The sequence below is a fragment of the Caulobacter sp. HJHS_5 genome, assembly GCF_056683955.1.
This window is the reverse complement of record NZ_JBWZNC010000009.1, coordinates 1-55,791: the sequence shown is the minus strand read 5'-3', so window position 1 is coordinate 55,791 and position 55,791 is coordinate 1. Positions and strand designations below refer to the sequence as shown.

Genomic DNA, 55,791 nt, shown 5'->3' with positions numbered 1-55,791 from the left:
GCGGCCCCTGGGACGGCGGCGTCTCCGCCGGGATCGGGCGGCTCGATCTGCGGCAGGCGCTGAGGGCGCGCGAGGCCTGCCTGTCGAACGCGCCCCTGACCACCGAGGAGAGGGAGCGCTGCCGGGGTTTCTGGGACGAGGCGGCGGCGCGCGGCACGGCGCGGGGCGTGCCCCGGGCGCTGAACCTCGATCCGCGCGGCGACTTCAAGGAGGAGGCCGAGCCCTATCTGCAGCGGATGCCGAAGAACGGCTGCAAGCCGAGGGCTGGCGGTACGCCGCAGATGCAGTTCGGCGATCAGGGCGTCGCCACCGGGATCACCTGCGCCTTCCAGTTCTGAGGCTTACGGGCCGCAGGTCCAGCGGCCTTCGAAGGTCTGGCTCGCGCCGTTGTTGGGCCGGGCGTAGGTCAGGATCGCCGGGCGGGGCGGAGACTCGCCTCCGCCGATCGCCGGGCCTTCGACGGCGATGCTCAGGGTCTTTCCCGGGCCGCTGAAGGTCGCGCCGCCGACAATGCCGTCATAACCGCTGGGCGCGGTCAGCCGGTCGATGGCCGTCGAGGATTTCGCCAGGGCCTGGGCCGGCGCGGCGGAGGCGACGTCGCCCTTGGCCAGCAGCACCATCTCGCCCTGGGCGTTGGTGAAGCTGCAGCCGAGCTCGCCGGTCAGCGGATGCTCGGAAACGTCGGCTTCGGTCAGGGGCGCCAGCGAGACGATGGTGGTGTCGATGTCCGGCGCGGCCTTCTCGACCAGCCGTTTCTCGCGCCGCTCGGGCGGATCGGTGCAGGCGGCGAGGGCCAGGACGGCGAGAGCGGCGATGGCCAGGGGGCGGGCTGCAGGCATGGCGGGCTCCTGTCTTGCCGCAACGACTACGCGTCGCGGACGGAGCCGGTTCCTCAGCGCGGGGCCGGAGGGCGCAGATCGACATAGGCCACGTCCCCGCTCCAGCCTTCGGCCGTCGCCTCGGCGGTGTGCACCACCTCGGCGGTCAGGCCGTCGTCATAGGCGATGACGATGCAGTGCTGATTGGCCCGGGCATAGCCGGCCGAGGTCGCGGGGTCGCAAGGGCCGGAACTGACGATGCGGTCGGGGCGTAGGGCGGCCAGCACGGTGATGCACAGGCCGTTCATGCTGGTGTCGCAGTCGTACTTGAACACCCGCTGCAGCTCGACGCCGCCCTCGGCCATGCGCAGGGTCAGGAAGGTGGCGACGCCGGTGGGGTCGGGATCGACAAAAGTACTTGGAGCGGCTTGAGCCGCGCTCGCTCGTTGCGCCGCGAACCAAGCCAGTCGCGCGTCGTCCATTCTGTGGGCGTGTTCCGAGCAGCTATCTGGACCGTCCGGCGCCGCAAGGTCGAAACGCGGAATATTCTCCAGGGCCGGCCTTCGCCCAGGTGTGAACTCCGCGCGGATGCGAAGCGGATAGATGCAAGGCGCACCGTCGTAGGTAGCTGGCCGGATTTTGATGCGCGGTGCGAATGCAGCAAGGGCATCGCCGAAGCCGTAGTTGGTGGGGGTCTCGGCGATCACATGGCAGGCCTCGAGTTTCGCCTCAAGCGTCGCCGAGCATTCCACCGTCGCCATGCCGCCTAGACGCTCACGTGCGGCGCGTTTCGGATAGAGCGATGCCGTCACCCTGGGCGCGCGCGCCAAGAAGTCCGGACCGGTAAACACCGGCGGGCGAAGCTTGGCTTCAGCCGTGCATGTCGCTCTCGCCGCGAACAAGAAGACGACTACAGCTGTCCAACCGCGCAGCATCAAGCCGCCTCGTCGCCGAACTGCAACTTGGCGAGGCGTGCGTAGAGACCGCCGCGCGCCACCAGCTCGTGGTGCGTGCCCTGCTCGGCCACGCGGCCATTCTCCATCACCACGATGCGGTCGGCGCGCAGAACGGTGGCCAGGCGGTGGGCGATCACCAGGGTGGTGCGGCCTTCCATGGCGGTGTCGAGCGCCATCTGCACCAGGCGCTCGTTCTCGGCGTCGAGGGCGCTGGTGGCCTCGTCGAGCAACAGCACCGGCGCGTCGCGCACCAGGGCGCGGGCGATGGCCAGGCGCTGGCGCTGGCCGCCGGACAGGGTCTTGGCCCGCTCGCCGACGGCGGTGTCGAAGCCTTCGGGCAGGGCCTCCACGAAGCCGGTCGCCTGGGCGGCGTCGGCGGCGGCGCGGATGGCGTCCTTGTCGGCCTCCTCACGTCCGAAGCGGATATTGTCGGCGGCCGAGCCGGAGAACAGCGAGGCCTCCTGGGCGACCAGGGCCAGGCGCGAGCGGACCTCGACCGGATCGGCGGTCTTCAGGTCGACCCCGTCGATGGCGATGGCCCCGGACTGCGGGTCATAGAAGCGGAGAAGGAGCCGGAAGACCGTGCTCTTGCCGGCGCCCGAGGGGCCGACCAGCGCCACCGTCTCGCCGGGCTGCACCACGAGGTCGAAGCCGTTGAGGGCGGGCAGGTCCGGACGGCCGGGATAGGCGAAGGTGACGCCCGCGAAGGCCACCTGGCCGCGCGGCGGCGAGGGCAGGGCGACCGGATTGGCCGGGGCGGCGATGTTGGGCCGGCTGTCGAGCAGTTCCCCGATGCGCTCCATGGCGCCGGCCGCCTTCTGCACGTCGCCCCATGTCTCGCCGAGGGCGCCGACCGAACCGGCGGCCATCACCGACAGGAAGGCGAACTGGATCAGGGCGCCCCAGCTCATGGCGCCGCGCAGGCCGGCGTGGACCCCTAGCCAGAACACGACCACCACCCCGCCGAACACGAGGCCGATGATCGCGGCGGTCATGATCGCCCGGGCGGTCATCCGCTTCAGGGAGGTGGCGAAGGCCAGGTTCACCGCGTCGCCGAACCGGCGGGCGCCCGAGGCCTCGCGGCCGAAGGCCTGCACCGTTTCCAGGGCGTCGAGGGTCTCGCCGGCCTGGCCGACGGCGTCGGCGAACCGATCCTGGCTGATGGCGGTCAGCTTCCGCACCTTCTTGCCGAAGATGAAGATCGGGGCGAGCACGAAGGGGATCAGCAACAACACGAGGCCGGTCAGGCTGGGGCTGACCACGATCATCACCACCAGGGCGCCGATCAGGCCCAGCAGGTTGCGCAGCGCCACGGAGATCGAGGTCGAGAGCAGGTTCTCGACGATCTGCACGTCGGTGGTCAGGCGCGACAGCACCTCGCCGGTGCGGGTCTTCAGGAAGAAGGCCGGGTCGAGGCCGAGGATGTGGCGGTAGAGCGCGATGCGCAGGTCGGCGACGACGCGCTCGCCCAGCTTGGTGACGAAGAAATAGCGCAGGGCCGAGGAGGCCGCGAGGCAGAGGGCCGCGACGCCGAGCAGCAGGAACCACGGATCGACGGCCGCCGCGGTGAGGCCCGCGCCGCCGCCGGCCGACGCTTTCGTGATCTGGTCGACCAGCACGCGCACCGCGCCGGAGAGGCCCAGCATCGAGCCGGTGGCGGTCAGCAGGAAGACCAGCGCCCCGAACGCGTCGCCCTTGTGGGAGGCGACGAAAGGGATCAGCCGGCCCAGGCTCTTGACGTTGCGGCTCTTGCCGCGCCGCCCGGAGGCGTCCTCCAGGCCCTGGGCCACGGCGGCTCCGGCGCCGGGTCGATCGCGCACGTCGCGCCGCCCGCCCTCATCCGTCTGACTCATACCCTCACCACTTTGGCCGTCCCCACGCTTGCTAAAACCGCGCCCGTTCTGTATAGGCGCGGACCTTCCGGCCCGCCCTTCGTTGAGCGGGTCGTTTTAATTCCCAGCGCCGCCCTTAAGTCGGTTGGACCTCGCTATGAAACAAGACACCCATCCCGACTACCACTTCATCACCGTGGTGCGTCCCAACGGCGACACTTTCCAGACCCGTTCGACCTACGGCAAGGAAGGCGCGACCCTGTCGCTGGATATCGATCCGACGACGCACCCGGCCTGGACCGGCGGCAACCAGACGCTTCTGGACCGTGGCGGCCGCGTCTCGCGCTTCAACGCCAAGTTCGGCGCCTTCACCAAGAAGTAGAAGCCTTCGCGTAGGAGTCCGGCCTTATGACGGACGACGAGATCGAAGAGGCCGGCTGGGGCTCCGCCAAGACCCTGGCGGAGGCGCTGCCCTATATCCAGCGCTATGACCGCGAAACCGTGGTCATCAAGTACGGCGGCCACGCCATGGGCGCGGAGGAGACGGCGAAGCTGTTCGCCGCCGATTCCGTGCTGCTCAAGCTGCTCGGCCTGCATCCGGTGGTGGTGCACGGCGGCGGCCCGCAGATCAGCCGCATGCTCGACAAGGCCGGCGTGAAGTCGAGCTTCGTCGACGGCCTGCGCGTCACCGACGCGGCGACGATGGAAGTGGCCGAGATGGTGCTGTCGGGCGCCATCAACAAGGAAATCGCCAACTGGATCACCCTGGCCGGCCGCGAGGCCGACGTGCGGGGCGTGGGCCTGTCCGGCAAGGACGCCCGGCTGATCACCGTTGTGAAGGCGACCCGCACCCGCCGCGATCCGACCAGCAAGATCGAGGAGGTCGTCGACCTCGGCTTCGTCGGCGAGCCGACCCAGATCGATCCGCGCCTGATCGAGAGCCTGATCTATGACGAGAAGACCGACTATGTGCCGGTCATCGCCCCGATCGGCGTCTCCGAAGACGGCGAGACCTACAATATCAACGCCGACACCGTGGCCGGCGCCCTGGCCGGCGCCCTGCGCGCCAAGCGCATGCTGCTGCTGACCGACGTGGCCGGCGTGCTCGACGAGAACAAGCAGTTGATCCGCCAGGCCACCGTCTCGGAGGCCAAGGCGCTGATCGACAGCGGCGTCGCCTCCGGCGGCATGATTCCGAAGCTGGAAACCGCCATCGCGGCGGTCGAAAGCGGCGTGGAAGCGGTGGTCATTCTCGACGGCCGGCGTCCGCACGCCCTGCTGGTCGAGCTGTTCACCGAGCACGGCGCGGGCACCCTGATCTGCGCCGGCTGATGCCGGACACGCTTTCGAGCGCCGACCTGCGTCACGTCGATCACTGGCTGTTCGATCTCGACGACACCCTCTATCCGGCCGAGACCGAACTGATGGACCTGATCCGCGAGCGGATCGGCGCGTTCATCGTCAAGGTCACGGGCCTGCCGTGGGAAGAGGCCAGCCAGCTGCAGCGCGGCTGGCTGCTGCAGCACGGGGCGACCCTGCCCGGCGTGCTGGTCGACTACGATATCGCCCCGGCCGAGTTCCTCGACTTCGTGCACGACGTGCCGCTCGACAAGGTGCCGCGGGATCCCGAGCTCGACGCCATTCTGAACGTCCTGCCCGGCCGCAAATACGTCTTCACCAACGGCTCGGCCGCCCACGCCGCCCGCCTGCTCGAGCATATCGGCATCGCCGACCGCTTCGAGGGCGTCTTCCACCTGGAGGCCGCCGATCTGGTCCCCAAGCCGCATCCGCAGACCTACGCCAAGATGATCGCCCATTTCGGCATCGCGCCGACGGCCAGCGTCTTCTTCGAGGACAGCGAGAAGAATCTGGAACACGCGGCCGAGCTTGGTATGACCACCGTCCTGGTCGGGCCGCACGCCGAGCGGTCCGCCGCGCCTCACGTCCAGTACCGGACGCACCATCTGACGCCGTTCCTGCGAGCGGCCGCTGTTAAGGAGCTCGCCCGATGACGACCATCTCGCTCGCCGACCTGGAAACCGAGATCACCGCCGCCTGGGACGCCCGCGACGGCCTGGGCCCCCAGACCACCGGCCCGGTGCGCACCGCCGTCGAGGAAACCCTGCTGCTGCTCGACAGCGGCAAGGCCCGCGTGGCCGAGAAGATCGACGGCGAGTGGGTGACCCATCAGTGGCTGAAGAAGGCGGTGCTGCTGTCCTTCCGCCTCAACGACAACCGTGTGATGACCTCCGGCGCCTTCGGGGGCGGCGTCGGTCCGTGGTGGGACAAGGTGCCGAACAAGTTCGACGGCTGGGACGAGACCCAGTTCCGCGCCGGCGGATTCCGCGCCGTGCCGGGCGCCGTGGTCCGCCGCGGCTCGCACGTCGCCAAGAACGTCGTGCTGATGCCGAGCTTCACCAACATCGGCGCCTTCGTCGATGAGGGCACGATGGTCGACACCTGGGTGACCGTCGGGTCCTGCGCCCAGATCGGCAAGAACGTGCACCTGTCGGGCGGCGTCGGCATCGGCGGCGTGCTGGAGCCCCTGCAGGCCAACCCCACCATCATCGAGGACGGCTGCTTCATCGGCGCCCGTTCGGAAGTGGTCGAGGGCGTGGTGGTCGGCGAGGGCGCGGTGCTGTCGATGGGCGTGTTCCTGTCGGCCTCGACCAAGATCGTCGACCGGGCGACCGGGTCGGTGACCTACGGCAAGGTGCCGCCTTACAGCGTCGTGGTGCCGGGCGCGCTGCCCGATCCCAAGGGCGGCCCGAGCCTGGCCTGCGCCGTCATCGTCAAGACCGTCGACGCCAAGACCCGCTCCAAGACCGGCATCAACGAGCTGCTGCGCGATTAACCATCATCTCGCAGTCGCGAAATTTTTTCGCTCCTGCAGTGTTATTGCTGCGTCGCGGCGCCAAACCTGCTGTATGGTTTCCTGAGTGTTTCAGTTCGGAGCAGGTGCGATGTTCATCGTCGAAGCGTTGGAGCAAGGCTTCATGGGCAAGCGGGCGCGTCTGCGCGCGCTGGGCGCCGGTTCCGCGGGCGAGGTGATCGCCGCCGAGGACGGAACCTGGGCCAATCACCTGCGCACCCCGCTGGCCGAAGGCCAGCAGATCACGGTGACCCTGCCGGCCAAGCTGAAGATCGAAGTCGGTCAGGCGCTCGCCATCGCCGGCTGAGGCGGCGGCGCGACATTTCGCCGCCCGGGCCGCGTCACAGCGGGTTTTTAACCAGTTTTGACGACCCTGCCCAAAACGGGGGGTGGGAAGCGTCATGCAGAAAACGACGTCCGGAACGGCGGCGGTGGGCGATCGATTGATCGTCGCCCTGGCCGTTGTGGGACTCCTGGCCCTCGCGGCCGTGCACGTCTCGACGATCGTGCTCGGCATGCGCGCCGACGCCGTTTCGCGCCGCACCGAACGCACGGTGCTCGCCTCCGGCCTGACCGGCAAGGCTTCGACCTTCTTTCCCGGCCGTTACCAACTGCTCGCCCAGGCCGATCCCGCCAAGCCGCCCGCGCCCGAAAAGCGCGGCCGGGCCCTGTCTGTCGATGGGCAGGGCCGGCTGATCGGATTTGCCGCCGGCGCCGACGCCGGCCTCGTTTCCCCCTATGCCGCGCTGCACGCCGCGCAGCCCGTGCTCCAGAAATTGGCGCAAGCCCGTCCCGACGCGCAGGGCCTGACCACGGCGACTTCCGTCGATGTCTTCGCAGACCAGCCGGAACTGTCGATCGCCCTCCGTCGGCCGAGCGACGGGATCGCGATGGTCAGCGTCGTCAACCTCAACGACTACATCGCCGAGTACGCCAAAATCCGACAGTTGTCGGACTTCGACCTGGTCGATATCGGCGACCCCGCGCCGAAGAAGCTGATGACGCCGATCACCTTCGACGGGGTCCCCGCTCGGTTCGGCCTGGCGTGGACGCCGCGTTCCCCCGCTCGGGAAATCATCGGGCCGCTGATACCGATCCTCTGGACTTTCACCCTCTTCGCCCTGGGCGCCGGCGCCTGGGTGGCGCTTCGCGCGCGGGAAATGTCGCGGCGCCTGGCCGCCAGCGAGGCGCATGCCCAGCATCTGGCGCTGCACGACACGATGACCGGGCTCGCCAACCGCGCCCTGTTCAGCGACCGCCTGGATCATGCCCTCGAAATCCGCCGCCGCATGGGCGGGGGACTGGCCGTGGTCTGCATCGACCTCGACCGCTTCAAGCAGGTGAACGACACGCTCGGTCACCAGGCCGGCGACGAGATGATCAAGACCGCCGCGCGGCGGATTCTCGGTGTTTCGCGCGCCAGCGACACCGTGGCCCGGCTCGGCGGCGACGAGTTCGCCCTGGTTCTCGCGCCCGTCGGAGACCGCGGCGCGGTGGAGACCGTCTGCGCGCGCCTGAACGCCGCCCTCAGCGGCAAGCTCGAGTTCCCGTCGGGCCAGGCCTATCTCAGCGCCTCGATCGGCGTGACCATCATCGAGGACGACCGCCTCAGCGGCGCCGACGCCATCCGCCAGGCCGACCTCGCCCTCTACGCCGCCAAGCGCGCCGGTCGTGGCCGTTTCTCGGTGTTCGAAGCCACGATGGACGAGAGCCTGCACCTGCGCCACCAGATCGAGGTCGAGCTGCGCGCCGCCCTCGACGCCGGCGCCCTGCAGGTCGCCTACCAGCCGCAGATCGGCCCGCGCGGCAAGGTCGACGGCCTGGAGGCCCTGGTCCGCTGGCGGCACAAGGAGCGCGGCCCCATTTCGCCGGCCTTCTTCATCCCGATCGCCGAGGAGGCGGGGCTGATCCATCGCCTGGGCTGCTTCGTCATGACCCAGGCGTTTCAGGCGGCGCGCCGCTGGCCGCACCTGCGGATCGCGGTCAACGTCTCGCCGATGCAACTGCGCGAACCGGGGTTCGTCGGCCTGTGCAAGGATCTGCTGGCCGAGGCCGGCATCGAGGCGCGGCAGATCGAACTGGAGATCACCGAGGGCGTGCTGGTCGACAACGACGAGCGGACCCAGACGGTGCTGCGCGAGCTGCGGGATGTCGGCTTCCAGCTGGCCCTCGACGACTTCGGCACGGGCTATTCGAGCCTGAGCTATCTGAACGCCTACCCGATCGACAAGATCAAGATCGATCGCTCGTTCGTCGCCAACCTCGGCACGGAGGCCGAGGCCGACAAGGTGGTGCGCGCCATCATCAAGCTCGGCCGGGCGCTGGGTCTGAAGGTCACCGCCGAGGGTGTCGAAACCACCGCCCAGCAGGAGCGTCTGGTCTCGGCCGGCTGCAGTTCGTTCCAAGGTTATCTGCACGGCCGCCCGGTGGATCTTGAGGCCATTGAAGCGTTGCTGCGCGCGTCTCAGGCGCCCGCCGCAGCGGCCTAGCCAATCAGGTTGCGGCGGTTCCGCGTCCACTCGGCGCGGGTCTGGCCCCAGATGTCGATGACCATGTCCTTGTACGGCTCGGGCATCAGCCTGCCCGAACGATGAGGGCGCGCGCCCAGCCGGGTCGCCACGGCCGCCGAAGGCGCGTTATCCGGGGCGATGCAGTGATCGACCCGCTCCCAGCCGAGCCGATCGAAGGCGAAGTCGACGGCCGCGACGGCCGCCTCGGTGGCGTAGCCCTTGCCCTGGGCCTGACGGGCCAAGCCCCAGCCGACCTCCGCCGTCGGCCAGTCGGCCGGCCGCCAAGGGCCCATGCGGCCGATCCAGCGGCCGCTGTCCTTCTCGATCACCGACCACATGGCGAAGCCTTCGCTGACCCACGACCCGATCATGGTGTTGAGGATGCGCCAGGTCTGGGAGCGCGACTGCAGCCCGCCGACGAAGCGCGTCACCTGCTCATCGGCGGAGAAGGCGGTCCAGGCGTCGAGATCCTCCAGGATCGGCGGACGCAGGATCAGGCGGGCGGTTTCGAGAGTGGGGCCGACGGTCATGCGCCCGACCTTACCCAGGCGGTCAGGCCGAGCAAATCGGCGCGACCGCCGCCTTGAGCGCCGCGACGGCGGCCTTGGGGTCGAGCTTGACCTGCACGCCGCGCCCGCCGCCGTTCATGAAGACCTCGGGGTGGGCGAGAGCGGCCTGTTCGAACACCGTGGGGACGGTCTTGCGCTGACCGAAGGCCGAGACGCCGCCGATCTTGTAGCCGGTCGTCCGCTCGGCGTCGGCCGGCTTCATCATCGCCGCCGACTTGCCCCCGACCGCCGCCGCCAGGGCCTTCATCGAAACCTCGCGGTCGGAGGGCAGCACCACGCAGACCGGCTTGCCGTCGACCAGGGCCATCAGGGTCTTGAGCACGATCTCGGGCGAAACGCCCATCGCCTCGGCCGCCTGCAGCCCGATGCGCGGGGCGTCGGGATCGTAGTCGTAGGTCGCCAAAGAAAAGGCGACCCCGGCCTTCGCGAGGGCCAGGGTCGCCGGGGTCGTCTTCGCCAACGGTCTGAACCTGCGGCGTGCTGGATCAGGCCAGCGAGGGCTCGATTTCCTTACAGGCCTTGATCAGGGTCTGAACCGAGTCCACCGACTTGGAGAACATCGCCTTCTCTTCGTCGTTGGTGGTGAACTCGACGATCTTCTCGACGCCGTTGGCGCCGATCAGCACCGGCACGCCGACGTACAGATCCTTCAGGCCGTACTCGCCGTTCAGGTAGGCGGCGCACGGCAGGACGCGCTTCTTGTCCTTCAGGTAGGACGTCGCCATGGCGATGGCGCTCTCGGCCGGGGCGTAGAAGGCCGAGCCGGTCTTCAGCAGGCCGACGATCTCGCCGCCGCCGCCGCGGGTGCGCTTCACGATGCCATCGAGTTCTTCCTGGGTCATCCAGCCCTGGGCGACCAGTTCGGTCAGCGGCAGGCCGGCGACGGTCGAGTGACGGACCATCGGCACCATGTCGTCGCCGTGGCCGCCGAGCGTCCAGGCGTGGATGTCTTCCACCGACACGCCGGTCTTTTCAGCCAGGAACAGGGCGAAGCGGGCCGAGTCGAGCACGCCGGCCATGCCGACGACCTTGGCGTGGGGCAGGCCCGAGAACTTCTGCAGGGCCCAGACCATCGCGTCGAGCGGGTTGGTGATGCAGATGACGAAGGCGTTGGGGGCGTACTGCTTGATGCCTTCGCCGACGGCCTTCATGACCTTCAGGTTGATCGACACCAGGTCGTCGCGGCTCATGCCGGGCTTGCGCGGCACGCCGGCGGTCACGATGCAGACGTCGGCGCCCGCGATGTCCTCGTAGGAATTGGCGCCCTTCAGGGCCACGTCCTTGCCGAACACGGCGCTGCCTTGAGCGATGTCCAGCGCCTTGCCCTGCGGGGTGCCCTCGGCGATGTCGAACAGGATCACGTCGCCCAGCTCTTCGCGAGCGGCGATGTGAGCCAGGGTGCCGCCGATCATGCCGGCGCCGATGAGGGCGATTTTCGCGCGAGCCATGTAGTGTTCTCCGACTGTGAGGGCGGCTGCTTAAGGTCGCGGGCGGTCTATCGCCGACCGGCCTTCGCGGCAAGGGCGCTGGACCAAACCGGGGCTCGGAGGTCAAACTTCGTCACATGCCCTCTCAGAATCTCGATCCCGAGGCCGGATTCGCCCTCGCCCCGCCGTTTCACGCCACCTCGAGGCCGATCGGCCGCCTGAGGCTCTGCGAGGCGCGGCTGCAGTCCGACGCCCGCTGGCCGTGGATCTGTCTGATCCCCCGCCGGGCGGGCCTGGTCGAGGTCGAGGCGTTGTCCGCCGCCGACCGGGCGCAGTTGATCGAGGAGGCCGTGGCCTGCGGCGCGGCCGTGCGGGCGATCGGGGAGGCGACGGGCTTCCTCGTCGAGAAGCTGAACATCGGCGCTCTCGGCAACGTTACGCCGCAACTTCACATGCACGTCGTCGGACGACGGCCGGGCGATCCCGCCTGGGCGGGGCCGGTGTGGGGCGTCGGAACCGCCGTACCCTACTCCGCGGCGGGCGAGGCGGCGGGGCTGGCGGCGGCGCGGGCGTCGCTGGGTCTCTGAGGCTTGACGTCGGGCGGGCCGAACGACCGCTCCTCAGGCCCGACCACGACCGGCGTGCGACCACGGCCGGCGATCCATTCGGCCAGGTCCTGGGCGACGACGGCGGCTTCGTCGCGCGATCGGGCGAGGCCAAGGAAGCTGCCGTTGTGCTTCACGGCCCAGGCATGGCCCGAGCGTTCGATGATGATGTGGTCGGCCATGGGCCTCTCCCTCGCGACGGCTGCGCCCTGCCCCTGGATCGCTCAGTCGCACGGAAAATCCGGCCGGAGCGCGGCGGTTCCATGCCGAAGATGCGAAATTTCCGAGACGTTTCGGGGAGGGCCTTCCGACCGCGAGAAAGCCGCCGGCGCTAGCGCTTCTTTTTCTTCGCCGTGGTCTTTTTCTTCTTCGCCTTGGCGACCGGCTTGCGGGCAGGGGCCTTGCGCACGGTGGAGTCGTAGGGGCGAGGGGCGTAGGCGGGGCCGTTGCTGACGCCCAGCACGGCGTAGCCCGCGGCAGGGGCGGGGCCGTCCCGCACGAGGGCGACAGGCGTGGCGCCGGTCTTGTCGGTCATCTGGCCGACCCAGCCGCCGTCCGAGGTGGGGGTCAGCTTCACCAGGACGGCGTCGTCGCCGCCGCGAGGGATGAAGCGCAGGGTCAGGTCGCCGTCGAGGCGCTGGACGTCATCGATCAGGCCGACCGTCCCGATGCCTTCGTCGCGCTGCAGGTCGCGCCAGGCGCCCTCGAGGTCGCCGCGACCGAGACCGGGATCGACCATCTGGAAGGCGAACAGCTTGCCGCCGTCGGCCGTGCTCAGGGTCCAGCCGCCGTCGAGCGGGCCTTGCAACCCCTGGGCCGCCGCGATGCCGCCGCGCACGCGGGTTTCGTAATAGATTTCCGAGGCGTCCGGCGGCCCATCCGGCGACAGGCCGGTCTCGTGCAGCATCACCGGGCGGTCGAGGCCCGAGGGATTGGGCCGGGCGTAGGACGGCGTGTACCCGGTCGGCGCGGCGACGGGCGGCGGCGGAGCGTCGGTGGCCTGGGTCGAGAGGAGGGCCGCGATGGGATCGTCCGCCGGCGTGCTCTGGGTGAGGGCGGGCTGGGCGGCGGTGGCGATCGGGGTCTCGACCGGAGCCGTCTCCTGGGCGAAGGCGAGGCCCGGCGTCGCCAGGGCGACGGCGATCAGGGCGGCGACGGCGGCTCGAACGGGTTTGCTCATGCGGCGGCCTTCAGGGCGATGGCGGCGTCGAGGGCGACGAGGCGACGGGCCTCGACGAGATGCAGCAGTTCGGCCATGCGACCTTGCACCTTCAGCACGCCCAGGCCCGCGTTGGCGGGGTTTTCGAAGGCGGCGATCACCGCGCGGGACCATGTCAGGTCGTCGTCGGACGGGGCGAAGGCGCGGTTGGCGATCTCGATCTGGGCCGGATGGATCAGGCTCTTGCCGTCGAAACCGAGGTCGGCCCCCTGGCGGCAGGCGGCCTCCAGGGCGGCGACGTCCTGGATTTCGTTGCTGACCGCGTCGAGGATGGTCAGGCCGTGGCCGCGCGCGGCGGCGACCGCCTGGGCGAGAACGCCGACGAAACCGGCGCGGTCCGGCGTCAGCCGCGCCCGCATGGTCTTGGCGAGGTCGTTGAGGCCGACGATCTGGCCGGAGAGGCGCGAGGCGGCCGCCATGCCGGCGATTTCCCAGAGGTGAAACAGCGCCGACGGCGTCTCGATCATCGCCCACAGGCGGGTGTGGGCCGGGGCGTCCGCCAGGGCGGCGTCGAAGGTCGCCACGTCCTCGGCCGAGCCGACCTTGGGGGCCAGCACCGCGTTGGGGCCGGCCGCACCGACGGCGGCGAGATCCTCGGCCCCCCAGGGGGTGTCGAGGCCGTTGACCCGCACGATCAGCTCGCGCGGTCCGAAGCCGCCGGCCCGGATCGCCGCGACGGCGGCGGTGCGCGCCTCGGCCTTGGCCTCGGGGGCCACGGCGTCCTCCAGGTCGAGGATCACCACGTCGCAGGGCAGGGTGCGCGCTTTCTCCAACGCGCGCGCGTTGGACGCCGGCAGGTAGAGGGCGCTGCGGCGAGGGCGGACCTGATCGTGCGCGTCTGAGGTCATGACGTCTCGATGGAACCCGGAAGCGACTGTTCTAAGGCGAAGCGGGGCTCAGAACCAACCGGCGGCGCGCAAGGTGCGCGAATAAGCCCTACTCACCGGAACTTCGGCGCCACCCTGGAGGGTCAGGGTCGCCCGCCCGTCGCCGCGCCGCACCTCGACGATGGCCGCCCGCGCCACCCACCAGGAGCGGTGGGTCTGGGCGCCGTCGACACCCTTCAGCTCGGCGACGGCGTCGGACAGGCGCATCAGGATCAGGTCCTGACCCTTGGAGGTGTGCAGGCGCAGATAGTGATCCTCGGCCTCGACGGCCCACAGCTCGGCGCCGCGCAGCCTGGCGGGCAGTCGATCGAAGAAGGCGGGCGGCGGCGGCTCGGTTTCGGCGACGACGGAGGACCCGGCCACGCGGCGGTAGGTCAGGAAGTTGAGGCCGGTGATCGCCGCGGTGACCAGCACCACGGAAGGATAGAAGCCGAGCAGGCGCGCGAGGCTGACGTCGCCGCCGAACGCCCGGGTGGTGATGGCGAACACCATCACGGTGAAGGGAACCGACAGCCATAGCGTCATGATCCCCGCCCACATCCAGGGGCGCTGCTCGATCGCCGCCCGACGGCGGATCAGGAAGGCCAGCAGCCCGCCGAACACCGCGCCCAGCAGGCAGACGCCGATCCAATAGGCGAGGCGTTCGACCAGGGGCGCCGCCCCGCTGCCGAACGCGCCGGTCAGGGCCAGGAAGGCGCCGGCCACGGCGGCGATGGCCAGGCCGCGGTGAAACGCGCGCTCCTTCACGAACGCCATCCACGAAGCGCGAACGGCGGGCGCCTGCGGTTGGCGTAGCGGAGGCGGCGGCTGACGCATCGGGCTTTGCGGCTCGGACAAGGCGGCTCCACACCCGGCGGCGAAGCGGGGCCGCCGGTCCCGCAAGGCTTAGGGGAGATCGTCATGTCGGAACAAGCCGCCTCGGCGCCGCGACTGCGCAACGTGCCGGGATTGAAGCGCAACATCGCGATCGGGCTGGCCGTCGCCCTCGTCGTGATCGGTTTCGCCACCGCGCGCTTCTTCAACGCCGAGCACGCCGTGGCGGCGCGCGCCCCGCATCTCCCGAACCTGGCGCTGGTCGCGGCCGCGCCGGTGCAGATCAAGCTCCACCTGACCGCCGCCCTGGTCGCCCTCGCCATCGGGATCGTGCTGCTGTCCGGCGTGAAGGGCTCGCAAGCGCACAAGGTCCTGGGCTGGACCTGGGTGATCGCCATGGGCGTCACGGCGATCAGCTCGTTCTGGATCCATCGACTGAACCCGAACGGCCTGTCGTTCATCCACTTCCTCAGCGGCTGGACGGTGATCGGCCTGCCGGCGGCGGTGTTCGCCATCAAGCGCCGGAAAGTGGCCATTCACGCGCGGGCGATGACCAGCATGTTCGTCGGCGGCCTGGTGCTGGCGGGGCTGCTCGCGTTCTTGCCGGGGCGGCTGCTGTTCGAGGTCTTCTTCTGACCCGACTTTTTCTAAGCTCGACAGTCCGGGGCGGGCGGGCCAATCGAGAGGGATGAGCGATCCCAGGTCCGCCGGCGCCGCCGGTTTCAGCCCCGCCTACCGGGCCGCCGTGCTGGCGATGCTGATCGCCGCCTACACCTTCAACTTCATCGACCGGCAGATCCTCTCGATCCTCGCCCCCGCCATCCAGGCCGAGCTGAAGCTCGACGACGGACAGATGGGGCTGATGGGCGGCCTGGCCTTCGCCCTGCTCTACACCACCCTCGGCGTGCCGATCGCCGCCCTGGCCGACCGTACCAGCCGCACCTGGGTGATGACCGTCGCCCTGGCGGTGTGGAGCGGCTTCACCGCCCTCTGCGGCGCGGCCACGGGGTTCTGGTCGCTGTTCCTGGCCCGGGTTGGCGTCGGGATTGGCGAGGCGGGCGGCGTCGCCCCGGCCTACGCCCTGATCGGCGACGCCTTCCCGGCCGACCAGCGAGCGCGGGCGACCGCGGTCTACGCCTTCGGCATCCCGATCGGCACCGCCTGCGGCTATCTGTTCGGCGGCCTGATCGCCCACGCCTTCGACTGGCGCGTCTCCTTCGTGGCGATCGGCCTCGCCGGCCTGGTCTTCGCCCTGCCGTTCCGCCTCGTGGTGCGCGATCCGCCGCGCCCGACCGCCGCCGCCCCGCTCCAGCTCGGCGCGACCCTCCGCCTCCTGGCCGGCAAGCCGAGCTTCTGGCTGCTGACCTTCGCCTCGACCTCGGCCTCCGTCTGCGGCTACGGCCTCAGTTTCTGGGTTCCGACCTTCCTCAAGCGCAGCCTGGCCATGGGCGATGTCGACCGCGCCTGGTTTTCGGCCGGATTCTACCTGCTCGGCGGGCTCGCCGGCCTGTGGGCCGCGGGCCTGATCGGCGACCGCCTCGCCGCCGCCAAGGGGCGGCCCGGCGTCTACGCCCTGATCCCGGCGGTCGGCCTGGCCTGCGCCGCGCCGCTTTTCTTCCTCGCCGCCTCGGCGCCGTGGCTGCCGGCGGCCTTCGTTCTGCTCGCCCTGATGATCGGACTGGGGCTGACCTGGCTGCCGCCGGTGCTCACCGCGGCGCAGCGACTGGCGCCGCCGTCGATGCGCTCCACCGCCGCCGCCGCTTTTTTGCTGATCAACAATCTCGTCGGCCTGGGCCTTGGGACCTATTATTTCGGGGCGATGTCTAACCTCCTGAAGCCGCATTTCGGGGCGGAATCGCTCCGCTACGCCATGTACTCGGGCGTGGCCTTCTACGGTCTGGCGGTGGTTCTGTTCATCCTCGCCTCGCGCACCCTACGCCGCGACTGGGTCGATTGAGCCGCGGCGCGCTGCACCGCTCTCAAGCATCGAAAATCTGTATACGGAATCAGGCCGTCCCGCGGTTGCGCCTGCGAAGAGGCGCTCCTATAACCCCGGCCACTTTTCGCGCCCACGCGCCGGACACACCCGGAATTCCATGAACATTCACGAGCATCAAGCCAAAGCCGTCCTCAAGGAGTTCGGCGTCCCGGTCCCGCGCGGCTACGCCGCCTTCACGGTCGACGAAGCGGTCAAGGCCGCCGAGGAACTCGGCGGACCGGTGTTCGTGGTCAAGTCGCAGATCCACGCCGGCGGCCGCGGCAAGGGCAAGTTCGAAGGCCTCGGCCCGGACGCCAAGGGCGGCGTCCGCGTGGTCAAGTCGGTCGACGACGTGAAGGCCAACGCCGCCGAGATGCTGGGTCGCGTGCTGGTGACCCACCAGACCGGCCCCAAGGGCAAGCAGGTCAATCGCCTCTACATCGAGGAAGGCGCGGCGATCGCCAAGGAATTCTACCTGTCGCTGCTGGTCGACCGCGAGAGCAGCAAGGTTTCGGTCGTCGCCTCCACCGAAGGCGGCATGGACATCGAGGAAGTGGCCCACGCCACCCCCGAGAAGATCCACACCTTCACCATCGACCCGGCGACAGGCGTGTGGCCGACCCACACGCGCAACCTGGCCAAGGCCCTGGGCCTGACCGGCGGCCTCGCCAAGGAAGCCGCCAGCCTGCTGAAGCAGCTGTTCGAAGCCTTCATGGCCAAGGACATGTCGATGCTGGAGATCAACCCGCTGATCGTCACCGCCGACGATCACCTGCGCGTCCTCGACGCCAAGCTGTCGTTCGACGGCAACGCGCTGTTCCGCCACCCCGACATCGTCGAGCTGCGCGACACCACCGAGGAAGATCCCAAGGAAATCGAAGCCTCGAAGTACGACTTGGCCTACATCGCCCTCGACGGCGAGATCGGCTGCATGGTCAACGGCGCGGGCCTGGCCATGGCGACCATGGACATCATCAAGCTGTACGGCGCCGAGCCGGCCAACTTCCTCGATGTCGGCGGCGGCGCCTCGAAGGAGAAGGTCACCGCGGCCTTCAAGATCATCACCGCCGACCCGGCCGTCAAAGGCATCCTGGTCAACATCTTCGGCGGCATCATGCGCTGCGACATCATCGCCGAGGGCGTGGTGGCCGCTGTGAAGGAAGTCGGCCTGCAGGTTCCGCTGGTGGTGCGCCTCGAAGGCACCAACGTCGAACTCGGCAAGAAAATCATCAATGAGAGCGGACTGAACGTGATCGCGGCCAACGACCTGTCGGACGGCGCCGAGAAGATCGTCGCCGCCGTGAAGGGCGCCCGCTAATGTCGATCATCGTCAGCTCGGCCACCAAGGTCATCTGCCAGGGCATCACCGGCGCCCAGGGCACCTTCCACTCCGAACAGGCCATCGCCTACGGCACCAAGATGGTCGGCGGCGTCACCCCCGGTAAGGGCGGTCAGACCCACATCGGCCTGCCGGTGTTCGACACCGTCGCCGAAGCGCGCGACGCCACCGGCGCCGACGCCTCGGTGATCTACGTGCCGCCGCCCTTCGCGGCCGACTCGATCCTCGAGGCCATCGAGGCCGAGATTCCGCTGGTGGTCTGCATCACCGAAGGCATCCCGGTGCTCGACATGGTGAAGGTGAAGAAGGCGCTGCAGGGCTCCAAGACCCGCCTGATCGGGCCGAACTGCCCGGGCGTTCTGACGCCGGGCGAGTGCAAGATCGGCATCATGCCGGGCTCGATCTTCTCCAAGGGTTCGGTGGGCGTGGTCTCGCGCTCGGGCACCCTGACGTATGAAGCCGTGTTCCAGACCACCAACGCCGGCCTCGGCCAGACCACCGCGGTTGGCATCGGCGGCGACCCGGTGAAGGGCACCGAGTTCATCGACGTGCTGGAGCTGTTCCTGGCCGACGAGGCGACCAAGTCGATCGTGATGATCGGCGAAATCGGCGGCAGCGCCGAGGAAGAGGCCGCCCAGTTCCTGAAGGACGAAGCCAAGCGCGGCCGCAAGAAGCCGATGGTCGGCTTCATCGCCGGTCGCACGGCGCCTCCGGGCCGTCACATGGGCCACGCCGGCGCGATCATCTCCGGCGGCAAGGGCGGCGCCGAGGACAAGATCGCCGCGATGGAAGAGGCGGGCATCCGCGTCTCGCCGTCGCCGGCGAAGCTGGGCGAGACCCTGCTCGAGGTCCTGAAGGGCTGAGGTTCAGGGCCGGCGGCTTCGGTCGCCGGCCTTAATTTTCTGGAGTCTGCCCGGGCGCACGTGGGCGGGGCTCAAAAAGAGACTATATATTCACGCGTGCGTGATAGGGCGGCCGCGAGAGACGGCTGAAGGCGAATACGATGGCGGACGACGCGGGTCACCTGAACCAGGTTCTGACCGAGACTTCATTCCTCTACGGCGGCAACGCCGCCTTCGTCGAAGACCTCTATGCGAAATGGGCCGACAGCCCCGGATCGGTCGAGCCGTCCTGGGCCGCCTTCTTCGCGGCGCTGCGCGATCCGCCCGTCGACGCCAAGGCCGCGGCCCGCAAGCCGGCCTGGACGCCCAAGCCCACCCCGACCGTTCGCCCCGACTGGCTGAGCGCCATCGACGGCATGTGGCCGGCGGTCGAAGCCAAGCTGGGCGCCAAGATCGCAGAGAAGTCGCCGACCGCCTCGCCGGAGGCCGTCCGCGCCGCGACGCTCGACAGCCTGCGCGCCATCATGATGATCCGCGCCTACCGCGTGCGCGGCCACCTGTCGGCCAACCTCGACCCGCTGGGCCTGGACCCGGCGCCGGAGGCCACCGAGCTTGAGCCGTCGAGCTACGGCTTCTCGGAAGCCGACTACGACCGTCCGGTCTTCCTCGACTTCGTGCTGGGCCTCGAGACGGCGACGATCCGCGAGATCCTCGACATCGTCCGCCGCACCTACTGCGGCAACGTCGGTGTGCAGTACATGCACATCTCCGATCCCAACGAGAAGGCCTGGCTGCAGGAGCGGATCGAGGGACGCGACAAGGAGATCGTGTTCACGGCCGACGGCAAGATCGCCATCCTCAAGAAGCTGATCGAGGCCGAAGGCTTCGAACGCTTCCTGCACAAGCGCTTCCCCGGCACCAAGCGCTTCGGCCTCGATGGCGGCGAAGCCATGGTTCCGGCCATGGAGCAGATCATCAAGCGCGGCGGCGCCCTGGGCGTGAAGGACATCGTGCTGGGCATGCCGCACCGCGGCCGCCTGAACGTGCTCGCCGCCGTGATGGGCAAGCCGTATCACGTGATCTTCCACGAGTTCCAAGGCGGCTCGTCGGTCCCGTCCGACATCGAAGGCTCGGGCGACGTGAAGTACCACATGGGCGCCTCGTCGGACCGCTCGTTCGACGGCAACAGCGTCCACCTGTCACTGACCGCCAACCCGTCGCACCTGGAAATCGTCAACCCGGTGGTGATCGGCAAGGCGCGGGCCAAGCAGGCCTACACCCTGCGCGAGCAGCCGGACGCCGGCCGCGGCCACGTCCTGCCGCTGCTGCTGCACGGCGACGCGGCCTTCGCCGGCCAGGGCGTGGTGGCCGAATGCTTCACCCTGTCGGGCCTGAAGGGCTACCGCACGGGCGGCACCATCCACTTCATCGTCAACAACCAGATCGGCTTCACGACGAACCCGCGCTACTCGCGCTCGTCGCCCTACCCCTCGGACGTCGCCCTGATGGTCGAGGCCCCGATCTTCCACGTGAACGGGGACGACCCCGAGGCCGTGGTGTTCGCCGCCAAGGTCGCCACCGAATATCGCCAGATGTTCGGCAAGGACGTGGTCATCGACATGTTCTGCTACCGCCGGTTCGGTCACAACGAAGGTGACGACCCGACGATGACGCAGCCCTTGATGTACGCGAAGATCAAGGATCACCCGTCCACCCGCGAACTCTACAGCCGCCGCCTGGTGGCCGAGGGCGTGGCCACCGACGCCGACATCGACGGCTGGCTGAACGAGTTCAACGACTTCCTCGACAAGGAATTCGACGCCGGCAAGGCGTACAAGGCCAACAAGGCCGACTGGCTGGACGGCAAGTGGGCGGGCCTGGCCCTGCCCGAGGGCGACGAGCGCCGCGGCGTCACCGCCGTGCCGGCCCAGAAGCTTCTCGACATCGGCCGCGCGATCACCACGATCCCCGAGGGCTTCGACGTCCACAAGACCGTGCGCCGCATGATGGAGGGCCGCCGCGCGGCCATCGAGACCGGCGAAGGCATCGACTGGGCGCTCGGCGAGCACCTGGCGTTCGGGACCCTGCTCGACGAAGGCAATCCGGTGCGTCTGTCCGGCCAGGACAGCGTGCGCGGCACCTTCACCCAGCGTCACTCGGATCTGATCGATCAGACCACCGAGAGCCACTACACGATGTTGAACAACATCCGTCCGGGCCAGGCGAACTACGAGGTGATCGACAGCGCCCTCTCGGAAGAGGCGGTGCTCGGCTTCGAGTACGGCTTCAGCCTCGCGGACCCGAACACCCTGACCCTGTGGGAAGGCCAGTTCGGCGACTTCGTGAACGGCGCCCAGGTGGTGATCGACCAGTTCATCTCGTCGGGCGAGCGCAAGTGGCTGCGGATGAGCGGTCTCGTCATGCTGCTGCCGCACGGCTACGAAGGCCAGGGCCCCGAGCACTCCTCGGCCCGCGTCGAGCGCTTCCTGCAGCAATGCGCGGAAGACAACATGCAGGTGGTCAACTGCACCACCCCGGCCAACTACTTCCACGTGCTGCGCCGCCAGCTGCGCCGCGAGTTCCGCAAGCCGCTGATCGTCTTCACGCCGAAGAGCCTGCTGCGCCACAAGAAGGCGGTGTCCACGCTGTCGGACATGGCCGATGGCTCGTCGTTCCACCGCGTGCTGCACGACGACGCCGAGCGCGGCGTCAACACCACGATCAAGCTGCAGGCGCCGGAGAAGATCCGCCGCGTCCTGCTGTGCTCGGGCAAGGTCTATTACGACCTGCTCGACGAGCGTGAGAAGCGCGGCATCGACGACGTCTACATCATGCGTCTCGAGCAGTTCTATCCGTGGCCGATGAAGTCGCTGTCGACCGAGCTCGCCCGCTTCGAGAACGCCGAACTGGTGTGGGTGCAGGAAGAGCCGAAGAACATGGGCGGCTGGACCTTCGTCGACCCGTGGCTCGAACTGACGCTCGACCGCCTCAAGGTGAAGGCCAAGCGCGCCCGCTACGTGGGCCGCCCGGCCAGCGCCTCGACCGCCGCCGGTCTGATGAGCCGCCACCTGCGCGAACTCGCCGCCTTCCTCGACGATGCCTTCGCCGCCTGATCCGCCCCTAACCGTCCCGCCCGCCCGAAGCCGACCCAAAAGCCCCGGAAAATTCCATGCCCGACATCATGACCCCCGCCCTTGGCGAATCCGTCACCGAAGCCACGGTGGCGAAGTGGACCAAGAAGCCCGGCGATGCGGTGAAGAAGGACGAAATCCTCGTCGAGCTGGAAACCGACAAGGTCAGCCTTGAAGTCGCCGCCCCGGCCGATGGCGTGCTGAGCAGCATCAACGCCAACGAAGGCGACACGGTCACTCCGGGCACGATCCTGGGCGTGGTCGGCGAAGGCTCGGGCGCCGCCGCCGCGGCTCCGGCCGCCAAGCCGGCCCCGGCCAAGGCCGCCGAACCGGCTCCGGCCCCGGCGCCTGCCGCCGCCGCGCCGGTCGCGGCTCCGGCCGGCCAGGCTCCGTCGGTGGCTCGCATCGCCGCCGAGAACAACCTCGACGTCTCGACCGTCGCCGGGACCGGCAAGGACGGCCGGGTGACCAAGGGCGACGCCCTGGCCGCCCTGGAAGCCCGCGCCGCCGCCCCGGCCCCGGCCGCCGCCCCGGCCGCGCCGCGCGCCCTGCACGAGCGGGAGGAGCGGGTGAAGATGACCCGCCTGCGCCAGACCATCGCGCGCCGCCTGAAGGAAGCCCAGAACACCGCCGCCAGCCTGACCACCTTCAACGAGGTGGACATGACGGCGATCATGGCCCTGCGGAACCAGTACAAGGACGTGTTCGAGAAGAAGCACGGCGTGAAGCTCGGCTTCATGAGCTTCTTCACCCGCGCCGCCGTCCACGCCCTGAAGGCCGTGCCGGACGTCAACGCCGAGATCGACGGCGACAGCATCGTCTACAAGAACCACTACGACATCGGCGTGGCCGTCGGCACCGAGAAGGGCCTGGTCGTTCCGGTCCTGCGCGACGCCGACCAGCTTTCGCTGGCCGAAATCGAAAAGGGCATCGGCGCCCTCGGCAAGAAGGCCCGCGACGGTCAGCTGACCATCGAGGACATGCAGGGCGGCACCTTCACCATCTCGAACGGCGGCGTCTACGGCTCGCTGATGTCGATGCCGATCCTCAACGCCCCGCAGTCGGGCATCCTCGGCATGCACAAGATCCAGGAGCGCCCGATGGCCATCAACGGCCAGGTGGTGATCCGCCCGATGATGTACCTGGCCCTCAGCTACGATCACCGCATCGTCGACGGCGCCGGCGCCGTCGGCTTCCTGGTGAAGCTGAAGGAAGCCCTGGAAGATCCGCAGCGCCTGCTGCTGGACCTCTAAGGCCGCCCCGTGCGCCTGCGGGCGTCGCCCAAGGACGTCCTGCGCCTTGTGATGGTTGTCGTGCTGAGTGTTTGGGCGTTCGGCGCGGCGGCTGTCGCAGTGGTGGTGGCTGCTGGCAAGTTCGGCGTCCGACTAATTCCTAAGTTCGAAGTGGACCTGCTGATCGCCACCACGGACTGGCCCAGCATCTTGCTATCGGCTGTCAACGCGGTCGCGTTTTCCAGCGCCGTCGTTCTCCTGATTAGGCGGCGGCGAACGGCGATTTGGGCCTGGCTGGCTGGCTTCGTCGCTGCAGCGGTACAGCAGAGTTACTATAGTTTGCAGACCATCGGCTCTGGCGCGGAGGTCGATCCCTTCGGCTACGGCGTACTGTTGGTGCTAGGGGCGATGGGGTGGGGCATCTACACCGTAGACAACACCCGGCGACCTCCGCCCTTGCCGCCTGGAGCCTCCAGGCGCTGATTTTCAGCGTGGCCGGTTGACCCTCCGGTCTCGCGGCGTAAACGAAACCGCACTCTCTCAAAGGACTTCGGCAAGTCATGGCTCAGTACGACGTGGTGATCATCGGCGGCGGCCCCGGCGGCTACAACGCGGCGGTCCGCGCCGGCCAGCTGGGTCTGAAGACGGCCATCGTCGAAGGGCGCGGCGTGCTCGGCGGCACCTGCCTCAACGTCGGCTGCATGCCCTCGAAGGCGCTGCTCCACGCTTCGGAGCTCTACGAGCAGGCCGCCGGCGCCGAGTTCAAGACCCTCGGCATCGAGGTCGCGCCGAAACTCAACCTGCCGCAGATGATGACGCAGAAGCAGGACTCGGTGAACGCCCTGACCAAGGGCGTCGAGTTCCTGATGAAGAAGAACAAGGTCGACTACATCAAAGGCTGGGGTCGTATCGACGGGCCGGGCAAGGTGGTGGTCAAGGCCGACGACGGCGGCGAGACCACCCTCGAGACCAAGAACATCGTCATCGCCACCGGCTCGGAGCCGACCCCGCTGCCCGGCGTGACCGTCGACAACAAGCGCATCGTCGATTCCACCGGCGCCCTGTCGCTGCCGGAAGTCCCCAAGCGCCTGGTGGTCATCGGCGCCGGCGTCATCGGCTTGGAGCTCGGCTCGGTGTGGCGCCGCCTCGGGGCGGAAGTCACCGTCGTCGAATACCTCGACCGCATCTGCCCGGGCATGGACGAGGAGACCGCCAAGGTCTTCCAGAAGGCCCTGACCAAGCAGGGCTTCAGCTTCAAGCTGGGCGCCAAGGTGACCGGCGCCAAGGCCACGCCGAAGGCCGTCGAACTGACCTTCGAGCCTGTGGCCGGCGGCGCCGCCGAGACCGTGACCGCCGACTATGTGCTGGTCGCCATCGGCCGGCGTCCCTACACGCAGGGCCTCGGCCTGGAGACCGTTGGGGTTCAGACCGACAAGCGCGGCATGATCGCCCACGACGGCCACTACAAGACCGGCGCGGCCGGCGTCTGGGTGATCGGCGACGTGACCTCGGGTCCGATGCTGGCCCACAAGGCCGAGGACGAAGCCGTCGCCTGCATCGAGCTGATCGCCGGTAAGGCGGGCCACGTGAACTACGGCATCATCCCGGGCGTGATCTACACCGCCCCGGAAGTGGCCACGGTCGGCAAGACCGAAGAGGAGCTGAAGGCCGAGGGAGTCGCCTACAAGGTCGGCAAGTTCCCGTTCCTCGCCAACAGCCGCGCCAAGATCAACCACGAGACCGAAGGTCAGGTGAAGGTGCTGGCCGACGCCAAGACCGACCGCATCCTCGGCGTGCACATGGTCGGCCCCAACGTCGGCGACATGATCGCCGAATACTGCGTGGCCATGGAGTTCTCGGGCGCCTCGGAAGACGTGGCCCGCACCTGCCACCCGCACCCCACCCGCTCGGAGGCCCTGCGCCAGGCGGCCATGGGCGTCGAAGGCTGGACGATGCAGGCCTAGGACACGGGCATGTCCGACCCGGCGATCCCCACCCCGCGGCAGCCTTCCGAGGCGCCGACCATCCGCGTGGTGGCCATGCCGGCCGACACCAATCCGGCCGGCGACATCTTCGGCGGCTGGCTGATGAGCCAGATGGACCTGGCGGCCGCCACCATCGCCACCCGCCGGGCCGGCGGCCGCTGCGCCACCGTGGCGGTGGACGGCATGAGCTTCCTGCGGCCGGTCGCGGTCGGCGACGAGGTGAGCTTCTACGCCACCCTCGTCCACGCCGGACGCACCTCGCTGCGGGTCGCCGTCGAGGCGTGGCGGCGCGCCCGCGAGGGCGAGGAAACCCAGAAGGTGACCGAGGCGACCTTCACCTTCGTCGCCATCGGCGAGGACCGCCGCCCGCGAGAGCTGCCGGCGCGCTAGAACGGGGCCGTAGTCGTGCGGCGCGGCCGGTGATAGCCTCCCGTCGTCACGATCTGGGAGCCTGCGTCATGTTGAGCGTCCTTGTTCTCGCTGCGGCCATAGCTGGCCCGGCGTCTTCCGCATCTGCTCCGCAAGTCATTTTAGGGAGCTCGATTCGCGACGTGACGCCTAGTCCGGCCTGCGAAAACAATCAGGCCTGGGCGGCCTCGGCGGACAAGTCGACGCCTCCCGCGCCGCGAACCCCAGTTCCCCAGGCTCAAAGCGGCGTCCAGACCTTGGCCCAGCAGCCCCGCGCGCGGCTGGAGCGAACGGTGATGCGCAGGGTCGGCGGCTGTCAGACGCCGGTGATCATCCGCTACGAGGGCGAGCCCGCCATCAAGCCCTGAGGTTTCAGGCCCTCGGGTGCGCCGCGTTGTAGGCGCCCAGCAGGGCGGCGGCGTCCACCTGAGTGTAGCGCTGCGTCGTCGACAGCGAGGCGTGGCCGAGCAGATCCTGGATCGAGCGCAGGTCGGCGCCGGCGCCGAGCAGGTGGGTGGCGAAGGAATGGCGCAGAGCGTGCGGCGTCGCGCGCTCCGAGAGGCCGAGCCGGCCGCGCAGACGCTGCATCGAGGCCTGCACATGGCGGGGGCTCAGCGGCCCGCCTCGCTTGGCGCGAAACAGGGCGTCGCCCGGTTCGAGCGGGAAGGGCAGGACGGCCAGATAGGCGTCGACCGCCTCGCGCACGGCGGGCAGCACCGGAGTGATCCGCGTCTTGCCGCCCTTGCCGGTGATCCGCAGGGTCTCGGGCAGGGGCGCGTCGGCTCGGGTCAGCGACAGGCCCTCGGAAATCCGCAGGCCGCAGCCCCACAGCAGGGTCAGCACCGCCTGGTCGCGGGCGACCTCCCAATCTTCGAGATCGCTTTCGGCCACCTCGGCGATGAGGCCCCGCGCCTGATCCTCGCTGACCGGTCGCGGCAGGCCGGGGCGCACCTTCGGCCCCTTCACCAGGGAAAGGGCGGCGTTCTCCAGGCCGAGACGTTGATCGAGGAAGCGGTGAAAGGTGCGCAGGGCCGAGAGACTCTGCGACAGCGAGCGGGCCGAGAGGCCCCCACGATCGCCATCGCCCGCGCGGCGGAAGGCCAGGAAGGCGCGCACCTCGGCCGCCTCGACGCCCGCGAGGTCGGCGGCGGAGAGGCCGCCGCCGCGATGTTTCGCGAGAAAGGCGAGATAGGCGCGGCCGATGGCGCCGTAAGCCTCCACCGTGCGCGGACTGGCGCGGCGTTCGTGGGCGAGCTGGACGAGCCAGCCGGCGAGGGCGTCGTCGGCCGATGTGGCGGCCGCGCCGCTCAAGCGAGGATCGGCCAGCGCTCGGCGGTGCGTTCGACGACGCGGGCGAGGAAGCCGACCAGTTCCGGACCCATGTCCGGGGTGAAGCCGTTCTCATCGCCCGAGGCGAAGGCGATCAGGGCGCCGCGTTCGGGGGCGCCCAGGCCCATGCGGGCCATGGCCATGCTGCCCACATCGCCGCTGCGGGCGCCGAACAGGCCGACGGCCGTCGGGGCCGGGCCCATGCGGGCGTCGCGACCTTCGCCGAGGATCAGATCGATCTGGCCCTCGACCAGGGTGCGCCAGCCGGCCGGCACGCGGTCCGGCCCTTCCAGGGCGACGACGGCGCCCAGCAGGCCGAAGCGATGGGTGGCGATGTGGTCGACCCGGCGGGCGAGGTCGGAATGGTTGCGGGCGTCCAGCAGTTCGATCACCGCCGCATGGGTCTGGGCCTGGGCGGCGAAGTTGGCGCGGGCGGTGTCTTCCAGGGTCTGGCGCGCGGTCGACTCGCGTCGGGCCTCCTCGGCGACGCGGGCCAGGGCGGCCGGGCCGAAGTCGACGACATTGGCCGCGTCGATGCGCAGGCCCAGCGCCCGCAGCAGCTCCGGATCGTCGCGGACGATCGCGGGATTGTCGCGCAGCTCTTCGCGCAGATGTTCGAGGTCGTGAAGGCGACCGTCCGACCGGATGCTCGCGGGGGTCATTCTACGCTCCGCCTAAAACACGCTCCCGATGAGGGAGAACGCCAAACGAGGACGCAGTTAACGCGCCCGCCTGTTAACGCCCGCTTGATGGCGTCGCCGTTCGCGGCCATTGGCTTGCGGTCAGAATGCCGCGCATCGCTTCCATCCTCCTGCCCATGCCCCTGCCCGAGGCGTTCGACTACGCCGAGCCGGAGGGGATGGAGCTCGCCGTCGGCGACCAGGTGGCCGCGCCGCTGGGCCCGCGCCTGCTGCGCGGCGTGGTCGTGGCCCTGCGCGACGGGGCGGGCGGCAACCGCCCGCTGAAGCCGGTGGCGCACCGGCTGGATGATCCGCCCCTGCCGCCCAGCGCCATCGAGTTCGTCCACTGGGCCGCGCGTTACGCGGTCGACGCGCCCGGCTGGCCGCTGGCCATGGCGCTGCGGGGGCTGCGGGCGCCGCCGCCGAAACCGCAGGTGCTGGTGGAGCCGACCGGAATCGTCCCCGAGCGGATGACTCCCGCCCGGGTGAAGGTGCTGGCCGTCGCCGGCCACGGCGAGCACACCTCGGCCTCGCTCGCCTCCGCCGCCGGCGTGTCGTCCGGGGTGGTGAAGGGGCTGATCGAGGCCGGGGCCCTGGCCCCGCGCGAGGTGATCAAGGTCCAGGCCTTCGACCAGCCGGACCTGCAGCGCGCCGGCGCCCAACTGAACCTCGGCCAGATGGCCGCCGCCGAGACCCTGGCCGAGATGGCGCGCCGCCCCGGCTTCGAGGTCGCCCTGCTCGACGGGGTCACCGGCTCGGGCAAGACCGAGGTCTATCTGGAAACCATCGCGGAGGCCCTGCGCAGCGATCCGGCCGCCCAGGTGCTGGTGCTGCTGCCCGAGATCGCGCTCACCGAGGCGGTGATCGGCCGCCTGACCGAACGTTTCGCCGCCGCCCCGGCCGAGTGGCACAGCCAAGTGCCCCCGCCGCGCCGCCGCGCCATCTGGGAGGCGGTGGCCGACGGCCGCGCCCGCGTCGTCGTCGGCGCCCGCTCGGCCCTGTTCCTGCCGTTCCGCAAACTGCGCCTGATCGTCGTCGATGAGGAGCACGACAGCTCCTACAAGCAGGAGGAAGGCTTCATCTATCACGCCCGGGATCTGGCGGTGGCGCGCGGCAAGATCGCCGGGGCCGCCGTGGTCCTGGCCTCGGCCACTCCCTCGCTGGAGACCCTGGGCAACGCCGAGGCCGGCCGCTACCGCTGGCTGAAGCTCGGCGCCCGCCACGGCGCGGCGCGCCTGCCCGACGTCGGCCTGATCGACATGCGCGAGACGCCGCCGGAGCCGAACCACTGGCTGTCGCCGCCCCTGCGGCAGGCGATGATCGAGACCTTGAGCCGCGGCGAGCAGGTGATGCTGTTCCTCAACCGCCGAGGCTATGCGCCGCTGGTGCTCTGCCGCGCCTGCGGCGAGCGGATGCGGGCGCCCGACACCGACAGCTGGCTGGTCGAGCACCGCTACACCGGCCGCCTGGTCTGCCACCTGACCGGCTTCTCGATGCCCAAGCCCGCCGCCTGTCCGCACTGCGGGGCCAAGGACAGCCTGGTCTCCATCGGCCCCGGCGTCGAGCGGGTGGAGGAGGAGGCGCGCAGCCTGTTCCCCGAGGCGCGGGTGGCGGTGTTCTCGTCCGACGTGATGGAGAGCGCGGACTCGGCCCGCAGGCTGGTGGCGGCCATGGAGGCGGGGGAAATCGACATCCTGGTGGCCACCCAGGCGGCGGCCAAGGGCCACAACTTCCCCAACCTGACCCTGGTGGGCGTGGTCGACGCCGACCTCGGCCTGCGCGGCGGCGACCTGCGGGCCGGCGAGCGCACCTTCCAGCTGCTGGCCCAGGCGGCCGGGCGGGCGGGGCGCAAGGACCGGCCGGGCAGGGCCCTGCTGCAGACCTACGCGCCGGAGCATCCGGTGATGCAGGCCTTGGCGGCGCAGGACCGCGACGCCTTCGTCGAGGCCGAGATGGCGGCGCGCGAGCTTTCCGGCCTGCCGCCGTTCGGCCGTCTCGCGGCGCTGATCGTCTCGGGGACCGATCCGGCGGTGCTGGAGGCCTATGTCCAGGCCCTGGCGGCGGCGACGCCCAACGCCGAGGGGGTGGAGGTGTTCGGCCCGGCCGACGCACCCTTGGCCCTGGTGCGCGGCCGTCGTCGCAAGCGCTTCCTGGTGCGGGCCGAGCGCGGGGTGGACATCCAGGGCTTCCTCGCCGCCTGGCGCGCCCGGGCCAAGATTCCCGGCTCAGTGCGCCTGACGATCGACGTCGATCCGTACAGCTTCCTCTAGTGCGAGGGCTCCGGCTTCACCGCCGGTTCGCCCGGCGGCTGGCGGGAGCGCAGCGGCAGTTCGGGGATGAACACGATCACCGCCACCGCCGCCGCGACCACGAACAGGGCGGCGACGAACAGGCTGGTGATGGCGTGGCTGATGGCGACGCGGAGGGCCGGATCGACCCCGGTTCCCGTTCCGGCCTTGAGGGCGAGGCCTTCAAGCTGGCCGAGGTCCAGCCCGCCGGCGGCGCTGCCGAGGCTGTGGGTCAGCAGGGCGCCGAAGATCGCCACGCCGACCGTCGAGCCGATCTGGCGGAAGAACTGGTTGGAGCTGGTCGCCACCCCGATGCGGTCGACCGGCACGGCGTTCTGGGCGGCCATGGCGTAGAGGCTCATGCCGGGCCCGAGGCCGAGGCCCATCAGAGCCAGACGCCAGGAAAGGTCGAGGGTGGTGGTGTCGACGCCGACCCGGCTCAGGGCGAGGATGCCGAGGAACAGCAGGCCCGCGCCGATGAACATGAAGGGCTTGTAGCGGCCGGTCTTGCTGACCAGCTGGCCACTGATCGTCGACGACAGGATCAGCCCGCCCATCAGGGGCAGGATCGACAGCCCGCTCTTGGTCGGCGAGACGCCCTGGCCGAGCTGCATGTAGAGCGGCAGGAAGCTGACCACGCCCATGAAGGCGACGGAGACGAGGAAGGCCGCGCCATTGCATGTCGAGAAGGTGCGGTTGCCGAACAGGGTCAGCGGCAGAATCGGATCGCGCACCACCCGCTCGGCGAAGAGGAAGGCCGCGAGGGTCACGGCCGATAGGGCGAAGAGGCCGATCATCGGGGCCGAGGACCACGGATAGGTGTGGCCGCCGAAGCTGAGCGCCAGCAGGAGGGCGGTGGCCGAGATCACCAGCAGGATGGCCCCGACATAGTCGACCGAGCCCGGCCGCCGATGAGTCAGGGGCGGCATCTTGGCGATGATCATGAACAGCGAAAGGGCGCTGAGCGGCAGGTTCAGGTAGAAGACCCACCGCCAGCCGGCGACCACGTGGGCGCCGACGTGGAACGTTCCGTGCTCGGTGAAATAGCCGCCGACCACCGGGCCGATGACGCTGGCCAAGCCGAAGATCGAGCCGAACATGCCGGCGAACTTGCCGCGTTCGCGCGGCGGATAGAGGTCGGCGATGATGGCGAAGGCGGTGGTGAACAAGGCGCCGCCGCCAATCCCCTGCACGGCGCGGAAGACGATCAGCTGCACCATGCCGCCGCCGATCAGCGGCAGGTCGCCGAACTCCCCGGCCAGGCCCGAAAGCCATGAACCGAGCAGGAAGATGCCGATGCCGGAAAGCAGCACGGGCTTGCGGCCGTATAGATCGCCCAGCTTGCCCCAGATCGGCACCATCACCGTCGAGCTCAGCAGGTAGGCGGTGGTCACCCAGGCGTAGAGCGGCAGGCCGTTCAGCTCGGCCACGATGCGCGGCATCGCCGTCGAGACGATGGTCTGATCGAGGGCGCTGAGCAGGAAGACGATGACGATTCCGATCATCGTCACCCGCCGCTCCTGCGGCGTGAACGACTGCGGATGGCCGTGGTGATGGGCGTGCGGTTTCGGCATGGGCGAGGTGTCTAGCCCATCTTCTTGACGATTTCGATAGGTGGCCGAACTAAATATTTAGTCGGCGGCGTCCTTCGCGCGTTTCCGCCTCGACAGCATGTTCAGCCCCTCGACCAGGGCCGAGAAGGCCATGGCGGCGTAGATGTAGCCTTTCTCGACATGGAAGCCGAAGCCGTCGGCGATCAGGGTGGCCCCGATCATCAGGAGGAAGCCCAGCGCCAGCATCACGACGGTCGGGTTCCTGGCGATGAAGTTCGCCAGCGGATCGGCGGCCAGCATCATCACCCCCACCGCGATCAGCACGGCGATGACCATCACCGGCAGGTCGTCGGTCATGCCGACGGCGGTGAGGATGGAATCGATCGAGAAGACGAGGTCGAGCAGCACGATCTGGGCGATCGCCGCCCCGACATTAGCGATCACCGCGGGCTTCTTGCCGTGGGCGTCCTTGTCGAGCAGGTCGTCGCTGGGGGCCGGGTCCACCGTGTGGTGGATCTCCTTGGTGGCCTTCCACAGCAGGAACAGGCCGCCGGCGATCAGGATCAGGTCGCGCCAGGAGAAGGCCTGGCCGAAGGCGGTGAACAGCGGCTGGGTCAGGCCGACGATCCAGGCGATGGTCGACAGCAGCACCAGCCGCATGACCAGGGCCAGGCCGATGCCGAGTCGGCGCACCTTGGCCCGGTTCTCGGGCGGCAGCTTGTTCGACAGGATCGAGATGAAGATCAGATTGTCGATGCCGAGCACCACCTCCATCACCACCAGGGTGACCAGCGCCGCCCAGGCGGCGGGATTGGCGGCGAGCGAGAAGAGTTCGTTCATGGCCTCGGCCTATAGCTCTGCGGCGGAGCCCGCCGCCTGATGTAACGACCGAACGTCGTTGCGCCAGGGGCCGCGGGCCCGGGAGCAAAATTTTATGCGTGACGGCGAACATATCCGCCCGCTGACCTCCCTGCGCTTCTTCGCGGCGCTATGGGTGGTGCTGTTCCACTATTGGCCGAAGCTGGACGGTCCGGCGGCGCCCGCCATCGTCGAGCGCGGCTACCTCGGGGTCGAACTGTTTTTCACCCTCTCGGGCTTCATCCTCTGCCACGTCTATCTGAAGCGGTTCGGCGAAGGCGGCTTCACCTACGGCTCGTTCCTGTGGAACCGGCTGGCGCGGGTCTATCCGCTGCACCTGTTCTGTCTGGCGGGCGTCGGCGCCCTGGCCCTGGCGGCGACCGCCGCCGGCTTCGGGGTCGATCCCAACATTCTCTCCTGGCCGTCGCTGCCGGCCAATCTGCTGCTGGTCCATGCCTGGGGCTTCGCGCCCACGGCAGGCTGGAACCACCCCTCGTGGTCGATCTCGGCCGAGTGGTTCGCCTATCTGTCGTTTCCGGCCTTCGCGGCGGTCGCCTGGGCGCTGCGCAAGCGGCCCTGGTTGTTCGCCGCCATCGCGCTGGGTTTCGTGGCGGTGATCCATCCGCTGTTCGAGGCCTTGGCCGGTTTCCCGCTCAGCCGAGCGACCATCGCCTGGGGCGCGCTGAGGATCGTTCCGTGCTTCTTCCTCGGCTGCGCCATGCACCGTTTGTGGCGCGCGCAGCAGGTTCCGGCCCGTAACGGCCCGTGGGGCGCCTTATTTTTCGGCGTCGCCGTCATGCTGGCGGCGCAGGCGGGGGCGCCGGACGCCGTGATCGTGATGGGGTTCGGGGGGCTGATCCTTTACTTGGCGCACCTCGCCGAGACCGGAATTCGCCTCGGAAGCGAGCGGGCCTTCGTTTATCTCGGTGAGATCAGCTACTCGGTTTATATGATCTGCATCCCGTGGATGATCGTCTTCGTCAATGCGGCGGCCAAGGTTCTCAGCTTACCTGACGAAAGGCTGCCTCTGCCGGCGTGGCTGTTCCTGCTCGTTGCTGTAGTTCCACTATCGGCGGCCTCGTATCATCTGGTCGAGAAGCCGGCCCGCGAACGCATGAAACTCATGGCGGATGGGTGGAAACAACGGCGAGTCGCGGCGGTCTGACCCAGGTTACGCGGCGGAAACCCTCTTTTCAGACTTCCATGCAATTGCTACCCCTTCACCATCGATAGCCGCGGGGGTGTCGCCAACATGCAGAAACGCGCACGAACCCTGCTCGGTTCCTTGACCGCAGCGCTCCTGATCGGCCTCGTGCCGGTGAGCGTTTCGGCCGAAGGCTACTGGCAGTGCGTGCCCTTCGCGCGTCTCATGAGCGGCATCCAAATCTTCGGCGACGCCCGGACCTGGTGGTCGCAGGCGGTCAACAAGTACGAAACCGGCGGCACGCCCCAGGCGGGCAGCGTGCTCTGCTTCAAGCCCACCAGCCGCATGCGGCTCGGCCACGTGGCCGTGGTCAGCCAGGTGCTCACCGAACGCGTCATCCAGATCACCCACGCCAACTGGTCGGTGATCGAAGGCGACCGGGGGCAGGTGGAGAAGGACGTCACCGTCGTCGACGTTTCGCCGGCCGGCGACTGGAGCCAGGTGAAGGTCTGGTACGACCCGGTCCGCGACCTCGGCACCACCGTCTATCCGACCTACGGCTTCATCTACCAGAACGCCCAGGCGGTCGCGACGGCCGCCGTCACCTCCAAGATCGCGCTCGCGCAAGACGCCGCCGTGGCCATGGCCCAGTCGGCCGCCAGCCAGGTGGTCAACACCCTGCGCCCGGGCGGCTCGCCCATGGGCCTGCTCGGCCAGATGGCGGACTCGGGCGACCGCATCGCGGCGCTGATCGCCGCCGCTTCGGCCGGCCAGCCCGAACAGACCCAGACCCCCCAACGCTAAGCTGCGTCGAGCATTGACGGCGCGGGCGGCGCGGACCATGCCGGTTCAGCCAGCCGCGAGGGCGTCATGCTGAACATTCTCCACAGGGGGCGCGCGACGCTCGACCTTGTCGAGCCCATGCAGGGCTGGCCGGCGTCCGACGACGTGGTGTGGATCGACCTGAAGGATCCCACTCGCGACGAGGAGCTGATGATCGAGCAGGCGCTCGGCATCAGCCTGCCCACGCGGGAAGACATGGCGGAGATCGAACCGTCCTCGCGCCTGTATCAGGAAGACGGGGCCGTGTTCATGACCGCCACGGTGGTGGTGGGCGTCGCCGACCAGCGCCCGACCCTCGCGCCGGTCACCTTCGTGCTGCACCAGGGACGGCTGATCACCATCCGCTATTGCGCGCCGCGCGCCTTCGAAGCCTTTGTCGGCCAACTTCCGAGCCACCCGGAATTGCGGGCCAGCGGTCCGGCGGTCTTCCTCGGCCTGCTCGACGCCCTGATCGACCGGCTGGCCGACATCCTCGAACACATCGCCATCAAGATCGAAAGCTCATCGGACGCGGTGTTCGGCGCGGCCCGCGCGCCCGGCGGCTTCCAGCCCGTGCTGCGCCAGCTGGGCGCGGCCCAGATGACCGGGGCCAAGGCGCGCGACAGCCTGGTCAGCCTCGGGCGGGTGATGGCCTACGCCGCCACCGCCTCGGCGCTCGACGACCGCGAACTGACCGAGCATCTGCGGACCCTGCAGCAGGACGTGCCCTCGTTGACGGATCACGCCAGCTATCTGGCCAGCAACGTCACCTTCCTGCTCGACGCCGCCCTGGGCCAGATCAACATCGAACAGAACGCCATCCTGAAGGTGTTTTCGGTGTTCACCGTCGCCCTGCTGCCGCCGACCCTGATCGGGGCGATCTACGGCATGAACTTCAGACACATGCCCGAACTCGGCTGGCCGTTCGGCTATCCGATGGCGCTCGGCCTGATGGCGATCTCGGCGATCGCTCCGCTGCTCTGGTTCAAGCGACGGGGCTGGCTCTGAGCCTCGGTGAACAACGGTTCCTTAAGCGGAGCCGTCAATGATACGCGGCCTCCCAGACATCGAACGACGGGCTGAACCGCCGCAATGAGCACCTCGCTGATCCGCACCTTCGACGCCGGCACGATCCGCCAGATGGTGGACGCGCATGCGCGATTCCGGGCGGGGCGCAGCGGGCAGCGGGCCAATCTCGCCTATGTCGACCTGCGTTGCTTCGACCTGCAGGGGGCCGACCTCACCGAGGCCGAGCTGACCGGCGCGCGCATGGAAGGGGCGATGCTCGGGGGAGCCAAGTTCGACGGGGCGGTCCTCTACGGCGCCGACCTGCGCGACGCCGATATGCGCGGCGCCTCGCTCATCAGGGCCGACCTGCGCGGCGCCTGCCTGCGCGGGGCCAATCTCGCCGGAGCGAACCTTTCGGGCTGCGATCTGCGCGAAGGCCGCACGGCCGTGCAGGACGGACAGGGCTTCCGCATCCTCAAGCATGAGCAGCGGCCGGGCGAACTCGACTACGCCGTGCTGCAGGGCGCCAACCTCGCCGGCGCCCAGATGACCGGAGCCCATGCGCGGGCGGCGGACTTCACCGAGGCCAACCTTTCCGGCGCCTCGCTGTCGAAGGCCAAGTTGAACAAGGCGGTGCTCGACGGGGCCGACCTGTCCGGCGCCGATGTCTACCAGACCGACCTTTCCGGCGCTTCGTTGCGCCACGCCGTGCTGGCCGATGTCGACATGGACGAGGCCACTCTCGATGGTGCGGACCTCTCCGACGTGCTGCGCGCCCCGCCGCCGATCATCTACATCGACGACCTGCCGCTGGACGAAGTGTTGGCGACGCATGAGCGCTTCTGCTCCAGCCAGGGCGCCGACGGCTCGGTCGCCCGGCTGACCGAGGTCGACTTCCGCCCGCTGCGCCAGTTGCGGCGGCGCAAGCTGAGCGGCCTCGTCGCCCGGCGGTCGATCTTCTTCGGCATGAACCTGGAGGGCGCCGAACTGCAGGGGGCGGACCTTTCCGGCGCCGATCTGAGGCAGGTCAACCTGCGTGGCGCGGACCTGCGCGGCGCCCGGCTGGTTGGGGCCATGCTGCACAAGGCCGATCTTTCGGACGCCAAGCTCGGGCCGCTGACCATCGGCGAAGGCCGGGTGATGCGCACGGACCTGACCCGCGCCCAGCTACGCGGGGTCGACCTGCGGGGCGCGGACCTGCGGTCGGCGCGGCTGCTGGAGGCCGACCTTGAAGGCGCCCGGCTCACCGGCGCGGATCTGCGCGGCTCCGAACGCGAAGCATGAGTGCGCTGAAAGGCGGAACCTCATCCTTCGGTCGCCGTTCTTGGATATAATGCTCAAGCTTGACCATCAGAAGGGGAGCGCCATGCGCCGTCTCATTGTTTCTGTGTCCGCCCTTGCCGCCATCGCCGTGCCGATGTCGGTCCCCCTGCCCGCCGCCGCGCAGGGCAATCCAATCTCCAACCTGTTCGCCTGTGAAGCCACCGGCGGCAAACAGGAAGCCGGCGCCCTGGCCGGCGCCGCCCTCGGCGCCCTGCTGGGCAGCCAGGTGAGCAAGAACGAGCGGGGCCTCGGGGCCGCGCTCGGCGCCGGCCTCGGCGCCGTCGCCGGCTCGAAGATCGGCTGCCGCATGCAATCGAGCGACCAGGCGCGCGCCCGCGCCGCGGTGAACCAGGCCCTGGAGAATGGCCGCGGTTCGAGCTGGAGCAACCCGCAGACCGGCGCCTCGGGCCGGGTCGACGTGATTTCCAGCAACTACGGCCCGCCGGTCGACTCGCGGAACATCCGCTTCAACGGCGGGGTGCAGACCCTGGCCTCCTACGACTCCGCCGCGGGTCAGTACTTCGCCCCGGGCACGGTGAACCTGCGCGCGGGCCCCTCGACGAGCACGGCGGTGATCGGTCGCCTGCGCGCCGGCGAGACCTTCGACGCCCTCGGCCGCGCGCCGGGCAGCAACTGGCTGCTGGTCGGCCAGGGCGGCGGCGCCATCGGCTATGTGTCGGAAAGCGTGGTGCGGGCTTCGGGGCCGGCGCCGGACGCCGCCTGCCGCCGCATCCAGGCTTCCTACTCCACCCGCGGCGCCCGCCCGACGGTGGAAACCTATGACGCCTGCCGCGACGCCCGCGGCCAGTGGAACCTGACCAACCTCTGATCCCTCAGAGATCGACCACGTCGGAGCCGAGCGTCTCATGCAGGCGCTCGGCGACGATGGTCCGGTGGCAGCCCGCCGCGTCGGCCTCGTAGCAGAGCAGCGCGGCCCGCCGCCGGCCGGCGATGCGCGCCGCCTCGGCCAGGGCCACCTGGGCCTGCGGCTCCTCCAGGCATTCGCAGAAGATTTTCCGCATCTCGCCGATGCGCCCGGCCCGCGCGGCTTCGCGTCCCGCCTTGGGCGTGCCGAGCGGGCGAAGGTGCACATAGTCGATACCCTCGGCCTTCAGACTCTCGCCTAGGATGGTCTTGGAGAAGCCCGGCCGTCGGGAGGCCGCCACCGCCCGCACGTCGATCACCACCTCGACGCCGGCGCGCTTCAGTCGGTCGATGACCTCGGGCAGGGTGGTGTTTTCGTAGCCGATGGTCGCCAGGGGCGGGGTCGAATTCATGGTCGTTTCCAAGTCCTGCATGGACCGCCGTGACGGCTGCGCCTAGGTTGCGGGCCGAACGGAGGATCGGCATGGACGCCGCCGTATTTCACGAGCCCCGGCGCCGCTTCATCGCCATCGACAGCCCGGCCGGCGGCGGCGAGCTGGCGGCGCTGGACTTCGGCCCGCAGGAACGCCCGGTCGATATCCTGTTCCTTCACGCCAACGGCTTCAACGCCCTGACCTACCGTTCGATCCTGTCGCCGCTGGGCGCGGGGCTGCGCGTGCTCGCCGTCGACCAGCGCGGCCACGGCCTGTCGCGTCTGGCCGCCGAGCCGGAGGGTCGTCGCAGCTGGAGCGATCTCGCCGCCGACGCGGTGGCCCTGATCGATGCGCTCGATCAGCCGCCGATGGTGCTGGCGGGCCATTCCATGGGGGCCGTCGTCGCCCTGCTGGCCGCTGAGCAGCGCGCCGAGGCGGTGAAGTCCCTGGTGCTGTTCGAGCCGGTGATCCTGCCGCCGCTCGCCGCCTTCGTCGCCCGCACGCCATTCGGGCCGGCGCTGTTCGGCCGTGCGCCGATCGTCAAGGCCGCCCTGCGCCGCCGTCGGACCTTCGCCGATCGAATGACCGCGATCGGCGCCTATCGCGGTCGCGGCGCCTTCCGCACCTGGCCCGAGGGCATGCTGGCCGACTACGTGGTCGGCGGCCTGGTCGATGCGCCGGACGGCGGCGTCGCCCTGGCCTGTGCGCCGGAGTGGGAGGCCTCGAACTATGCGGCCCAGGGGGCGGACGTGCGCGGCGCGCTGGCGCGGACGATGAAGCCTATCGAGATCTTCGCCGGAACGACCGGTTCGACCTGCCTCGTCGGTGAGGGCTTCACGCGTCGCCATCGGCATGTGAGCTTGACCTCGGTCGACGGCGCCAGCCACTTCCTGCCGATGGAGCGCCCCGGCCTGGTGCGCGACGCCCTGATCGACGCCGCGGACGACGAACTCTAGTGATCTCGAAACTCTTCGGCGCGCGACGCCCCCAAGGCCGGCCCGAGGGCCGTCCCGGCAAGGTCGTCTTCGCCTCCTACGGCCTGTTCGATTCCAACAGCGCCGGCCACGTGGCCGGGTTCGCCGACGGTCTGGTCGATCTCGGCTATCGGGTGGCGGTGTGCGGCGGCGGCTGGCCGGAGCGCGCCTATGCGTTCGGCGATCCGAAGTTCGAGTTCTTCACCCTGGCCGACCTGACGCGCGATCCCGAGGGCGTGCTGGCCTTCGACGGCGACTTCGACCCCCAGGCCACCACCCTGATGTGCTGGACCCCGCGTGAGAGCGTGCGCCGCGCCGTGGCCCCGGTCATCGACCGCTGGAAGCTGCCCTATCTCGTCCACCTGGAAGACAACGAGGCCCATATCGCCGAGCGGGCCTTGGCCCGCATGGGCGGCGGCCGGCCCGATCCCTTCCCCGCCGGCCTGACCGATCCGGAGCGGATCGACGATTTCCTCGGCGGGGCCGCCGGCATCACCGTCATCGCCGAACCGTTGAAGACGGTCACGCCTCCGCATGTGCCGACCGAGCTGCTGGAGCCGGGCGTCGATTACGATCTCTTCGCCCAGCCGCTCGACCCGCTGCGCAAGGCGACCTTGCGGCGGTGGGCCGGCGTGCCGGAGGGCGCGTCGGTGATCGTCTATTCCGGCAATGTCCACGCCTCGAACCTTGAGGAGATGCGGGCGCTCTACGAGGCGATCTGGGCGCTGCGCGGCCGTGGCCACCATCTGGTGCTGGTGCGGACCGGCATCGACGACAGCGACGCCAGCTTCCTGCAGGCCGGGCCCAACGAGGGGGTGCACAAGCTGGGTCACCTGGAGCGGCGCATCCTGATCGACGTGGTGCGTTCGGCCGACCTGTTCGTGCAGCCGGGCGGGCCGGGGCCGTTCAACGACTATCGCCTGCCGTCGAAGCTTCCGGAGTTCATGGCCACCGGCAAGCCTCTGGTCACCTCGGCGACCAACCTTGGGGTCTATCTGACCGACGGCGTCGACGCCCTCCTGCTGCGCGACAGCTCGGCGGAGGAGATCGCCGGCCATCTCGACCGCCTGCTCGGCGACGCCGCCTTCGCCCGGCGGCTCGGCAAGGCGGGGCAGGCCTTCGCGCGCGAGCGGTTCCGCTGGCCCGACCAGGCCCGCAAGCTTGACGCCTTCCTGCGGCGGGTGACGGCGTGAGCAGGCTCGTCGTCGGGTTGCCCTTCGATTTCCAGTCGCGCTGGGTGGGCGGCGTCTACTACGTCCGCAACCTGGTGCTGGCGTTGAAGCTGCTGCCGGCCGCGCGCCAGCCGGCCCTGGTCTCGATCGGCAACCTTTCGGGTTTCGACTATCTGCGCGAAGCCACCGGCTACAAGCCGCTGCGCCACGCCTATCCCACCGCCGTGCGCCGCGTGCCGCCGGGCGGCCGGGGGGCGGTGAAGCAGTCGGACGAGGTCGACGTGGTGCTGCTGGGCGGCGTGCCGGGCGCGGAGGATCGGTCCATTCCCTGGATCCCGGACTTCCAGGAGGAGCACTTCCCTGAGTTCTTCGACCTGCGGGAGATCGAGGGCCGGCGGACGCGCAACAACGCCTGGTTCGCCGGCTCGCGCCACGCCATGGTCTCCAGCCAGGACGTCGCGAACGACCTCAAGCGCTTCTATGGCCAGCACGGCAACCTGGTGCACGTCGTCCCGTTCGCCAGTTTCGTCGAGGATGAATTGAAGGGCGTGGATGTCGCCGGCGCGCCGGCCCGCTATGGCCTGACCCAGCCCTACATCCTCGTCGCCAACCAGCTTTGGCGGCACAAGAACCACGCCATCGTCCTGCGCGCGTTGGCCGAGCTGGCCCCCGGCGAGCCCGCGCCGTTGGTCGTGTTCACCGGCAAGGAGGACGATTACCGCAACCCCGACTTCGCCCCATCGGTGAAGGCCTATGCCGAAGAGCGCGGCGTCGCCCACCGCCTGCGCTGGCTAGGCTTCATCCCGCGCGGCGACCAACTGGCCCTGATGAAGAACGCCCGCGTGGTGATCCAGCCGTCGCTCTGCGAAGGCTGGTCGACGGTGATCGAGGACGCCAAGGCGCTGGGCGTGCCCGTCGTCGCCTCCGACATCGCGGTCCACCGCGAGCAACTGCCGCGCGGCCTGTTCTTCCATCCGCACGACGCCCAAGGCCTGGCGAGCATCATCCGCCAGTATCGGGACAAGCCGCCGCGCCTCCGGCCGGTGAACTACGCCGCCGCCAAGCGGCAGTTCGCCGAGAGGCTGATGCGGATGATCGAGACGGCGGCGGGCGAGTTCGAGGCCGCGCCGCGCCTGATGATGCGTTCGCCGGTGATCCCCCGATGAGCGGCTACGTAACCCCCGGCTTGTGGGACGAGGCGGAACTGGCCCGCGAGATCGAGGCGGCCGTCGCCGGCGACGGGCCGATCGTGGTGGGGCCGTGGCTCTCCGAGGTCGGCTTCGAGCTGCTTTACTGGATCCCCTTCGTGGCGGCGCTCTGCGAGCGGCATGGCGTCGATCCCGCCCGCCTGACGGTGGTCTCGCGCGGCGGCGTCGCCAGTTGGTACGCGGGCCTGGCCGACCGCTATGTCGAGGTTTTCGACCACTGCACGGCCGACGACTTCCGCATCGCCGGCGAGCAGCGCCAGGCGCGGCAGGCCGGCAGCCAGAAGCAGTTCCACGTCGACCCCTTCGACCTTTCGCTGCTGGAGCGGATGGGTCTAGCCGGATCGCGCCTGCTGCATCCGAGCCTGATGTACCGCGCCTTCCATCCCTACTTCGCCGGCCACCGGCCGCAGGCCTTTCTGCGCGAGCACCTGAAGTTCACCCCGGCGACGGCGCCCGACCATCCGGTGCTGGCTGAGCTGCCGACGTCATACGCGGTGGTGAAGTTCTATACGCGCCCGTCCTTCCCCGCCGACGCCGCCAATCGCGCGCTGGTCGAGGGATACGTGCGGCGGCTGGCCGAGCGGCAGCCGGTGGTGGTGCTCGATCATCCTCACGCCGTCGATGACCACGGCCATTTCGGCATCGCGGCTGGTGCGAACGTGCACCATGTCGGCGCCGCCATGGCCCTGGCCGACAACCTCGGCCTGCAGACGGCGGTGTTGTCGCGGGCCAGCATGTTCACGGGGACCTACGGCGGCTTCTGCTACCTGCCGATGCGCCTGGGCAAGCCGGCCATCGGGCTGATGTCGCGGTCGGACCGGGTGATCGGGGTGCACGGCGCCGCGCTGTTCGGCATGTCCGAAGCCCTGGACGGCAGCCTCACCTTGCTGCAAGCCGACGCCTTCCGGCACTTCGCAGATCTCTGGACCGCATGATCCTCGGCTTCGACGACCTGATCCCCCTGCGCGGCAAGGTGACCCTGGTGGACGGCGGGTTCGACCCGCTGCACGCGGGGCATGTGGCCTACTTCAACGCCGCCAAGGCCCGGGGCCTGCCGGTGCTCTGCAATGTGGCGCCTGACAGCTATATCGCGACCAAGCACGCGGTGCTGCTGCCGCAGGACGCCCGCTGCCAGGTGATCGACGCCTTCGAGGCCGTCGCCTACGTGCATCCCTCGCAGGGAACGACGGCGGCGGTGCTGGAGCAGCTGCGGCCGGCGATCTTCTTCAAGGGCAACAGCTGGAACGGCGTGCTGCCGCCGGAAGAGACGGCGATCTGTGAAAAGTACGGGATCGAGATCGTATTCGCCGACACCGTGCTGGACAGCTCGTCCAAGCGCCTGGCCGACTGGCAGAATCTGCCCGGCCGGGTGGCCGAGTTCGAGACCTTCCTGCACGAGCAGACCTCGGCGGCGGCGGAGGTCTACAACGCCGCCTATTTCCATGACGACTGGCGGCGCGACACCGGCGGCGACTACACGGTGGAGGCCCGCCGCAGGTTGGAGGGGCGTAATCCCGAGCTGATCCGCGACGTGTTCGAGGCCAGGCGCGTGCTCGACCTCGGCTGTGGGCCGGGGGCGCTGATGTACCTGCTGCACGAGCTGGGCGTGGAGGCCGACGGGGTCGACTTCGCCCCGGCCTCGAAGGACATCGCTCCGCCCGAGGTGCGCGAACGCATCTTCATCGGCTCGGCCGTCGACGTGGCGCTGCCGGACGACGCCTACGATCTGGTCATCTGCCGCGAGGTGATCGAGCACCTGACGGTGCTGGAGGCGCAGAAGGCGGTGCAGAACATGTGCCGCATCAGTGGCCGGTTCGTGTACGCCACCACCCGCTTCCATCCGAGCCCGCGCGACCTGTTCGACGTGACCACCGAGTTCGACGTCGACCCGACCCATATCACCCTGATGAACATGCAGATGCTGCGGTTGATGTTCGTGCTGCAGGGCATGCGGCGCCGGCCGGACCTGGAGGCGCGGATGGACTGGCTGAACAAGGGGCGCGTGCTGGTCTATGAGAAGCCGCAAGCCGCGGGCGCGGCGGAGTAGGGCGTTTTGGACAGCATTCTTGGCTACCACATGAACCCGCTGACCTGCGGGGTGGCGCGCTTCAACCGGGCGCTGGGCGACCAGACGGGCCTGGCGGTGCACCAGATGTTCTCGGCCGAAGCGCAGGCGGCCGACAATCCGCTGCTGTCGTTCAAGGTTTCCGAGATGCCGTCGGCGGCGCTGGCGCGGCTGGAAGCCCTGATCGAGGACGAGGCCCTGTGGCCGGGGCTGCGCCTGTTCTTCCACGACTATTCGCATTCGGCGGTCGAGGCGCGGCTGATCGCGCGGGCGACCAAGGTCTATTGCGGCAACCCGGCCCTGGCGGCCGAGCTGTCGCCGATGCATCCGAACGTGGTCGAGGCCTGGTGCCCGGGCTATCTCTTCGAGTCGCGCGAGTTCGACGCCGAGGCCGAGGTGCGCATCTACACCTTCGGCATGGCCCACAAGCTGAGGGCCGACTACTTCTACCGCCTGCACGAGATGCTGGAGGCCACCGGCAAGCGCTATGTGGTCTATGTCTCGGCGGCGATACACGAGGACACCTCGCTCGACGACAGCTTCACCGCCGCCTACGAGGAGCTGCGGGCGATCTTCGGCGACAAGGTGTTCTTCCTGGGCTTCGTGTCCGACGCCGCCCTGCACGCCTTCCTCAAGACCTGCACCTATTTCGCCGCCTTCTTCCAGACGGGCGTGCGCGCCAACAACTCCAGCGTCTCCACCGCCATGCAGGCGGGGGCGGCGGTGCTGACCAACCTGGACGCCGACTCGCCGCCCGGCTTCCGCCATCTGGAGAGCGTGGTCGACATCCTGCAGTGCGACGGCGCCCTGCCGCTCGACCCGGCGCTGCTGGCGCGGGTGGCCGAGAACGGCAAGGCAGCGGCCGAGGCGATCGGCTGGTCGCCGCTGCTGGCGCTGTTCGCGCGGGAAGAGGGCTAGAGTCTTTTTAGCTGGCTTAGATGGTTCCATCTAAGCCAGCTAAAAAGACTCTACTTTCTTGCATTTGGAGCGCGCGGGTCAGCCGCGTACAGCTAACTCTAACGCGCTCGAGCGGACGGTCGCGAACCGTTCGCGCATCCGGTCGGCCCAGCGCTCCCAGTGCGGCTGGTAGATCGGGTTCAGGCCGGGGGGCGCCAGATCGAAGCCGGTTAGGCGGAGGTCGGCGTCGAGCCGGGCGACGGCGAGATGGGGAAAGGCCCCGGAGACGACCGGCGGTGGGCCGCCATCGCGCACCACCAGGATATCGAGATTGGCCGCGTCGACTGGCGAGGCGTCGGGCAGGAAGCGCGTGGCCCATTCGTTGGCTCGCGCCAGGCGATGAACGAAGAGCTCGATCGCGGTCGGCGATGCGGTCGTCGCGCCGGCCAGGCCGACAATGAACGGTCGGCCGTGGAACGAGCCGTCGTCGTCGCCGAGGGCGGCGAAATAGGCGGTGGCGATGTCGTCGCCGAAGCGCTCGAACAGGCGGCGGATATTGCCGCGGCGCTGGCGCGCGCGGAGTTCGGGGTCGACGGTGTTCTGGGTGGCGTTCTTGCCGTGGAAGGCGGCCAGGTGATTGGCGCTGATCACCGGCCGGCCGGTAGCGCGGCGCAGGCTGAGGCAGAGATCGACGTCTTCCAGGCCGTAGTGGTAGCCCTCGTCGAAGCCGCCGGCCGCCTCGAAGTCGGACTTCCGGCAGAGGAACAGCGCCGCCGTCACCGCCGGGAAGACGGCGGGCCGGGTGGCCAGCAGGCCGTCGTTGGGGCTCGGCTTGGCGTTGAACGGCAGGATCAGGCCGTCGTCGAGCGACCACAGGTAGCGCACCCCGATGTGGTTCAGACGCGGCTGCCGCAGGGAGATCGGCGCGTCTCCATAGAGCTTCAGCCCGACGCCGCTGACCGCCTCAGTCAGTTGGGTGACCATGCCCGGCAGGACGTCGCTGTCGAAGACGAGGTCGTTGTTGGCGAACAGCAGCAGGTCGCCCTGGGCGAAGCGGGCCGCCTTGTTGCACGAATTCGAGAAGCTGAAGTTCGCGCCGCGCTGCACGATCCGGATCGGCGGCGTTCCGGCCAGGGCGTCGAGGCGGGCGATGGTGTCGTCGGTGGAGCCGTGCTCGATGACCACGAACTCGACGTCGGGATAGGTGTTGCAGACCGCGAAGCTGGCGATCATCCGCTCGATGAGCGCCGCGCCGTTGAGGGTCAGCACCAGGATCGAGACCTTGGGCCGGGCCTGCGCCGGGGGGACATCGGAACGGTGCAATGCGCGCGTGGCAGGCCGGGGATCGGCCGCCTGGTCGAATCGGTAGGGTTTTCCCAAGGGCGGCTTCGTCATGGCGCTACTCCTACCCCGCGCGTCTCACGGATATCCACCCGAATAGGCCCGGCGATGGCGGATGGCCGGTGCATGCCGTAGAGGGGGGGGGGCCGCGAACCGGCTGCGTCGCGCCTTCGGTCGTCATGAAGATCCTCGTCGTCCTCCACCTGTTCAGCCACACGCGGCATTTCCACCGGGTCTTCGAAACCCTGCTGGCGCGCGGCCACAGCCTGAAGATCGTCGGGCTGAACGTACTGCAGGGCCAGGCGGCCGAGGTGGAGCCTCCCGGCCACGCCGCGCATATCGAGGGCATCAACTACGCCTTGCCGCCGCCACCGCGCACCGACGCCTGGGGCCGGCGGCTGGAAGGCCTTCGCGGCTCGCGCAATCTGCTGCTCTATGGCCACCCGCGCTTTCGCGGCGCTGACCTGTTTCGCGACCGTGCCGCCCAGTTCGCCGCGCCGCTGATCCGCCTGCTGGCGCCGCGCGCCGGCGGCGGCGAACATCCGCGTCTGGCCCGCATGCTCGGCGCCCTGGAGGCGGCCGCGCCGCTCGACCCGGCCATCGTCGAGCGCCTTCGCAACGAGGCGCCGGACGTGCTGCTGGTCTCGCCGCTGATCTTCAACGAGATGCTCAGCCTCAACGACTGGGTGAAGGCCGCCCACATGCTGGGCGTGCCGGTCGGCTTTCCGGTGTTCAGCTGGGACAATCTGACGACCAAGGGCACTACCCAGGCGCTGCCTGACCGCGTCTTCGTGTGGAACGACACCCAGGCCGACGAAGGCGTCACCCTGCACGGCTGGCCGCCTGAGATCGTCGAGGTGCTCGGCGCCTGGCGGTTCGACGAGCTGAAGGACTACCGGCCGAAGATGAGCCGCGAGGCTTTCTGCGCCAGCATCGGCTTCGACCCGGCCAAACCCCTGACCCTATACCTCGGCTCCTCGCCGATCGTCGCCCCGACCGAGGCTCGTTTCGTCGCCGAATGGCTGCGGGCCCTGCGCGCCGCGCCGGACCCTCGGGTGCGCGAAGCCGGGGTGCTGGTGCGGCCGCATCCGCGCAATCTCGTGGCCTGGCGGCAGGTCGACGACATCGCCGGCGCGCCCGGCGTGGCCCTGCAGCGGCCCGAGGAAGCCTCCTTGCTGCACACCGAGGACCTGTTCGAATTCCTCCATCATTGCGACGCGGTGGTCGGCCTGGTGACCTCGGCGATGATCGAGGCGGCGATCGCGGGCAAACCGGTCTATTCGGTGAAGACCTCGCTGGCCGGGACTGCGCAGGAGGCGGTGCACTTCGGCTACCTGACCAGCGTCGGCGGCGGGCTGGTGCACCTGGCGGAGACCTTCGAGGCGCATCTCGCCGACCTGGCGGCGCGGTTCGGCCAAGGGGCGGGGGAGACGCGGTCCGGCGCTTTCGTATCGGCCTTCGTCGGCGACTCGGGGGAGCAGACGACCGCCAGCAAGCGCCTCGCTGACGCCATCGAGCGCCTTGCGCGGACGCCGAAGACTCCGGCGACGCCAAAGGATGGAAGACTCGCGCGGGCGGCGCTGATCGCGCTGTCGGCGCTGGGCGTCCTGCCGGCCCGCACGCCCCCACCTGGGGCACCGCGCATTTAGCGCCGCTTCACCAGCAGGGCGCGACGGTGACCAGCAGCGCGCGGCGTTCGCCCTCACGGGTCGCGCCGCCCCGGTGGATGGTTTCAGGGTTGAACAGGTTTACCTGGCCCCGCGGGCCGATGCAGACGTCTTCCGCCGCCAGCAGGCGCTCGGCGTCCGGCGAACCGGCGATCATGTCGCCGCCGAACTCGGCCTTGACCTGATACTCCGGCGGCAGGGCCAGGAAGCCGCTGCGCCACTTGGCCGAGCGGGTGATGAACGGCGAGCGGTCGAAGGCGCGGCGCAGGATGCGGTCGCGCGAGCCTTCGTCCCAAAGATGCGATTGCGGCACGACGCCAAAGGGGCCTTGGTTCGGGCCGACGTCGCGCAGATAGATCACCGATTTGACGAAGCACTTGCCGTTGGAATCGATATGGAAGCCGGCGGTCGGCGGCGACGGATCGTCGAGATCGCGGAACAGCTTGTCGGTCCAGGCCTGCTTCGGCTGGTTGACCAGCGCCGCAACCGACTTGAGCTTGGCGCCGGGGGCGTGAAACAGCGTGCGGGTGGCGGCGAACACGCCGGTCGTCTCGAAGCCCCGATCGAGCTGGGCCCACAGCTTGGGGTGGTCGGGCTGGGACAGGGGGCGATGGGCGTCGCGATAGCGAATCGGCTCGCCGGCGCCGCGGGCGGCTCCCAGGCCGGTCAAAATCTCGTCGATCACCGGCTGAACCGAGGCTTCGATGGCGTCGACTTCGGCGGACGGCAGCCACGCTTTGCCGGCACCCTCGGCGGCCAGTTTGCCGGCCAGGCCGTTGTCGGCACCGTAGCGGTAGCCGAAGCGCGCCTGACGCTCGGCCTCGACCGCGGCCATTTCGTCGACGATCGGCCGCAACTGTTCGAGCATGCTTGCCGCCAGGGCGTCATTGGCGGTCAGCATGCCGCCATAGGCCGGGTGGTTCGCATAATCGATACGCGGAAGCTGTTGCATCCTTGACCCCATAGGCGCCGCTGCCGATCATGGCTCGCAAACGGCGAAGCGTGCGCCTTAACCGAAGGCGTTGCTTTTATTGCGCGAACCAGTCCCGGACAACAAACTGACCCCGCGAGATTTGACGATTGGCAAGAGGCGGCCGCATGGCTGGTGACCTGAGCGTGGTGGAGGCCGAGCGGGTCGCCGCTGCCGCTGTCTATGCGCCGGGCGTCTCGATCGTCATCTGCACCTACAATCGCCGGCCGCTGCTGCAGGCGATGATCGACAGCCTGCTGCCGCAGATGCCGGTGGCCTATCCGCTGGAAGTGTTGATTGTCGACAACAACTCATCGGACGACACGGCCGCCTACGGCCGCGCCCTTGAGGCCGAACACCCGGGCCTAGTGCGCTATGTGTTCGAGGGCCGCCAGGGCCTGTCCTACGCCCGCAACACCGGTTGCGCGGCGGCGCGGCTCGGCTTTCTGCTCTATCTCGACGACGACGCCACCCTGCCCGAGCACTACATGCAGGTACTCGGGCAGGAATTGGGCGCGCACGACCCCGACTTCTTCGGCGGTCCGCTCTATCCCGCCTACGCTGACCCCAAGCCGGACTGGTTCCCCGAGAGCCTGGAAATCCGGAAGAAGGCTTCGGTGTCGGGCTTCTCCAACAATCTGTCGCTGACCGGCGCCAATTACGGCGTGCGGAAATCGGTTCTGGAGCGGGTCGGCGGGTTCGACCCGGCCTACGGCATGGCGGGCGGCAAGGTGGGGATGCTGGAGGAGCGGCTGGTCATGGAGACATACCGGCGGATCACCCCGGCCCGCGAGCAGAAGGTCTACTACTGCCTAGAGACCTTCATCCTCAACCACACCCCGGCCAGCCGCATGCGCACGGGCTTCCAGCTCAAGCGCATCTGGATCGCCAACGAGGGGTTCGTCCGCTGGTGCCTGGAGGGCGGGGTGCGCTCGCCCGGCATCCTGTTCCGCCAGATCTGGCGCGCCTTCTGGGGCGAGGTCGGCGCGGTCGCCCGCGCGGCGCCGCGGCTGTGGCGCGAGCGCAAGGCCAAGGCCGAGGCGCCGATGCTGGCGCTGGTGAAGCTGACCTACCGGGCGGCCGATCTCGTGGGCGCCCTGCGCTTCTTCCTCGGCGACTTCGGCAGGACCCGCGCCCGGCGCGAGGCGGAAGGCGTGGAGGACCGCCCGCTGCAGGTCCTGCTGCTGACCCATCGCATCGGCGACAAGACGCCGAACGAGGCGGGCGAACTGGCGGCCTTCGACAAGGTGGTCGGGGGGCTGGCCGAGGTCGAGACCATCGTCATGCCCAGCGGCGCCGACGATGCCATCCGCAAGCTGGTGGGAGACCTGAACCTGCGGGCCAAGGATCTGGTGGTGAGCGACAGTGCCAAGGCGGTGCGGGCGATCAGCGCCCTGCGCGGCTCGCGGCCGCATCTGCAGATCGTGCTCTGGGCCCGGAACCCCAAGGAGCTGAACGCCCTGAAGAGCTGGCGGCACCTATGGGACAAGCGCAAGGGCTTCCCCGCCAAGCTGAAGCGCGACCGGGCGCTGTTCGAGTGCGCCGATCAGGTGGCCTGCAACGCCGACTGGCTGGCCGCGCCCCTGGCCCGGACCCTGCTGCCCATGCGCCGTCAGGTGGTGCTGCCGCCCGCGCCTAAGGACGACAATCCCGCCGTGCTCGCCGCCATCGAGGCGGGCTGGCGCGGCGTGCTGGACGAGGCGCGGCTGTGGTCGCCACGCAGGCTGGCGCCGTGACCGCCGCTTCCGCTCCGGAGGTGACGCTGATCACCGTCGGCATCGGCAAGCATTATGGCTATCTGCGCCGCCAGCCGGGCCTGATCGCCGCGCTAAACCCGGGCGCCGACTTTCGCATGGTGATGGTCGACAATGGCTTTTCCAGCGCGCCGCTGGCGATCGACGATCCGCGCGTCGAGGTGTTGCCCGGTCCGGCGTCGGACGCGGCCCTGCCGGAGGATGTGCGCGGCAGCTATCACCACGCGGCCGCCCTGGCGGTGGCGCTGAAAGCGGTGCGCAGCCGCTTCGTGGCGGTGATCGACCCGGATCTGTTCGTTGTCTACCGACGCTGGATTCCCGAGATTCTGCAGCACATGCAGGCGCGGGGCCTCGCCTTCTTCGGCGCGCCCTGGCACGTGCGCTGGTTCCGCAAATGGCGCGGCTTTCCCTGCGTGCACTTTCTGGTCATCGACCTGGACAAGGTCGACCGCTCGGCGATCGATTTCACGCCGGCCCTGGTCGAGGACCGCCGCCTCAGCGTCTCCCCGTTCAACCGGTTCCTCCGCGGCGCCTGGCCGGGCCTTTACGCCCGCGCCCTGATCGAGACGCGCCGCGATACGGGTTGGAAGCTGGCGTCGAGATTCAGCGGCGATCCGCAGCGGCCGCACGAGACCCTGCTGCCGATCAGCGACATCGCCGAGGACTTCAAGAAGCCGCCGCATGTGCGTACGCCGTGGGGGCGCTGGCTGGAACGCCTGGTCCCCAGCCAGTGGCGCTTCCTGCCCAAGGACGGAACCTATGTCGCGTCGGAGGATGGGCCGGATCTGTCGCGACCGGATCTGATCGCCCTGGCCCCCGAAACCTTCGTCTGGCGGGGCGCTCCGTTCGCCATGCACATGCGCCACCACGCGCGGGATTTCGGCGAAGAGACGGCGGATATCCCCGTCGATCCGGCGCTGGTCGAGGGGCTGCTCGACCAGATCGCCGCCGCGCCCTCGTGGCTGACCTGGACCGATCCCGTGGCTCGCCGCGCTCCGGCGAAAACACCGGCGGAGGTCTCGTGACCGCGCCCCGCCCGCCTGAGCGCGCCCCGAGGCGCATCGTGTTCGGCCTGACCGGCCGTGCGGCCCTGGAGTCGGTGCGGGCGCTAGCGGCGGCGCTCAAGGCGCGTGGTCTGTCCGTCCACCTGGCTTTCGACGACGCGCCGCCGCACGACGCCGCCCAGAGCCTGCTCGACGCCTGCCCGAATCTCACGGTCGGAAGGGCGCCGGGGCGCTCCGACGCCTGGGCGGACTTTACGCGCCAGCTGCGGCTTGACGGCCGGGCGGAGACCTTCGCCCGCGCGCCGGCCGACCCCGGCGTGGTCGCGGCCCTGCGCCAGCTTGACGCCGATCTCTATGTGACCACCGCGCCGGAAGACCCGTCCTCCACCCAGGCCGACTACCTGTTGGCCGCCCAGACGCTGGGCGTCCCCAGCCTTTGGCTGCCGCTGGACTGGACGCGGGACAAGCCCCTGGCCCAGGTCGATGCGGCGGTCGCCTGGAACGCCGACCATGCGCGGGATCTCGCCGCCGCCGGCGTTCCGGCCGACGAGATCCGCATCGTCGGCGCGCCGGCCTTCGACGCCTGGTTCGAGACCAGGACGACCACCTCGCGCCGCAAGGTGCTCGAACGGCTGGAGGCGCGGGACCTCTCGGCCTATGTCGTCTACGCCGCCGCGACCACCGAGGCCGTCGACCGGATCGAGCCCCGCGCCTTCCTGCAGTGGCTGGAGGCTCTCCGCGCCTCGCCCGACCAGCGCCTCGCCGCCCTGACCGTCCTGGTGCGCCCCGACGTGATCGACGGCGACGCTTGGCGCGATCTGGCCCTGTCCGATCCGCGCCTCGTGCGCCTGTCGGCCGGATCGCTGACTGAGCCGGGGATGAGCGACAAGTGGTACGCCTACGCCCTGGCTTTCGCCTCCGGCGTGGTGACGACGATGCCGACCGTCGCCCTGCAGGCCGCGATGGCCGGCCTGCGACCTGTGCTGCTGCCCAGCGAGGGCGGCGCGGCGATGCGCGCCGCAAGCCAGGCCTGTCGCCGGCTGTTCGACGATGGCCTGGTGATCGAGGCGGAAGACCTCCACGGCCTCAAGGCTCTCGGCGCCGTCCTCGAGCCGACCCCGCCGGAGCGGCCCCGCGACCCGCCGCCGGCGCTCGTGCGTTTTCTGAGGCCGATAGCGCCGGAAACGCCGGCGCTGACGCAGTTGGTCGAGGCCGTGGTCCACGGCGTCGCCGCCCCGGCGGCCAGGGCCGAAAAGGCGCCGCTCGACCTTTCCTTGGCGCTCCTGCGCTACCAGGCCGGCGTCGAATTCGTGCAGCAGGCGCGGGAACGACGACGGTTCGACGATCCGTCGTCGCCGCGCGTCGAGGGCGCCGGGGCCCGCTTCGGGGACGCCTTCGCCCGCCGTGTCTGGCCGGCCGCAGTCGCCGCAGCGCGCCATCTTTGGCCGGCGACCCGGCCCTTCTCCGGTCGGCTGCTCGACACCCAGCTCAATCCCGACGAACAGCGCCGCTTCGCCCGCGCTGAAGCCGCCGTCGCCGAGGCCCTGGCCGGCGACTGCCCCATCGTGGTCGGACCATGCCTGATGCCGGTGAGCCTCGAGATCGGCTACTGGCTACCCTTCCTGCGCTGGTTGCGGCGGCACTATCAGGTTGGTGCGCGGCGGGTGATCGTGCTCGGTCGCGGTGGGACCAGCGCTTGGTACGAGGGGATCGGCGACCGCTACGTCGATCTGCTCGACGTCATCTCGCCGACGGAATACCGCACCCACCTGGCGACCCTCGCCGGTCAGCATCGGGGGCGCTCACCGGTCGAACGGGCGCTGGAGCTTCGGCTGGCGCAGCAGGCGTCGGCCCGGCTTGGCGTCCGCCGGTTCAACCTGCTCTCGCCGTCGCTGATCTTCGACCTGTTCGACATGACCGGGCAGGACCTTCCGGGGCGTGTTCTGGCCGAGCATTTCACACGCTTCGACGTTTTGCGGCCGAACCCGGGCGCGGCTCGGCGAGTGCGCAAAAGCCTGCCCAAGCGCTACATCGCCGTGAAGTTCCACGCCAACGCCATGCTGGCGGAGACCAAGGCTAACCGGGCCTTCGTCGAGCACCTCGCCCACCGCCTCTCGGAGCGACATCCCGTGGTCGCCCTCGGGTCGCACGACACCCTGGACGGGGCGCGCGACTTCGTCATACCGCGCGGGGAGCGGATCATCCGCATCGATCCGATGCAGGACCCCGCGCATAATCTGGAGCATCAGGCGGCGGTCCTCGGGGGCGCCGAGATGGTGTTCGCCACCTATGGCGGCATCGGCCTGACGGCGGCGGCCATGGGGCAGCGGGTCTTCATGCTGGCCGATCGCGACGCGACCGCGCCGCCGTGGATGGATCTGGCCGAACGGGCGTGCGCGGCCTGGGGACCGCGCGCCAGCCGCCTCAACATCGACGACATGCCGGTGCTGGACTGGGTGGTTCCGCGCTACGCGCCCAAGACGCCGCCCCCAGGCCCGGACGGCGATCAGTAGACGGTGCGGATTGTCACCTGCACGACACGCCGCTCGCCGGACCGCACATTGCCGCCCCGATGGATCGCGTCGGGATCGAACAGATTGTAGAGCCCGCGCGGGCCGGTCGAGATCAGTTCTCGGTTCAGCAAGTCCTGCGTTTCCGGGGCGTCCGCGATCATGTCGCCGCCGAATTCGGCCTTGCTGCGCAGCTCCTCGGGCAGGGCCATCAGATGTCGGCGGGCGTCGCCGTGGCGCGACAGCAGCTTGGAGCGGTCGAAGGCCCGGCGGACCACGCGATCGCGGCTGCCCATCTCCCAGGTCTGGCTTTCCGGCACGATGCCGAGCGGCCCCTGATCGGGACCGACGTCATTCAGGTAGAGGATGGTCTTCAGGTAGCACTTGCCGTTGGAATCGATGTGGAAGCCGACGGTCTCGGGCGTTTGATGGTCGCAGTCGCGGAAGATGTTCCGCGCCCAGTCCTGGTTGTCCGGATTCAGGAACAGGGCCAACGAGTTGATGATGGCGTCCGAGCCGCTGAAATAGCTCCTGGCGGTTTCGAAAACGCCGGCGGCGCGCAGGGCGTCGTCGACGGCCGACCAGATCGCGGCGTCGGCCTCGGCGTCGAGGGTGCGGTGGACCGTTTTGAAGCTGACGGGCGCCCCGGTGGTTCCGGCGTTGCGGATGCCGGCGCGGAGGTCCTCGAAGATCGCCGCCGATTCCCGATCGATGCGGTCCATGGCGGCGGCGGGCAGGATGTCGCGGGTGATTCCGGAATCCACGAGTTCGCGCGCGCCCTGGGTCGTGGCGCCGAACCTGTAGCCGAAGCGGTCGACGCGCTGGCTCTCGATCATCGCCATGCGGTCGATCAGCGGCTGCAGCATGGCGAGGGCTTCGTCACGCGCGCCGGGCTCGTTCTCCGCGCCCGCGAATGGGGCGTAGGCCGGGTGGGCGGCATAGTCGATTCGGGGCAGGGTCGCGGACATCGGTTCTTCGTTCACTCGTCTCTCAGCCCATTACGATCCCGGTCGGTCCGGAACAATAGTCGGCCGCCTCGTGGAGCGGGCCGATCGGCCTGCTCGGCGCTTTGGGGTCTATGCGCCCGGCGCCGACTTGGGTATGCCCCCTCCGGTATGGGGCTGGCTTGATCTTGCGCAAGGTTCTCACCGTTTTCGGCACGCGGCCCGAGGCCGTGAAGATGGCGCCCGTGGTGCGCGCCGTATCGGCGGCCGAGGGCCTGGCCTCGGCCGTCTGCGTCACCGGCCAGCACCGGCAAATGCTCGATCAGATGCTCGGCTTCTTCGAAGTCGCCGCCGACCACGACCTGGCGGTCATGCGCCCCGCCCAGACCCTGCCGGGCCTGACGGCCCTGACCCTGGAAACCCTGACCCCCGTGCTGCAGACTGTGCGCCCCGATTGGGTGGTGGTGCAGGGCGACACCACCACCGCCATGGCCGCGGCGCTGGCCGCCTTCTACGCCAGGATTCCGGTGGCTCACGTCGAGGCGGGCCTGCGCACCGGGGACATCTATGCGCCGTTCCCCGAGGAGGTGAACCGCCGGATGATCGGCGTCGTCGCCGCCCTGCACTTCGCGCCGACTGAGACGGCGCGCGAGGCCCTGCTGGCCGAGGGCGTCGATCCGACCAAGATCGTGCTGACCGGCAACACCGGCATCGACAGCCTGTTCTGGACCCTGGAGCGCGTGCGCGACGGCCGGGTGCGGCCGCCGGCCGAGGTGGAGCCGCTCATCGACGGTAAGCGCCTGGTCCTGGTCACCGCCCACCGGCGAGAGAACTTCGACGGCGGCCTGCAGGAGATCGCCGCAGCCCTCAAGACCATCGCCGCCGGCCGCCCCGACGTCGCCATCGTGCTGCCGGTGCATCCCAATCCCAGCGTGAAGGGGCCTCTGGAGGCCCTGCTGGCCGGCGTGCCGGGCGTGCATCTGATCGCGCCGGTCGACTACGGCCCCTTCGTCGCCCTGATGGACCGCGCCGAACTGATCCTCACCGACAGCGGCGGCATCCAGGAGGAGGGCGGGGCCATGGGCAAGCCGATGCTGGTCATGCGCGAGGTGACCGAGCGCCCCGAGGCCGTGGCCGCCGGCGTCGCCCGCCTGGTCGGGGCGCGGGCCGACCGCATCGCCGGCGAGGCGCTGACCCTGCTGGGCGATTCCGCCGCTTACGCGGCCATGGCCCGGCCGACCGCCTTGTTCGGCGACGGCCGCGGGGGGGGGGGGGGGGGCGCCCCCCCCGCGGCCGGGGGGGGGGGGGGGGGGGGGGGGGCCGGGGCGGGCGGGGGGGGGGGGGGGGGGGGGCCCCCCGCCCCCCGCCCCCCCGCCCCCCCCCCCCCCCCCCCCCCCGGCGCGGGGGGGGGGGGGGGGGGGGGGGGGGGGGGGGCGGGGGGCCGGGCGGGGGCGCGGCGGGGGCCCCCCCGCCGCGGCCCCCCCCCGCCCCACCCCAGCCCCCCCCAGGCCCCGCCACCCGGCGGGGGGGGCGCGCGGGCGGGCGCCGGGCGGGGCGGG

Annotated in this window: 52 protein-coding genes (1 of these 52 only partly in view); 34 read left to right on the top strand and 18 right to left on the bottom strand. The window is 69.7% G+C overall.

The genetic code is table 11. From position 1 onward, the window contains the following. Window positions 1–338: the 3' portion of a hypothetical protein gene (locus ACFLIT_RS17265; RefSeq protein ID WP_479912504.1), read on the top strand. It extends 286 nt beyond the left edge of the window; 338 of the gene's 624 nt are visible here — the last part of the coding sequence; its start codon lies off the left edge, out of view; its stop codon occupies window positions 336–338. 3 nt (window positions 339–341) lie between these two features. Here ACFLIT_RS17265 and ACFLIT_RS17260 read toward each other — a convergent pair whose 3' ends face one another. From ACFLIT_RS17260 to ACFLIT_RS17250, 3 genes are all read right to left on the bottom strand, one after another. Continuing rightward, on the bottom strand, window positions 342–839 hold the full coding sequence (locus ACFLIT_RS17260) for a hypothetical protein (RefSeq protein ID WP_479912503.1): 498 nt from the start codon (window positions 837–839) through the stop codon (window positions 342–344). A 53-nt stretch (window positions 840–892) separates the two neighbouring features. Continuing rightward, the gene (locus ACFLIT_RS17255; protein WP_479912502.1) at window positions 893–1,579 is read right to left on the bottom strand and encodes a hypothetical protein; all 687 of its coding nucleotides are present in this window, start codon (window positions 1,577–1,579) and stop codon (window positions 893–895) included. A gap of 173 nt (window positions 1,580–1,752) precedes the next feature. After that, entirely contained in the window at window positions 1,753–3,627 is a 1,875-nt protein-coding gene (locus ACFLIT_RS17250; RefSeq protein WP_479912501.1) for an ABC transporter transmembrane domain-containing protein, read from the bottom strand. A gap of 136 nt (window positions 3,628–3,763) precedes the next feature. Between ACFLIT_RS17250 and rpmE the strand changes: the two genes are divergently transcribed. The 6 genes from rpmE to ACFLIT_RS17220 all read left to right on the top strand — a co-directional run bounded on the left by rpmE (window position 3,764) and on the right by ACFLIT_RS17220 (window position 8,967). Then, window positions 3,764–3,988, top strand: a complete 225-nt coding sequence (gene rpmE / locus ACFLIT_RS17245; protein WP_479912500.1) for a 50S ribosomal protein L31 — start codon at window positions 3,764–3,766, stop codon at window positions 3,986–3,988. A 26-nt stretch (window positions 3,989–4,014) separates the two neighbouring features. Next, complete coding sequence (gene argB / locus ACFLIT_RS17240) at window positions 4,015–4,938, top strand: acetylglutamate kinase (RefSeq protein WP_479912499.1); 924 nt, start codon at window positions 4,015–4,017, stop codon at window positions 4,936–4,938. After that, a complete protein-coding gene (locus ACFLIT_RS17235; RefSeq protein WP_479912498.1) occupies window positions 4,938–5,618 on the top strand; it encodes a pyrimidine 5'-nucleotidase in 681 nt (226 codons plus the stop codon). The genes argB and ACFLIT_RS17235 overlap by 1 nt, the downstream gene beginning before the upstream one ends. Next, a complete protein-coding gene (dapD, locus tag ACFLIT_RS17230) occupies window positions 5,615–6,460 on the top strand; it encodes a 2,3,4,5-tetrahydropyridine-2,6-dicarboxylate N-succinyltransferase (RefSeq protein ID WP_479912497.1) in 846 nt (281 codons plus the stop codon). The genes ACFLIT_RS17235 and dapD overlap by 4 nt, the downstream gene beginning before the upstream one ends. Window positions 6,461–6,569: 109 nt before the next feature. Further along, a complete protein-coding gene (locus ACFLIT_RS17225) occupies window positions 6,570–6,785 on the top strand; it encodes a hypothetical protein (protein ID WP_479912496.1) in 216 nt (71 codons plus the stop codon). Between the two features lie 94 nt (window positions 6,786–6,879). Beyond that, window positions 6,880–8,967 carry a putative bifunctional diguanylate cyclase/phosphodiesterase gene (locus ACFLIT_RS17220; RefSeq protein ID WP_479912495.1) on the top strand — a complete coding sequence of 696 codons (2,088 nt, stop codon included), beginning with the start codon at window positions 6,880–6,882 and terminating at the stop codon, window positions 8,965–8,967. Here ACFLIT_RS17220 and ACFLIT_RS17215 read toward each other — a convergent pair. Genes ACFLIT_RS17215 through mdh form a run of 3 tightly spaced genes read right to left on the bottom strand, consistent with a single transcriptional unit; the run spans window position 8,964 to window position 11,005 of the window. Further along, window positions 8,964–9,518, bottom strand: coding sequence for a GNAT family N-acetyltransferase (locus tag ACFLIT_RS17215; RefSeq protein WP_479912494.1), 555 nt, complete (start codon window positions 9,516–9,518; stop codon window positions 8,964–8,966). The two genes, ACFLIT_RS17220 and ACFLIT_RS17215, sit on opposite strands and share 4 nt — an antisense overlap. 22 nt (window positions 9,519–9,540) lie before the next feature. Then, window positions 9,541–10,017, bottom strand: a complete 477-nt coding sequence (gene ybaK, locus ACFLIT_RS17210; RefSeq protein WP_479912493.1) for a Cys-tRNA(Pro) deacylase — start codon at window positions 10,015–10,017, stop codon at window positions 9,541–9,543. A gap of 25 nt (window positions 10,018–10,042) precedes the next feature. Continuing rightward, the gene (mdh, locus tag ACFLIT_RS17205; RefSeq protein ID WP_479912492.1) at window positions 10,043–11,005 is read right to left on the bottom strand and encodes a malate dehydrogenase; all 963 of its coding nucleotides are present in this window, start codon (window positions 11,003–11,005) and stop codon (window positions 10,043–10,045) included. A gap of 116 nt (window positions 11,006–11,121) precedes the next feature. Between mdh and ACFLIT_RS17200 the strand changes: the two genes are divergently transcribed. Further along, complete coding sequence (locus tag ACFLIT_RS17200) at window positions 11,122–11,571, top strand: HIT domain-containing protein (RefSeq protein ID WP_479912491.1); 450 nt, start codon at window positions 11,122–11,124, stop codon at window positions 11,569–11,571. Here the strand turns inward: ACFLIT_RS17200 and ACFLIT_RS17195 are convergent. The 4 genes from ACFLIT_RS17195 to ACFLIT_RS17180 all read right to left on the bottom strand — a co-directional run bounded on the left by ACFLIT_RS17195 (window position 11,511) and on the right by ACFLIT_RS17180 (window position 14,451). Continuing rightward, complete coding sequence (locus tag ACFLIT_RS17195; protein WP_479912490.1) at window positions 11,511–11,771, bottom strand: hypothetical protein; 261 nt, start codon at window positions 11,769–11,771, stop codon at window positions 11,511–11,513. The genes ACFLIT_RS17200 and ACFLIT_RS17195 overlap by 61 nt on opposite strands. Before the next feature lie 149 nt (window positions 11,772–11,920). Beyond that, window positions 11,921–12,769: a hypothetical protein gene (locus ACFLIT_RS17190; protein WP_479912489.1), complete on the bottom strand. Its 849-nt coding sequence runs from the start codon at window positions 12,767–12,769 to the stop codon at window positions 11,921–11,923. Then, window positions 12,766–13,656 carry an HpcH/HpaI aldolase/citrate lyase family protein gene (locus tag ACFLIT_RS17185; RefSeq protein WP_479912488.1) on the bottom strand — a complete coding sequence of 297 codons (891 nt, stop codon included), beginning with the start codon at window positions 13,654–13,656 and terminating at the stop codon, window positions 12,766–12,768. The genes ACFLIT_RS17190 and ACFLIT_RS17185 overlap by 4 nt, the downstream gene beginning before the upstream one ends. 48 nt (window positions 13,657–13,704) lie before the next feature. Next, window positions 13,705–14,451, bottom strand: coding sequence for a LytTR family DNA-binding domain-containing protein (locus tag ACFLIT_RS17180; protein WP_479912487.1), 747 nt, complete (start codon window positions 14,449–14,451; stop codon window positions 13,705–13,707). 144 nt (window positions 14,452–14,595) lie between these two features. Here ACFLIT_RS17180 and ACFLIT_RS17175 point away from each other — a divergent pair, with 144 nt between their 5' ends. The 9 genes from ACFLIT_RS17175 to ACFLIT_RS17135 all read left to right on the top strand — a co-directional run bounded on the left by ACFLIT_RS17175 (window position 14,596) and on the right by ACFLIT_RS17135 (window position 25,405). Continuing rightward, window positions 14,596–15,144, top strand: a complete 549-nt coding sequence (locus ACFLIT_RS17175) for a DUF2306 domain-containing protein (RefSeq protein WP_479912486.1) — start codon at window positions 14,596–14,598, stop codon at window positions 15,142–15,144. A gap of 52 nt (window positions 15,145–15,196) precedes the next feature. After that, entirely contained in the window at window positions 15,197–16,465 is a 1,269-nt protein-coding gene (locus ACFLIT_RS17170; protein WP_479912485.1) for a spinster family MFS transporter, read from the top strand. Between the two features lie 139 nt (window positions 16,466–16,604). After that, on the top strand, window positions 16,605–17,804 hold the full coding sequence (gene sucC / locus ACFLIT_RS17165; RefSeq protein WP_479912484.1) for an ADP-forming succinate--CoA ligase subunit beta: 1,200 nt from the start codon (window positions 16,605–16,607) through the stop codon (window positions 17,802–17,804). After that, the gene (sucD, locus tag ACFLIT_RS17160; RefSeq protein WP_479912483.1) at window positions 17,804–18,688 is read left to right on the top strand and encodes a succinate--CoA ligase subunit alpha; all 885 of its coding nucleotides are present in this window, start codon (window positions 17,804–17,806) and stop codon (window positions 18,686–18,688) included. The genes sucC and sucD overlap by 1 nt, the downstream gene beginning before the upstream one ends. A gap of 140 nt (window positions 18,689–18,828) precedes the next feature. Further along, window positions 18,829–21,780, top strand: coding sequence for a 2-oxoglutarate dehydrogenase E1 component (locus ACFLIT_RS17155; RefSeq protein WP_479912482.1), 2,952 nt, complete (start codon window positions 18,829–18,831; stop codon window positions 21,778–21,780). A 56-nt stretch (window positions 21,781–21,836) separates the two neighbouring features. Further along, complete coding sequence (odhB, locus tag ACFLIT_RS17150; protein WP_479912481.1) at window positions 21,837–23,051, top strand: 2-oxoglutarate dehydrogenase complex dihydrolipoyllysine-residue succinyltransferase; 1,215 nt, start codon at window positions 21,837–21,839, stop codon at window positions 23,049–23,051. Between the two features lie 9 nt (window positions 23,052–23,060). Continuing rightward, entirely contained in the window at window positions 23,061–23,513 is a 453-nt protein-coding gene (locus ACFLIT_RS17145; protein WP_479912480.1) for a hypothetical protein, read from the top strand. 77 nt (window positions 23,514–23,590) lie between these two features. Beyond that, on the top strand, window positions 23,591–24,994 hold the full coding sequence (gene lpdA, locus ACFLIT_RS17140; protein WP_479912479.1) for a dihydrolipoyl dehydrogenase: 1,404 nt from the start codon (window positions 23,591–23,593) through the stop codon (window positions 24,992–24,994). Window positions 24,995–25,003: 9 nt separating this feature from the next. Further along, window positions 25,004–25,405, top strand: a complete 402-nt coding sequence (locus ACFLIT_RS17135) for an acyl-CoA thioesterase (RefSeq protein WP_479912478.1) — start codon at window positions 25,004–25,006, stop codon at window positions 25,403–25,405. A 390-nt stretch (window positions 25,406–25,795) separates the two neighbouring features. On the opposite strand, the gene ACFLIT_RS17130 is transcribed toward ACFLIT_RS17135, so the two are convergent. Together ACFLIT_RS17130 and ACFLIT_RS17125 are read right to left on the bottom strand one after the other, a co-directional pair. Continuing rightward, window positions 25,796–26,734, bottom strand: a complete 939-nt coding sequence (locus tag ACFLIT_RS17130) for a tyrosine recombinase XerC (protein WP_479912477.1) — start codon at window positions 26,732–26,734, stop codon at window positions 25,796–25,798. Further along, window positions 26,731–27,414 carry a DUF484 family protein gene (locus ACFLIT_RS17125; RefSeq protein ID WP_479912476.1) on the bottom strand — a complete coding sequence of 228 codons (684 nt, stop codon included), beginning with the start codon at window positions 27,412–27,414 and terminating at the stop codon, window positions 26,731–26,733. The genes ACFLIT_RS17130 and ACFLIT_RS17125 overlap by 4 nt, the downstream gene beginning before the upstream one ends. A 125-nt stretch (window positions 27,415–27,539) precedes the next feature. Between ACFLIT_RS17125 and ACFLIT_RS17120 the strand changes: the two genes are divergently transcribed. Then, window positions 27,540–29,702, top strand: coding sequence for a primosomal protein N' (locus tag ACFLIT_RS17120; protein ID WP_479912475.1), 2,163 nt, complete (start codon window positions 27,540–27,542; stop codon window positions 29,700–29,702). On the opposite strand, the gene ACFLIT_RS17115 is transcribed toward ACFLIT_RS17120, so the two are convergent. Together ACFLIT_RS17115 and ACFLIT_RS17110 are read right to left on the bottom strand one after the other, a co-directional pair. Beyond that, window positions 29,699–31,294, bottom strand: coding sequence for an MDR family MFS transporter (locus tag ACFLIT_RS17115; RefSeq protein WP_479912474.1), 1,596 nt, complete (start codon window positions 31,292–31,294; stop codon window positions 29,699–29,701). The two genes, ACFLIT_RS17120 and ACFLIT_RS17115, sit on opposite strands and share 4 nt — an antisense overlap. Before the next feature lie 57 nt (window positions 31,295–31,351). Then, window positions 31,352–32,113: a TerC family protein gene (locus ACFLIT_RS17110; protein WP_479912473.1), complete on the bottom strand. Its 762-nt coding sequence runs from the start codon at window positions 32,111–32,113 to the stop codon at window positions 31,352–31,354. Window positions 32,114–32,207: 94 nt separating this feature from the next. Between ACFLIT_RS17110 and ACFLIT_RS17105 the strand changes: the two genes are divergently transcribed. The 5 genes from ACFLIT_RS17105 (at window position 32,208) to ACFLIT_RS17085 (ending at window position 37,257) form a co-directional block, all read left to right on the top strand. After that, window positions 32,208–33,296, top strand: coding sequence for an acyltransferase family protein (locus tag ACFLIT_RS17105; protein WP_479912472.1), 1,089 nt, complete (start codon window positions 32,208–32,210; stop codon window positions 33,294–33,296). Window positions 33,297–33,383: 87 nt separating this feature from the next. Then, on the top strand, window positions 33,384–34,079 hold the full coding sequence (locus tag ACFLIT_RS17100; protein ID WP_479912471.1) for a CHAP domain-containing protein: 696 nt from the start codon (window positions 33,384–33,386) through the stop codon (window positions 34,077–34,079). 66 nt (window positions 34,080–34,145) lie between these two features. Beyond that, the gene (locus ACFLIT_RS17095) at window positions 34,146–35,105 is read left to right on the top strand and encodes a magnesium transporter CorA family protein (RefSeq protein WP_479912470.1); all 960 of its coding nucleotides are present in this window, start codon (window positions 34,146–34,148) and stop codon (window positions 35,103–35,105) included. An 84-nt stretch (window positions 35,106–35,189) separates the two neighbouring features. Then, window positions 35,190–36,389, top strand: coding sequence for a pentapeptide repeat-containing protein (locus ACFLIT_RS17090; protein WP_479912469.1), 1,200 nt, complete (start codon window positions 35,190–35,192; stop codon window positions 36,387–36,389). A gap of 82 nt (window positions 36,390–36,471) precedes the next feature. Continuing rightward, a complete protein-coding gene (locus ACFLIT_RS17085) occupies window positions 36,472–37,257 on the top strand; it encodes an SH3 domain-containing protein (RefSeq protein ID WP_479912468.1) in 786 nt (261 codons plus the stop codon). 4 nt (window positions 37,258–37,261) lie between these two features. Here the strand turns inward: ACFLIT_RS17085 and ACFLIT_RS17080 are convergent, their stop codons facing one another. Continuing rightward, window positions 37,262–37,705 carry a DUF488 domain-containing protein gene (locus ACFLIT_RS17080; protein WP_479912467.1) on the bottom strand — a complete coding sequence of 148 codons (444 nt, stop codon included), beginning with the start codon at window positions 37,703–37,705 and terminating at the stop codon, window positions 37,262–37,264. 71 nt (window positions 37,706–37,776) lie between these two features. On the opposite strand from ACFLIT_RS17080, the gene ACFLIT_RS17075 reads away from it, so the two are divergent. Genes ACFLIT_RS17075 through ACFLIT_RS17050 form a run of 6 tightly spaced genes read left to right on the top strand, consistent with a single transcriptional unit; the run spans window position 37,777 to window position 44,063 of the window. Further along, window positions 37,777–38,682, top strand: a complete 906-nt coding sequence (locus ACFLIT_RS17075) for an alpha/beta fold hydrolase (RefSeq protein WP_479912466.1) — start codon at window positions 37,777–37,779, stop codon at window positions 38,680–38,682. Continuing rightward, window positions 38,682–39,893: a glycosyltransferase family 4 protein gene (locus ACFLIT_RS17070; RefSeq protein WP_479912465.1), complete on the top strand. Its 1,212-nt coding sequence runs from the start codon at window positions 38,682–38,684 to the stop codon at window positions 39,891–39,893. Before ACFLIT_RS17075 ends, ACFLIT_RS17070 begins: the two co-directional genes overlap by 1 nt. Further along, window positions 39,890–41,038, top strand: a complete 1,149-nt coding sequence (locus tag ACFLIT_RS17065; protein ID WP_479912464.1) for a glycosyltransferase family 4 protein — start codon at window positions 39,890–39,892, stop codon at window positions 41,036–41,038. Before ACFLIT_RS17070 ends, ACFLIT_RS17065 begins: the two co-directional genes overlap by 4 nt. Continuing rightward, window positions 41,035–42,015 carry a hypothetical protein gene (locus tag ACFLIT_RS17060; protein WP_479912463.1) on the top strand — a complete coding sequence of 327 codons (981 nt, stop codon included), beginning with the start codon at window positions 41,035–41,037 and terminating at the stop codon, window positions 42,013–42,015. The genes ACFLIT_RS17065 and ACFLIT_RS17060 overlap by 4 nt, the downstream gene beginning before the upstream one ends. Then, window positions 42,012–43,127, top strand: a complete 1,116-nt coding sequence (locus ACFLIT_RS17055) for a methyltransferase domain-containing protein (protein WP_479912462.1) — start codon at window positions 42,012–42,014, stop codon at window positions 43,125–43,127. Before ACFLIT_RS17060 ends, ACFLIT_RS17055 begins: the two co-directional genes overlap by 4 nt. A gap of 6 nt (window positions 43,128–43,133) precedes the next feature. Then, complete coding sequence (locus ACFLIT_RS17050; RefSeq protein ID WP_479912461.1) at window positions 43,134–44,063, top strand: hypothetical protein; 930 nt, start codon at window positions 43,134–43,136, stop codon at window positions 44,061–44,063. A 78-nt stretch (window positions 44,064–44,141) separates the two neighbouring features. Here the strand turns inward: ACFLIT_RS17050 and ACFLIT_RS17045 are convergent, their stop codons facing one another. Continuing rightward, a complete protein-coding gene (locus tag ACFLIT_RS17045) occupies window positions 44,142–45,437 on the bottom strand; it encodes a glycosyltransferase family 2 protein (RefSeq protein WP_479912460.1) in 1,296 nt (431 codons plus the stop codon). A gap of 125 nt (window positions 45,438–45,562) precedes the next feature. Between ACFLIT_RS17045 and ACFLIT_RS17040 the strand changes: the two genes are divergently transcribed. Continuing rightward, window positions 45,563–47,032, top strand: coding sequence for a hypothetical protein (locus ACFLIT_RS17040; protein ID WP_479912459.1), 1,470 nt, complete (start codon window positions 45,563–45,565; stop codon window positions 47,030–47,032). 7 nt (window positions 47,033–47,039) lie between these two features. Here ACFLIT_RS17040 and ACFLIT_RS17035 read toward each other — a convergent pair whose 3' ends face one another. Then, entirely contained in the window at window positions 47,040–48,002 is a 963-nt protein-coding gene (locus ACFLIT_RS17035) for a phytanoyl-CoA dioxygenase family protein (RefSeq protein ID WP_479912458.1), read from the bottom strand. Between the two features lie 146 nt (window positions 48,003–48,148). Between ACFLIT_RS17035 and ACFLIT_RS17030 the strand changes: the two genes are divergently transcribed. From ACFLIT_RS17030 to ACFLIT_RS17020, 3 genes are read left to right on the top strand one after another with little or no spacing between them, the layout of a single operon-like run. Continuing rightward, on the top strand, window positions 48,149–49,756 hold the full coding sequence (locus ACFLIT_RS17030; RefSeq protein ID WP_479912457.1) for a glycosyltransferase family 2 protein: 1,608 nt from the start codon (window positions 48,149–48,151) through the stop codon (window positions 49,754–49,756). Beyond that, window positions 49,753–50,799, top strand: coding sequence for a hypothetical protein (locus ACFLIT_RS17025; protein ID WP_479912456.1), 1,047 nt, complete (start codon window positions 49,753–49,755; stop codon window positions 50,797–50,799). The genes ACFLIT_RS17030 and ACFLIT_RS17025 overlap by 4 nt, the downstream gene beginning before the upstream one ends. Beyond that, window positions 50,796–53,291 carry a hypothetical protein gene (locus ACFLIT_RS17020; protein WP_479912455.1) on the top strand — a complete coding sequence of 832 codons (2,496 nt, stop codon included), beginning with the start codon at window positions 50,796–50,798 and terminating at the stop codon, window positions 53,289–53,291. Before ACFLIT_RS17025 ends, ACFLIT_RS17020 begins: the two co-directional genes overlap by 4 nt. On the opposite strand, the gene ACFLIT_RS17015 is transcribed toward ACFLIT_RS17020, so the two are convergent. After that, complete coding sequence (locus tag ACFLIT_RS17015) at window positions 53,285–54,256, bottom strand: phytanoyl-CoA dioxygenase family protein (RefSeq protein WP_479912454.1); 972 nt, start codon at window positions 54,254–54,256, stop codon at window positions 53,285–53,287. The two genes, ACFLIT_RS17020 and ACFLIT_RS17015, sit on opposite strands and share 7 nt — an antisense overlap. Before the next feature lie 158 nt (window positions 54,257–54,414). Between ACFLIT_RS17015 and wecB the strand changes: the two genes are divergently transcribed. Continuing rightward, window positions 54,415–55,791, top strand: a 1,377-nt coding sequence (gene wecB, locus ACFLIT_RS17010) for a non-hydrolyzing UDP-N-acetylglucosamine 2-epimerase (RefSeq protein WP_479912453.1), incomplete at its 3' end; no start/stop codon positions are given.

Bases quoted from the DNA above. Each gene is read 5' to 3' on its own strand.
- ACFLIT_RS17260 (WP_479912503.1), bottom strand. From the start codon at position 839: ATGCCTGCAGCCCGCCCCCTGGCCATCGCCGCTCTCGCCGTCCTGGCC.
- ACFLIT_RS17255 (WP_479912502.1), bottom strand. From the start codon at position 1,579: ATGGCGACGGTGGAATGCTCGGCGACGCTTGAGGCGAAACTCGAGGCC.
- ACFLIT_RS17250 (WP_479912501.1), bottom strand. From the start codon at position 3,627: ATGAGTCAGACGGATGAGGGCGGGCGGCGCGACGTGCGCGATCGACCC.
- rpmE (WP_479912500.1), top strand. From the start codon at position 3,764: ATGAAACAAGACACCCATCCCGACTACCACTTCATCACCGTGGTGCGT.
- argB (WP_479912499.1), top strand. From the start codon at position 4,015: ATGACGGACGACGAGATCGAAGAGGCCGGCTGGGGCTCCGCCAAGACC.
- ACFLIT_RS17235 (WP_479912498.1), top strand. From the start codon at position 4,938: ATGCCGGACACGCTTTCGAGCGCCGACCTGCGTCACGTCGATCACTGG.
- dapD (WP_479912497.1), top strand. From the start codon at position 5,615: ATGACGACCATCTCGCTCGCCGACCTGGAAACCGAGATCACCGCCGCC.
- ACFLIT_RS17225 (WP_479912496.1), top strand. From the start codon at position 6,570: ATGTTCATCGTCGAAGCGTTGGAGCAAGGCTTCATGGGCAAGCGGGCG.
- ACFLIT_RS17220 (WP_479912495.1), top strand. From the start codon at position 6,880: ATGCAGAAAACGACGTCCGGAACGGCGGCGGTGGGCGATCGATTGATC.
- ACFLIT_RS17215 (WP_479912494.1), bottom strand. From the start codon at position 9,518: ATGACCGTCGGCCCCACTCTCGAAACCGCCCGCCTGATCCTGCGTCCG.
- mdh (WP_479912492.1), bottom strand. From the start codon at position 11,005: ATGGCTCGCGCGAAAATCGCCCTCATCGGCGCCGGCATGATCGGCGGC.
- ACFLIT_RS17200 (WP_479912491.1), top strand. From the start codon at position 11,122: ATGCCCTCTCAGAATCTCGATCCCGAGGCCGGATTCGCCCTCGCCCCG.
- ACFLIT_RS17195 (WP_479912490.1), bottom strand. From the start codon at position 11,771: ATGGCCGACCACATCATCATCGAACGCTCGGGCCATGCCTGGGCCGTG.
- ACFLIT_RS17190 (WP_479912489.1), bottom strand. From the start codon at position 12,769: ATGAGCAAACCCGTTCGAGCCGCCGTCGCCGCCCTGATCGCCGTCGCC.
- ACFLIT_RS17185 (WP_479912488.1), bottom strand. From the start codon at position 13,656: ATGACCTCAGACGCGCACGATCAGGTCCGCCCTCGCCGCAGCGCCCTC.
- ACFLIT_RS17180 (WP_479912487.1), bottom strand. From the start codon at position 14,451: ATGGCGTTCGTGAAGGAGCGCGCGTTTCACCGCGGCCTGGCCATCGCC.
- ACFLIT_RS17175 (WP_479912486.1), top strand. From the start codon at position 14,596: ATGTCGGAACAAGCCGCCTCGGCGCCGCGACTGCGCAACGTGCCGGGA.
- ACFLIT_RS17170 (WP_479912485.1), top strand. From the start codon at position 15,197: ATGAGCGATCCCAGGTCCGCCGGCGCCGCCGGTTTCAGCCCCGCCTAC.
- sucC (WP_479912484.1), top strand. From the start codon at position 16,605: ATGAACATTCACGAGCATCAAGCCAAAGCCGTCCTCAAGGAGTTCGGC.
- sucD (WP_479912483.1), top strand. From the start codon at position 17,804: ATGTCGATCATCGTCAGCTCGGCCACCAAGGTCATCTGCCAGGGCATC.
- ACFLIT_RS17155 (WP_479912482.1), top strand. From the start codon at position 18,829: ATGGCGGACGACGCGGGTCACCTGAACCAGGTTCTGACCGAGACTTCA.
- odhB (WP_479912481.1), top strand. From the start codon at position 21,837: ATGCCCGACATCATGACCCCCGCCCTTGGCGAATCCGTCACCGAAGCC.
- lpdA (WP_479912479.1), top strand. From the start codon at position 23,591: ATGGCTCAGTACGACGTGGTGATCATCGGCGGCGGCCCCGGCGGCTAC.
- ACFLIT_RS17135 (WP_479912478.1), top strand. From the start codon at position 25,004: ATGTCCGACCCGGCGATCCCCACCCCGCGGCAGCCTTCCGAGGCGCCG.
- ACFLIT_RS17125 (WP_479912476.1), bottom strand. From the start codon at position 27,414: ATGACCCCCGCGAGCATCCGGTCGGACGGTCGCCTTCACGACCTCGAA.
- ACFLIT_RS17120 (WP_479912475.1), top strand. From the start codon at position 27,540: ATGCCGCGCATCGCTTCCATCCTCCTGCCCATGCCCCTGCCCGAGGCG.
- ACFLIT_RS17115 (WP_479912474.1), bottom strand. From the start codon at position 31,294: ATGCCGAAACCGCACGCCCATCACCACGGCCATCCGCAGTCGTTCACG.
- ACFLIT_RS17110 (WP_479912473.1), bottom strand. From the start codon at position 32,113: ATGAACGAACTCTTCTCGCTCGCCGCCAATCCCGCCGCCTGGGCGGCG.
- ACFLIT_RS17105 (WP_479912472.1), top strand. From the start codon at position 32,208: ATGCGTGACGGCGAACATATCCGCCCGCTGACCTCCCTGCGCTTCTTC.
- ACFLIT_RS17100 (WP_479912471.1), top strand. From the start codon at position 33,384: ATGCAGAAACGCGCACGAACCCTGCTCGGTTCCTTGACCGCAGCGCTC.
- ACFLIT_RS17095 (WP_479912470.1), top strand. From the start codon at position 34,146: ATGCTGAACATTCTCCACAGGGGGCGCGCGACGCTCGACCTTGTCGAG.
- ACFLIT_RS17090 (WP_479912469.1), top strand. From the start codon at position 35,190: ATGAGCACCTCGCTGATCCGCACCTTCGACGCCGGCACGATCCGCCAG.
- ACFLIT_RS17085 (WP_479912468.1), top strand. From the start codon at position 36,472: ATGCGCCGTCTCATTGTTTCTGTGTCCGCCCTTGCCGCCATCGCCGTG.
- ACFLIT_RS17080 (WP_479912467.1), bottom strand. From the start codon at position 37,705: ATGAATTCGACCCCGCCCCTGGCGACCATCGGCTACGAAAACACCACC.
- ACFLIT_RS17075 (WP_479912466.1), top strand. From the start codon at position 37,777: ATGGACGCCGCCGTATTTCACGAGCCCCGGCGCCGCTTCATCGCCATC.
- ACFLIT_RS17060 (WP_479912463.1), top strand. From the start codon at position 41,035: ATGAGCGGCTACGTAACCCCCGGCTTGTGGGACGAGGCGGAACTGGCC.
- ACFLIT_RS17055 (WP_479912462.1), top strand. From the start codon at position 42,012: ATGATCCTCGGCTTCGACGACCTGATCCCCCTGCGCGGCAAGGTGACC.
- ACFLIT_RS17045 (WP_479912460.1), bottom strand. From the start codon at position 45,437: ATGACGAAGCCGCCCTTGGGAAAACCCTACCGATTCGACCAGGCGGCC.
- ACFLIT_RS17040 (WP_479912459.1), top strand. From the start codon at position 45,563: ATGAAGATCCTCGTCGTCCTCCACCTGTTCAGCCACACGCGGCATTTC.
- ACFLIT_RS17035 (WP_479912458.1), bottom strand. From the start codon at position 48,002: ATGCAACAGCTTCCGCGTATCGATTATGCGAACCACCCGGCCTATGGC.
- ACFLIT_RS17030 (WP_479912457.1), top strand. From the start codon at position 48,149: ATGGCTGGTGACCTGAGCGTGGTGGAGGCCGAGCGGGTCGCCGCTGCC.
- ACFLIT_RS17015 (WP_479912454.1), bottom strand. From the start codon at position 54,256: ATGTCCGCGACCCTGCCCCGAATCGACTATGCCGCCCACCCGGCCTAC.